A 52,612-nucleotide genomic window follows, 5' to 3' on the forward strand; every position below is an offset into this window, starting at 1 on the left:
TCGACCAGCGCCGGTTCGACTTTGCGGGCGCGATGCTGCGGGCGTTGGGGGTCGGCGCGGTGCGGGTTCTGACGAACAACCCGGAGAAGATCGGGGCGCTGCGGCGGGCGGGTCTGGCGGTGGTGTCGGACGAGCGGGTGGTGGGGCGTCGCACGGAGGAGAACGTGCGCTACCTCGCCTCCAAGCGCGACCGCGCCGGCCACTTCATCGACCTCGATACTGCCGCCATGGCGCCGCCCTGCCGGTAGGTCAGGGACGTCGGAGGTTATCCCGAAAGAGCCGCCTCTCTCACCCTCCGCCCTCGTCCTGAGGTGCCCGCCGTAGGCGGGCCTCGAAGGGCGCTCCAGGGATCTCCGGACGGCTATGGAAGCGTGCTGCGTGCTTCGAGACGCGCTCTTCGAGCGCTCCTCAGCATGAGGGAGAGGGAAACCGGCGTTCTGCGCCGGCCTCCCTCAGTTCAGCCCGTCCTTACCGACCGCCTCGACGCGGGCGTCGTCGGCCGTGCGCGGGAGCGGGCGGGGCGGCATCCCGTGCGGGTCGAAGGACTGGTCGAGCACCGCCTCGACCCGGCAATCGTCGCACATCATGAGCACCTGGACCCGGCTCTGGCCGGACGCGCCGGAGAACATCCAGTGCTTGTCGGCGAGCTTCGCCACCACGCGGTCGATGGTGCTCTTCACGCCGAACGCCTTGGCGCATTGCACGCAGTGGAAGGGCTCCTCCTCCTTCACCACGCGCCTGGGCTCGTTCCAGGCCACGAAATCGAGCCCGGGCTTGAGGGTGATCACCCGCTCCGGGCAGGTGGCGGCGCACAATCCGCACTGCACACACTGCGATTCCGTGAAGCGCAGCATCGGCCGGTCGGGGTTGTCGGAGAGCGCGTTGGTGGGGCAGGCCGAGACGCAGGACAGGCACAGGGTGCACCCGTCCACGTTGATGTCGAGGCCGCCGAAGGGCGCGCCGGCCGCCAGGGCCACCACGTCCACGGGGGCGGGCGCAGCCCGATGGAGCTCGCGGAACGCGGTCTCCAGCACGCCGCGCTTGGCGCCGAGCCCCAGGAACGAGGCGGGAGCCGGGGAGGGGATCCCGGCGGGCGCCCGGTCGAGGGCGGCGCGCAGGGCGTCCGGGTCGTCGGTCTCGACGAGGCCCACGACCCCCGTCCCGTAGCCGAGCTGCGACAGGATCGTGTTCGACAGGCTAACCGTGCGCTCGAGCCCCGAGAGGTCGTGCTTCGGGCTGTGGCGCGACAGGAGGCGGACCCCCGTCGCCCCATAGGCGAAGAGCGCCGCGATGGTCTCCGGCCCCACCTGCGTGATCTCGTTGACCTGGACGGGCATCACGTTCGCCGGCAAGCCCGCGCCGAAGCGCGCCAGGGCGTCGATGAGCGGCTCGCCGTGAGCGGCGTCGTGGAACAGCACCACGCCGTGCTCCCCGCCCGCCGCCCGGTAGGCGCGCATGAGGGTGCGCAGGCGTCCCATGAGGGCGTCGACGGGCGGCAGGGCATAGGCCGCCGCGCCCGTGGGGCAGGCGGCGGCGCAGGAGCCGCAGCCGGCGCAGACCATCGGATCGATCGCCACGTGCTCGCCCGCGGGCGAGATCGCGCCCGTGGGGCATAGATCCAGGCAGCGGGTGCAGCCCGTGATCCGCGAGCGCGAATGGGCGCAAAGCCCCTCGTCGAAGCGGATGAAGCGGGGCTTGTCGAAGGTGCCCACGAGGTGGGAGGCCTCGAAGATCAGGCGCTCGATCGCCGCCGGGTCGCGGGGATCGGCCCTGAGATAGCCGCTGCGCAGCTCGTGCGCGGGAAAGAGCGGCGTGCCGCCCGACACGTCGATGACGAGGTCGCAGGTCGAGGTCGCCCCGTCGCGGCTCGGGCCGAAGGCGAGATGCGCGCGCGACGACGGGGAGGGCAGGGCGTAGTCGTCGATGCGCAGCTCGAAGGCGCCCAGATGCCCCTTGGCTGTCTTGACCGTGCCCTGGAGCACGGGAAATTCCGTGGCGCGGGGCGCCGGCACGGCCTGCGGCCGGGTGATGAGCACGGTGACGTCGAGATGCGCGGCAAGCCGCCGGCCGACCTCGATGGCGGTCTCGTCGCGGCCATAGACGAGGGCGACGCCCTCGCTCTCCAGGGTCACGAGCGGCACGGAGGGCATGGCCTCGCCCGCGGCCGCGAGCAGCGCCGCCATCTTCGGGCCCGCCGCCCGGGCCTCGTCGGACCACCCGGCGGCCTCGCGGACATTGGCGAAGGCGACGCGGTCGCCCGCGCCCGCCTCCTCGGCGACCTCCGTGAAGAGCGGGGCTTCCTGCGTGCAGCCCACGATGATCGGGCGCCCCTCGCCGAGCGCCGCCCGGAAGCGGTCGAGCTCGCGGCGGCAGAGCTGGTCGGCGGTGGCGACGTCCCCGCCGCAGCCCCTCCCGAGGGCCTCGCGGTCGAGCGGCATCGTGCTCTCGCAGGAGCAGGCGAAGACGGTACGTGGAAGCGACATCTGGTTTCCTGCCCGGGACCGTGCGTTTTAGGCGTTCTTTCGAGACTAGCGCGACGCGGCATGACGCCTCTCGACCTCGCACGCCTCATTTTATAAAAGATTGGGGAGAAAGAACGGCTTTTTGGAACCGTTTCAAGTCAGGGACGCCGCTTCATGCCGGTGCACGCCGCGCCGCCGGGCCTCGAGCGGGGCCTCGACCTGCCCTCCCTCTACACCGCCGTCCGCCTGCGCGAGCGGGGCGACGCCTTCGCCCATGCCTGCGCCATCGCGGCCGAGGCGGGCGCCGGCACCTTCGTCCATGTGGGCCGCTTCGACCTGCTCGAATTCGCCGTGGTGCTGGAGCCCGAGGAGCCCTTGGGCCGCGCGCGCCGGGCCTTCTTCGCCGGCATGGCGGCCATCGCGGACGCCGTCGCGGCCCATTGCCCGCCCGAGAAGGGCCTCGCCTTCGCCTGGCCCGACGCGATCCGCTTCGACGGCGCGCTGGTGGGGGGCGGGCGGCTCGGCTGGCCCGAGGGCTGCCCGGAGGACGCCGTGCCCGACTGGCTCGTCTTCGGCGGGATCCTCGTCGCGGCCCGCGTCCGCATCGGCGATCCGGGCTTCCACGTCGATTCCACCTCCCTGGAGGAGGAGGGGTTCGGCACGCCCGAGGAGGTGATCGGCAGCTTCGCCCGCCACCTCATGGTCCATGTCGACGCCTGGGGCGAGCGGGGCTTCGATCCCGTGGCCGAGGCCTATCTGGCGCGCCTGGAGCGCGAGAAGGCGGGCGATACCCGGGGCATCGACGTGAACGGCGACCTCCTGATCCGCCACCACGGCGAGCGCGGCCCGGTCCGCCGCGTGCCCCTGCTGCCGGCCTTGCAGGTCCCGGGCTGGCTCGATCCGGCGACCGGCGGGGTGCGGCTGTGACCCTGCGCCTCCCCCGCACCATCCGCCTCGACCCCTCCGACACCCTCGTCTTCGCCCACGCCGCCGAGCCCGGCGAATGGGCCGTGACGGGCTCGTTCCTGTTCCTCGACGCCGATCCCGCGGCGCTCGCGGGCAAGGAGCGGGCCGCGTTCCGGGCGGGCTTCGCGGGCGTGGCGTCGCTCGGCTTCTCGACCCTCGTCGTGGTGACGGACGCGACGCCCGCGGAGTTCGAGGAGGCGGTCGAGACGCTGGCCCGCCACATCCACGCCCGCTTCGGCGCGCCCGACATGGACGCCGCCCGCGGCGCCGCCCGGGAGGAGGTCGCCTTCGCGGCGTCCCTGTGCGACCATCCGGCGGGCACCCTGCTGGCGCTCCACCGCACGGTGGAGGACGGCGAGGTGCGCGAGCGCTTCCGGACGCTGCGCGCCCGCGACGAGAACGCCCCGGGCGCCGACCGGCTGCACGCCCACACCCGGCCCTTCCTCGTGGTCGAGACCGACGAGCCGGAGGAGAGCGTCGACCTCCTCGGCCTCATGGAGACGAAACGCTGATGCGCGAGTTCTGGGTCTCGAGCGGCCATCACCTCACCCGGCGCACGGAGGGCGGCGGCCTGCTCGTCACGGACGAGCTGCTGCTCGCCTATCTGGCGCGGCCCGAGCTCGTGCCCCCGCCCGAGGCCTGCGACGCGGAGCGGGCGCTGCATGCCGCGCTCCTCGCCGACCCGCGCCGCGCCGTGAGCCCCGCCGAGATCGAGGCGCTGGCGGATCCGGACGCGCGGGAGAACTGGGGGTTCATGACTGCCTTCCGCGACCGCCTCGCGGCCGCTCCCACCGTGGAGGCGGCCTATCTCGACCTCGTGCGGCGGGGCGCAGGCGCCGTCCCGCCGCTCTTCCTCAACCAGCTCGTCCACCTCATCCTGCGCAACGCCCTCGACGGCGTGGACGACCCTTACGTCCTGCGGGCGGCCGAGCTGTTCTACCGGCCCCAGCGCGCCTCCCGGCACGAGGGCGCGCTCCTGCTCGCCGACGCGGAGGTGATCGAGGCCCGCGAGGCCGAGCGCCCCCGCTCGCCGCTGCTCGCCATGTTCGGGGAGGGCGGCGAGCCCGACCTCGACGTCCTCGACGACGGCAATGCCTGGACCTATTGGAGCCGCTCCGACGCCCACACCATGGCCCTCAACCTGGGCTCGAATCCGAAGAGCCGGGCGGGGCTCGCCCGCGCCGTCGAGGCCTTCGTGCGCCACCTCCTGCACGAGACCGTGAGCGTCGAGCCCGTGGCGGAGATGCGCGACGCCGACTGGCGCTGGTTCACGGGCCTCGACGCAGAGGCGACCCGCATCGGCAACGCCCTGTGGCGCGGCGAGGCGCCCGGGCAGGACGAGATCGAGCGGGTGCTCGCCCTGTTCCGCCTCACCTTCGCCGACACCAGCCGCGTGGAGCCGTCCGTGGGCTCGCGGCCTGTCTACCTCATCCTCGCCATGACCGCCGACCGCCTGGTGCGGGTGAAGCCGCAGAACCTCGTCACGGGCCTGCCGCTCGTGGAGGGCGCGCGTGCGGCCTGAGCGGGGACGAGGAGGGGGCGTCGACCATGGCTGAGGACCGTTTCACCGTCGGCGTCGTGGCGATCAAGCGCAAGCTCAAGAGCGCGTGGGTGTCCCATGCCTGGGCGCCGCTCGCGGTGCTGCCCGCCGCACCCGCCGCCACGCCCTGGACGCTCCTCTCCCGCGAGGGCGAGGACGAGACCTGGTATGCGGGCCCCGCCGAGGTGACCCTCCATTCGGGCGAGACGGCGCATTACCGGGACAACCTGTCGGTCGAGCGTCCGAGCCTGTGGGTGGCCCTGCGCCCGACCGCGGGCGAGGAGCTCGACGTGGCCCTCGTCACCGCAGACCCCTACGAGGGCGAGGCGCTCGCCGAGAGCGCCGACCTCCTCGTCGAGGCGGTGCCGATGCCCCCCGACATCGTCGAGCGGGTCGCCGCGTTCTTCGCCGCCCACCATGTCGAGCGGCCCTTCTTCAAGCGGAAACGCGACCGGGCCGGGACGGGCGGCGGGCCACGCCCGCCCGTCCCGGAGGAGGGCGAGCCGTGAGCCGCGACGAGGACGGCTTCCTCTCCCGCTGGTCGCGTCGCAAGCAGGAGGCCCGCCGCGAGCCGCCGCCCGAGCCCGTGGCCCCCGAGGCAGCGCCCGTGCCGGACGCCGAGGCGAGCCCGGCGGAGGACGCCGCAGCCCCTGAGGCCGTGGAGATGAGCGCGGAGGAGATCGCCGCGCTCCCGCCCGTCGAGAGCATCGGCCCGCAGACCGACATCACCGTCTTCCTGCGCAAGGGCGTGCCGGCGGCGTTGCGCAAGGCCGCGCTGCGGCGGCTCTGGGCCGCCGATCCCGCCATCCGGGACTACGTCAACGAGGCGCGCGAATACGCCTATGACTGGAACGTGCCGGGCGGCGTGCCCGGCACAGGCGAGCTCCTGCCCACCGACGACGTGCCGGCCATGGTGGCGTGGATCTTCGGCACGCACCCCCCGGCCGAGCCGCCGCCCGAGGCCGCCGAGGCGTCCCAGGATGCGGCCGCGGCGCCGGACGAGACCGCCGCCGCCGAGCCGCGTCCCGCCTTGGAGGCGCCCGAGGCGCCTGCGACAAAATCGGCCGAAAACGGTCCGGCTGGCGCGATTTCGGCGGAGGCCGAGCCGCTTTCCCCTGGGAAGGACGCCGAAATGCCCCGTCCCAGGCGCCATGGCGGCGCGGCTCCAGTTTGAAACCATTCCATTTTTCGTTTGCACGGCCGCGAGCCCGCCCGCTAATATGCCGCTCAAACAAGCAGACGGCGCCGATCTCCCCCCAAGGCGCCCGAACCCGAGGAACGGATGAGAGAGAGGGCGCGTGATCCTGCGATCCGCACCGCCGTCGTCGGCGCTTCCCTTGGAGCGCCCGGCGGAGCCTTGCCGTCCGCTCCCGCGAGCCCCATGACCGACGAGGCCGCCCACGGCGCCGACGCGCTCGACGAGATCGACCGCCAGCGCGCCCACGAATATACCCTGCTCGCCGTCGTGCTCGGCCGCGCGCCGACCCGCGATGTGCTCGACGTGCTGTCGGGCCTCCAGGGCGACGCCTCGCCCCTCGGCATGGCCCATATCGCCCTCGCGGAGGCGGCCTCGCAGGCCGATCCGGCGGCGCTCCAGCGGGAATATTTCGACCTCTTCGTGGGCGTCGGCCGGGGCGAGCTCCTGCCCTACGGCTCCTATTACCAGGCCGGCTTCCTCCACGACCGCCCGCTCGCGCGGGTGCGCGACGACCTCGTGCGGCTCGGGATCGAGCGCGTCGAGCGGCTGCCCGAGCCCGAGGATCACGTCGCCATCCTGTGCGAGACCATGGCGGGCCTCGTCGACGGCCGCTTCGGCACGCCGCCGGGGGAGGACCGCGTCTTCTTCGAGCGGCACCTGAAGCCCTGGGCCGGCCGGTTCTTCGCCGACCTCGCGGTCTCCCCCTCGGCCCGGTTCTACCGGTCGGTGGCGGAGCTGGGAGGCCTGTTCGTGGAGGTGGAGGCGCAGGCCTTCGCCATGGACGGCTGAGCCGTCCGGGACGGATCACGCGGCGCGTCCCGCCGCCAAGCAAGCAAGTGGGCCAAGGTGCGAGGCGCCGGAGACCCGAGGAGGAGCGTATGACGCGCAAGACCGACGACAAGGCGCTCGACCGCCGCGGCTTCTTCAAGGCCGTGGGCGGCGCCACCACCGTGGCCGCGGCGGCGGTCGCCTCGCCGCTGGCCGCGCCCGAGGCCGCCGCGCAGGCGTCCGACGACGAGCGCCGGGCCCGCTACCGCGAGACCGACCACGTGAAGGCCTTCTACCGCACCAACGGCTACGAGACGTTGAAGAAGTGAGATCGTAAAGCCATGCTGACCAAGCGCAGGAGCGGCGACGCCAGCCGCAGCAAACTGTCCGTCGTGGCCGCCGGGCTCGCCTCGGCCGCCATCGACCGCCGCACGTTCCTGCGGCGCTCGGGCCTCGCGGTCGGCGGTCTCGCCGCCGTGGGCTCGATCTCGCTCGGCAGCGTCCGCAAGGCGCAGGCCGCGGGCGAGGGCCTCACGCCCTCCATGGGCAAGGAGGTGCGGCGCAACATCTGCACCCACTGCTCCGTGGGCTGCACGGTGACGGCCGAGGTCGTGAACGGCGTCTGGGTCGGCCAGGAGCCGTCCTGGGAGAGCCCCATCAACCGGGGCACGCACTGCGCCAAGGGCGCCGCGATCCGCGAACTCGTGCACGGCGACCGCCGCCTCAAGTACCCGCTCAAGATGGTGGGCGGCCAATGGCAGCGCATCTCGTGGGAGCAGGCCTACGACGAGATCACCAAGAAGCTGCTCGAGATCCGCGAGAAGAACGGCGCGGACTCGGTCTATTGGCTCGGCTCGGCGAAGTTCACCAACGAGGCGGCCTACCTCTTCCGCAAGCTCGGCGCCTTCTGGGGCACCAACTCCGTCGACCACCAGGCCCGCATCTGCCATTCCACCACGGTGGCGGGCGTCGCCAACACCTGGGGCTACGGCGCCCAGACGAACTCCTACAACGACATCCGCAATGCCAAGACGATGGTCATCATCGGCGGCAACCCGGCGGAGGCGCACCCGGTCTCGATGCAGCACGTGCTGTCGGGCAAGGAGATCAACCGCGCCAAGGTGTTCGTGGTCGACCCGCGCTTCACCCGCACGGCCGCGCACGCCACCGAATATGTGCGCCTGCGCCCGGGCACCGACATCCCCCTCATCTGGGGCATGCTCTACCACATCTTCCAGAACGGCTGGGAGGACAAGGACTTCATCGCCAAGCGGGTCCACGGCATGGACCAGATCCGCAAGGAGGTGGAGAAGTGGGACCCGAAGACCGTCGAGGACGTCACGGGCGTTCCCGGCGACCAGGTGCGGCGCATGGCCGAGGCCTTCGCCAAGGAGAAGCCCGCGACGCTGATCTGGTGCATGGGCTCGACCCAGCACACGGTCGGCACCGCCAACGTGCGGGCGAACTGCGTCCTGCTGCTTGCCACCGGCAATGTCGGCGCGCCGGGCACGGGCGCCAACATCTTCCGCGGCCACACCAACGTGCAGGGCGCCACCGATCTCGGCCTCGATATCTCGACGCTGCCGCTCTATTACGGCCTCGTCGAGGCGGCCTGGAAGCACTGGGCCCGCGTCTGGGAGGTCGAGTACGACTGGCTGGTGTCGCGCTTCGACGACATCCCGGCGAAGGGCGGACGTCCCGCCCGCCCGGCCAAGACCAACATGGAGACGCCCGGCATCACCTCGACCCGGTGGTTCGACGCGACGCTCCTGCCCGACGAGCAGATCGACCAGCGCTCGCCCATCAAGGCGATGATGGTGTTCGGCCACGGCGGCAACACCGTGACGCGCATCCCCGACGCCAAGAAGGGCATGGAGCTCCTCGACCTTCTCGTGGTCGCCGACCCCCATCCCACGACCTTCGCGGCCCTGCCCGAGCGCAAGGAGAACACCTACCTCCTGCCCATCGCCACCTCCCTGGAGATGGACGGGTCGCGCACGGCCTCCAACCGGTCGATCCAGTGGGGCGAGAAGATCGTCGAGCCGATCTTCGAGGCCAAGGACGACTACGAGGTGATGTACAACTTCGCCCAGAAGCTCGGCTTCGCCGACAGGATGTTCAAGAACATCAAGATCGAGAAGGGCATCCCGCTCGCGGAGGACATCCTGCGCGAGATCAACCGGGGCGGCTGGTCGACGGGCTATTGCGGGCAGAGCCCGGAGCGCCTCAAGGCGCACATGAAGAACCAGCGCAAGTTCGACCTCGTGACGCTGCGCGCGCCCAAGGACGACCCGGAGGTGGGCGGCGACCACTACGGCCTGCCCTGGCCGTGCTGGGGCAAGCCGGAGATCCGCCACCCGGGCACGCCCATCCTCTACAACACCAACCTCCACGTGAAGGACGGCGGCGGCACCTTCCGGGCCCGCTTCGGCGTCGAGCGCAACGGCGAGACCCTGCTCGCCGAGGACTCGTTCTCGCTCGGCTCCGAGCTCACCGACGGCTACCCCGAGTTCACCCTTGGCGTGCTGAAGAAGCTCGGATGGGACAAAGATCTGACGCCTGACGAGTTGGCGGTGATCACCCGGGTCGGCGGCAACGCGCCCGACGCGGTGAGCTGGACGACCGACCTCTCGGGCGGCATCCAGCGCGTCTGCCTCGACCATGGCGTGGCGCCCTACGGCAACGCCAAGGCGCGCGCGGTGGCCTGGAACCTGCCCGACCCGGTGCCTGTCCACCGCGAGCCGATCTACACGGCCCGCCAGGACCTCGTGGCGAAGTACCCGACCCGGCCCGACGAGCGTCAGTTCCGCATGCCCAACATCGGCTTCTCGGTGCAGAAGGCGGCGGTCGACAAGAACATGGCCAAGGACTTCCCGATCATCCTCACCTCCGGGCGACTGGTGGAATACGAGGGCGGCGGCGAGGAGACCCGGTCGAACCGGTGGCTCGCCGAGCTGCAGCAGGACATGTTCGTCGAGGTGAACACCCGCGACGCCGCCGCGCGCGGCATCAAGGACGGCCAGTTCGTTTGGGTGCTCGGCCCCGAGAGCTCGTCGAAGGCCCGCATGAAGGCCCTCGTGACGGATCGCGTCGCGCCCGGCGTCGCCTTCATGCCCTTCCACTTCTCGGGCTGGTTCGAGGGCGTGGACCTGCGCAAGCGCTACCCCTCCGGCACGGACCCGATCGTGCTCGGCGAGAGCGCCAACTCGGTGACGACCTACGGCTTCGATCCGGTGACCGGCATGCAGGAGACGAAGTGCACCCTCTGCCAGATCCGCGCCGCTTGAGACCTTGAAGGACCTGATCCCATGGCCCGCATGAAATTCCTCTGCGACGCGGACCGCTGCATCGAGTGCAACGCCTGCGTCACCGCCTGCAAGAACGAGCACGACGTCCCGTGGGGCATCAACCGCCGCCGCGTCGTGACCCTCAACGACGGCAAGCCCGGCGAGCGCTCCGTCTCCATGGCCTGCATGCACTGCACCGACGCGCCCTGCGCGGCGGTGTGCCCGACCTCGTGCTTCTACAACACGGCGGACGGGGTGGTGCTGCACTCCAAGGACCTGTGCATCGGCTGCGGCTATTGCTTCTACGCCTGCCCGTTCGGCGCGCCCCAATATCCCCGCGTCGGCAATTTCGGCACGCGTGGCAAGATGGACAAGTGCACCTATTGCTCGGGCGGGCCTGAGGCCGACCTGACCACCGCCGAGTACGTGAAGTACGGCTCCAACCGTCTCGCCGAGGGCAAGCTGCCGCTGTGCGCCGAGCTGTGCTCGACCAAGGCGCTGCTTGCCGGCGACGGCGAGATCATCGCGCGCATCTACAAGGAGCGCGTGCTCACCCGGGGCTACGGCTCCGGCGCATGGGGCTGGAAGACGGCCTATCGGGAGACGGTGGCGCTCTAGGGCGCCGCCGCCTCGCAAAGCCCCCTTCCCGTTGAGGACGCCTCCGATGCTGTTTCGCTCAATGAACGCCCGCGCCGCGCTGGCCGCGCTGGCCATGACCCTCGGTCTCGGGCTCGCGGCTCCGGCCCACGCCCAGCACGGCCAGGATCCCAAGCCCGCCGTCCAGACCACGAACCCGAGCGCCCGCAACCCGACCGCCGATTCCGTGACGGAGGACGCGCTCCTGCGCCAGCTCCAGGGCGGCAGCCATATCGGCGGGCGCATCTCGATCCCGGATTACAAGGCCTCGATCCTCGAGCAGCCGCAAGGCCGCGACTACCGCCAGTTCCGCGAGGGCTACCTGCCCTGGATCGGCGGCATCGCGGTGCTCGGCATGATCCTGGCGCTCGCCGCCTTCTTCTTCACGAAGGGCCGCATCCGCCTGGAGCATTCCGAGGAATCGGGCCGCAAGATCCTGCGCTTCAACGCCTTCGAGCGCTTCACGCACTGGCTCACCGCCATGTGCTTCATCGTGCTCGCGATCTCCGGCCTGAACTACATCTTCGGCAAGCGCCTGCTCCTGCCGCTCATCGGCGCGGACGCGTTCTCGGCCTGGGCCCAGTACGCGAAGTTCGCCCACAACTACCTGTCGTGGCCCTTCATGATCGGCCTCGTCGTCATGATCCTGGTCTGGATCCGCGACAACATCCCCGACCGCACGGACATCAACTGGATCAAGCAGGGCGGCGGTCTCGTGGGCAAGGGCGGGCACCCGCCGGCACGGCGCTTCAACGCCGGCCAGAAGATGGTCTATTGGTCCGTGGCGCTGGGCGGCCTGGCGCTCGCCGCGTCCGGTCTCGTGATGCTGTTCCCGTTCTCGGCGGCCGACATCAACGGCATGCAGCTCGCGCAATATGTCCACGCCACCGTGGGCGTGCTCCTCATCGCCGTGATGATCGCCCACATCTATATCGGGTCGCTCGGCATGGAGGGCGCCTACGACGCCATGGGTTCCGGGGAGGTCGACCTCGCCTGGGCGAAGACGCACCACAGCCTCTGGGTCGAGGAGCAGCAGGCCAAGACCGCGAGCGGCCCGCAGATCGGCCGCGGCGGCAAAAGCCCGGCTCCCGCCGAGTGAAGGATCCGGCGCGGGCCATGCGCCCGCGCCGCCTCGACCTTACTTGGACTGCGTCGGCACGCCGGGGGAGGGCCCCGCCGATCCGGTGCTCGTCACGGGCTCGGAGCACTGGGCCGGCGTCTTGACGCAATCGATCTGGGTGCCCGGCGCCGCCGAGCGCGTGGCGCCCTGGGCGGCGGGAAGCGCCCCGCGCTCGGGCACGCTGAGGTCGCCGGTCTTGACCGGCTGCTCGACGCCGGCATTCCCCGGCGAGGACGGCGCGGCCGTGGCATTGGACGGGGGAGCCGCCGCCTGCTGGGCGAGGGCGGCGACCGGCCCGAGACAGGCGATGGCGGCAGCCAGGATGATGGACTTCATGGACGAACCTTTCCGCTCGGCGTCGCCGGAGACCGTGCGGTCCCGGCTCATGGGCTTCCAGAGGGCAACGTCGCACCCTGCGACAGGTTCTCATAAGCGTGGCGGCACGCCATGCGCGTGATCGGCCTCGCGGGCTGGAGCGGCGCCGGCAAGACCACCCTGCTCACGCGGCTCATTCCCATTCTGCGCGAGCGGGGCCTGCGGGTGTCGACCCTCAAGCACGCCCATCACGCCTTCGATATCGACCGGCCCGGCAAGGACTCGTACGAGCACCGCGAGGCGGGCGCGAGCGAGGTGCTGATCGCCTCCGCCCGGCGCTGGGCCCTGCTCCATGAGCTGCGCGCTGGCGAGCCCGAGCCGCCGCTGGCCCAACTCCTCGCGAAGCTCGCGCCCGTGGACCTCGCGATCGTCGAGGGCTTCAAGACCCAGGCGCATCCGAAGATCGAGGTCCACCGCGCCGCCAACGGCAAGCCGCCGCTCTATCCCGAGATCGCGAACGTGCGCGCCATCGCCTCCGACGTGCCGATCCCGGACGCCCCCGTCCCGGTCCTGCACCTCGACGATCTCTCGGCCATCGCCGACGCGGTCCAAGGGCTCGCCATGCCGCTCGCCCAGGTGACGGAGCTGCTCGCCCGCGACCCCGGGCGGCCTCGCCTGCCCGAGCCGCGCCCTTGACGGCGCGGCACCGACCCTGACACGAAAGGGGCTCGATCCCGTCGCGGCTGCGAGGTCATGGCTCAGCTCTCCGACGATTGCTTCGCCTTCGGCGGCGCCCTCATGTCCCTCAACGAGGCGACCGCCCTGATCCGCGAGCGGGTCGCGCCCGTGGCCGAGCCGCAGACCGTGCCGCTCCACCTCGCCGACGGCCGGGTGCTGGCGGACGCGATCGCGGCGCCCCTGGACCTGCCCCCCTTCGACAATTCCGCCGTCGATGGCTACGCCGTGCGCTTCCAGGACCTCGCGCCTGCGGGCGACACGGTCCTGCCCGTCTCGGGGCGGCTTGCGGCGGGGCGCGGCATCGAGGGCTCGCCCATGCCTAAGGCGGCGCTTCGCATCTTCACCGGGGCTCCCATGCCGCCGGGCTTCGACACCGTGTTCATGCAGGAGGACACCCGGGAGGAGGGCGGGCGCGTCGTGCTCCCGAGCGGCCTCAAGGCCGGCGCCAACCGGCGGCCCGCGGGCGAGGACGTGGCGCAGGGCGCCGCCGTGCTCCCCGCCGGGCGGCGCCTGAGGCCGCAGGACGTGGCGCTCCTCGCGGCGCTCGGGATCGCCGAGGTGCCCGTGCGCCGCCGGCTTCGCGTCGCCGTGTTCTCGACGGGCGACGAGATCGTGAGCCCAGGCGAGCCCCTGGGACCTGCGAGCCTCTACGACTCGAACCGGTTCACCCTGCTTGCCCTTCTCTCGCGCCTCTCGTGCCAGGTGACGGACCTCGGCATCCTCCCCGATGCCCGCGACGCGGTCGCGGGCGCCCTGCGCGAGGCGGCATCGGGGCACGATCTCCTCATCACCTCGGGCGGCGTCTCGACGGGGGAGGAGGACCACGTCAAGGCGGCCGTCGAGGCAGCGGGCGGGCTGTCGTTCTGGCGCGTGGCGATCAAGCCCGGGCGGCCGGTGGCGCTCGGCACGGTGGCGGGCACGCCCTTCATCGGGCTGCCGGGCAATCCCGTGGCGGTCTTCGTCACCTTCGCGCGCGTCGCCCGCGCCCTCGTGGCGCAGCTCTCCGGCGAGGCCTGGGAGCCCGCGGCGCCGTTCCCCGTGCGCTCGGACTTCGCCTACAAGAAGAAGGAGGGGCGGCGGGAATATGTGAGGGTGCGCCTCATGCGGGCCGCCGACGGGGCGCTCGTGGCAAGCAAACACCCGCGCGAGGGCGCGGGCGTGATCACGTCGATGACGGAAACGGACGGCTTGGCGGAGCTTCCCGAGGGGATCACCCGTGTCGCGCCAGGCGACACGCTCGCCTTCCTGCCCTACGCGGCCCTAATCTAGGGGCCCGCCTGGTCAGTGGCGCGGCGCCGGATTGCCGGACCAGTTCTGGCCGACGAGGTTCTCGCCGGGCTGGCCGACCCGGGCGCCCGTGGTGGCGAAGGCCTCGTAGGCGGGCTCCTGCACGGCGTTCAGGATGAGAGCCGAGCCGATCCCCAGGACGAGGGCGGCGACGGCCGACGCGATAATGACCTTCATAAGCAGGCGATCTCCCAAACGTCTTGTTATGCCCTGATCTTGCCGGGAACGGGTCGCGCCTTCAAGCGCCGGCCCCGTCAGCCCTCCCTTATCGCGTCTCCCCATGGACGTCCACGAGGCGCTCGGCCTCCGCGATGTCCTCGGGCGTGTTGGCATTGAAGAACGGATCGACCGGCTCGGCTTCCCAATCCGCATGCGCGACGCCGTGTCGGGCGGTCCAGCGGTCGATCTTGCGCATGTCCTCGACCACGAGGGCATGGCGCAGGTCGCCTCGGAGAGACACGCGCCACAGGGCGTTCACGGGATGGGCCTGCCCGCCCGAGCGGGCGCAGGCGAGCGGCGTCCCGGCCGCCTCGCGGGCGGCATGAAGGCGCGCGACGAAGTCGTTGGGGAGAAAGGGCGAATCCGCCGCCGCGCTCGCCACCCACTCGAGCTCCGGGCGGTTCGCCGCCGCCCAGTCGAGGGCGGCCAGGATGCCCGCGAGCGGCCCCGCGAAACCCGGCACGTCGTCCGCCACCACCGCAAGCCCCGAGGCGGCGAAGCGCGCCGGGTCGCCGTTGGCGTTGAGGATCAGGCCGTCGCACTGCGCGTCGAGGCGCTCGCTCGCCCGTTCCAGGATCGTGCGGCCATGGATCGTCCGCATGGGCTTGTCGCCGCCGCCCATGCGGCGGGCAAGGCCGCCGGCGAGGAGGACGCCGAGGGTGGGGGGTGCGGTTCGCTGCATGAACTCAGGCCTGCTGCTGGGTGCTGCGCCCGACGAGGGCCGCTACGGCGTCCTGCAGGTCCCGCGCGATGCGGTCAGCCTGCGCGACTCCGATGAAGCCGGATTTCCGTGTCCATGGGCCGTACCGGTGGAAGAGCCTGTACGTTACGGGGAGGGCCTCGTTGAAGAACAGCACGTGGCCATAGCCGTTGGCTGCGGCCTCGGTCTCGACGAACGCGATTGAGCCGAGAGGATGGGCCGAGGTCGCCGTCGGCGAGAGGATCAGGGCTCGCTGGTCGGTGAGAGCGTAGAGCATTGATGCCGCCGCACGGCGTGTGCGAAACGGCGCTGTGACTAACCAAGTCCCAAACGCCAGGAGGGGCATGCCGAGAAGCACGGCTTCTCCGCCAACCCACACGGTGGCAGCGATCCAGACGAAGGCGAGATGCAGCAAGAGAACGCCGAACAGCCATTCAAGGCCGAGCTCCCGCCGTCCCACAAGCCTCGGATCGGGCCGGTCCCACCAAGCCAGCACCTCGCCAGACTGAAGGCTCGCTCGGATCACGTCTGGCGGCTTCGCGCCCTCACTCATCGCCCGCCCCCTTGCGCCGGTTCTTGGCGCTCTCCTCCTCCACGTAGGCCAGGTCCTGGTCGAACACGATCCGCTCCTCGCCGGCGAGCGCGATGAAGCGCTTGCCCTTGGCGCGGCCGACGAGGGTCAGCCCCGTCTTGCGGGCGAGCTCCACCCCCCAGGCCGTGAAGCCGGAGCGGGAGACGAGGATGGGGATGCCCATGCGCACGGTCTTGATCACCATCTCGGAGGTGAGCCGGCCCGTGGTGTAGAAGATCTTGTCGGCCCCGCTCTCGCCCTGGCGGAACATCCAGCCCGCGATCTTGTCGACCGCGTTGTGGCGCCCGACGTCCTCCATGTAGACCAGCGGCCGGTCGGCCCGCGCCAGCACGCAGCCATGGATCGCGCCCGCCTCCAGGTAGAGCGAGGGCGTGGTGTTGACGGCGTGGGTGAGCCGGTAGAGCCAGGAGGTGCGCAGCTCCGCCCGCGGCAGCACGACGCCCTCCAGCGCCTCCATGAGGTCGCCGAAGGCGGTTCCTTGAGCGCAGCCCGAGGTTTGCGTCCGCTTCTTGAGCTTGCCCTCGTAGTCCGTCTGCCGCTCGGTGCGCACCACCACCACGGCGAGGTCCTCGTCGTACTCCACCTCGGTCACGGTGTCGTCGGGATGGAGCATGTTCTGGTTCAGCAGGTAGCCGATCGCCAGGTACTCGGGATAGTCGTTGATCGTCATCATCGTGACGATCTCCTGGGCATTCAGATACAGCGTCAGCCCCCGCTCGACGGGCACGGCCGTCTCCACCCGCTCGCCGCGCTCGTTCACGCCGCTGACGGCCTGGGTCAGGCGGGGATCGTGGGGGTTCGGGGCGAGGAGGAGGGGGCTGGCGTCGGTCATTGGGTCTCGTTGTCGGGCCAATCGAGGCGGCCGAGGTCCCGGGCGCTGTCGACGATGCGCAGGATCAGGACGGCGTCGGGATCGGGCCGGTAGAAGATGACCCAACGCTCGAAGAGGAGAGACCGCACGTCGGCGCGGACGTCCGGACGCGGACGGCCCAGGTGAGGGCGATCGATCAGCTGGCCGCATCGCCGGAAGATCCCGTCGACGAAGCGGTCGGCGACCGCCGGATCCCGATCGGCGAGGAAGGCGTGTATGGCGAGCAGGTCGTTCTCGGCCGCGGTGCTGAGAAGGAGACGGCGCAAGGATCAGCCCTTCGCCGCACGCCGCCGCCGCGCCTCGGCCTTGATCGCCTCCGGGTCGAACGGGCCCGCGATCCCGCTGTCGATCCCCTCCTGCACCGCCGCGCGCAGCCAGGCGAGCTTCTCCTCGTCGCTCGGCTCGCCCGGTTCCGGGGCTTGCGACAGCCGCTCCAGAAGGAGCAGCGCCTCGCGCACGACCTCGCTCGCCGACCCGAAGCGCCCGTCGCGCACGGCGCTCTCGATGAAGCGGGCCTCCTCGTCCGACAGGTCGATCCTGATGTGCATGCGCGCCTCCTCGCGCGATCCTAGGACGGGCGCGACCGCGCGCAAACCCTCACTCGAACACGATCCGCGGCGCTGCCTTCGCGGTCCCCCCGCCCGACAACCCCGCCCATACCGTCGCGGCGATGTCCCGGTAGATCCGCGCCTGCGGTCCCTCGGGCTCGATGGCGACCACGGGACGGCCGGCGTCGGAGGTCTCGCGGATGGTCATGTTGAGGGGCACCTCGCCTAAGAAGGGCACGCTGAGCTTCTCGGCTTCCCGGCGGGCGCCGCCATGGCCGAAGATGTGGCTCGTCTCCCCGCAATGGGGGCAGACGAAGGTGGCCATGTTCTCGACGAGCCCTAAGATCGGCACCTCGACGCGCTTGAACATCGCTACGCCCCGGCGGGCGTCGATCAGCGCCAGGTCCTGGGGAGTCGAGACGATCACGGCGCCGGCGAGCGGGGTTGCCTGCGCCATGGTGAGCTGGGCGTCGCCCGTGCCCGGCGGCATGTCGACCACGAGCACGTCGAGCTCGCCCCAGGCGACCTCGCGCAGCATCTGGGTGATGGCGCTCATCACCATGGGCCCGCGCCAGATCATCGGCGTCTCCTCCTCCACGAGGAAGCCGATGGACATGACCTTGATGCCGTAGCCGTCGAGGGGCTCGAGGATGCGCCCCGACAGGACCCGCGGCTTGCCGTGCAGCCCGAAGAGCTTCGGCATGGAGGGGCCGTAGATGTCGGCGTCGAGCACGCCGACCCGCAGCCCTTGCGCGCGCAGCGCCAGCGCCAGGTTGCAGGCGGTGGTCGACTTGCCGACGCCGCCTTTGCCCGACGCCACCGCGATGACGTGGCGCACGCCGGGGATGCCTTGCGCCCGCGGGGAGGGGGCGGTGCCGGGGCGGCCGGGCTGGATGCCGGCGCGGGCCGGCGTGTCGGTGACGGGACCCTTCGGCGGCGCCCGGTCGGCCGTGAGGCTCACGAGAACCTGGCCTGCGCCCGGCAGCGCCTTGACGGCGGCTTCCGCCGCCTGGCGCACGGGTTCCATCGCGGCGGCCTCGGTGGGGTCGATCGCGATCGAGAACATCACCCGGCCGCCCTCCGCCACCACTTCGGACAGGCGGCCCGAGGCGGCGAGGCTGCCCCCGCTCGCGGGCAGGGTCACGGTCGAGAGGGCCTGCAGCACCTGGGCCGGATTGATCGCCACCAGAGGTCTCCTTGGGGTACGCGTTTCGCTCCTCATGTAAGCCTCCAAGGCCGGCCGGTCGATCCCCGGCGCGGCGGATCGGCTCTGCGGCCGCGGGGCGCCGCGAGATCCTGACGCAACGGAAACCATCGCTGGGCGGGGCCGTTGTCCCAGGGCCAAACCCGGCGCCCGGTCGCGAACCGGGCGGATGCCGCCATGCGCGGACGGCCGTCCACTCGGCCCGGGGATCCGGACATTCTTCCCGAGAGGAGACCTCAAGCCATGCACCACGGCCAGCACGACAAGGAAGGCGCCCAGAAGCTCTACGAGCTCGTCAAGGACGTGCAGATCTGCATGTTCACCACCGTCGAGGACGACGGCTCGCTGCGCTCGCGCCCCATGCACAACCAGACCGCCGACGAGCACGGCGACTTCTGGTTCTTCACGAAGGTGCCCTCGGGCAAGACGAGCGAGATCCGCAAGGACCAGCAGGTGAACCTCGCCTTCTCGAACCCCTCGAAGCAGGATTACGTGTCGGTGTCCGGCACCGCCGAGATCATCCGCGACCGCGCCGCCATCGACAAGCACTGGTCGGAGCCCATGCGCACCTGGTTCCCGAAGGGCAAGGACGACCCCTCCATCGGCCTCATCCGCGTGCGCCCCACCTTCGGCGAATACTGGGATTCCCCGTCGAGCACGATGCTGCACATCTACGGCTACGTGAAGGCCGTGGTCACCGGCACGCCCCCGAAGGGCGGCGACGACGTGAAGGTGAACCTGAAATAAGGGCGGAGCTCTCCCCCTCTCCCGGATGGGAGAGGAGTGCACGAAGTGCCAGGGGTAAGGGTGGCGCGCTGACACCAGCTCGCGCCCACCCCTCCGCTTGTCATGGCCGGGCTTGACCCGGCCACCCAGTCGACGCGTGGGCCTGGGTCCCCGGGTCAAGCCCGGGGATGACGGTGGTGCGGCGGTGAGGTGACGCGACGCGATCGGCCGCCCACCCTCACCCCTGACCCCTCTCCCATCCGGGAGAGGAGGAGCTCCCACCCCCTTCCACACCCCCATCCCGTCCTTTAAGGTCGCGGCCCCTGTTCGCGTGAGGGTCTGCGATGGTCGACATCGCCACTCGGGTCTACAATCACAACTGGAAGATCGACCCGATCGTCCGGTCCGTCCTGGATACGGACTTCTACAAGCTGCTCATGGCCCAGACGATCTTCCGCCGCATGCGGGACGTCCGGGTCACGTTCGGCATCCACAACCGGACCCGCGAGGTGCGGCTCGCCGACATCGTCGACGAGGGCGAGCTGCGCGAGCAGCTCGATCACGTGCGCTCGCTTCGCCTCACGCGGGGCGAGTCGACCTGGCTGCGCGGCAACACCTTCTACGGCAAGCGCCAGATGTTCTCGCCGGAGTTCATCGCCTGGCTCGAGGGCTTCCGCTTCCCCGACTACCACCTGGAGAAGCGCGACGGGCAATACGTGCTCACCTTCGAGGGCCCCTGGATCGAGACCACGATGTGGGAGATCCCGGCGCTCGCCATCCTCAACGAGCTGCGCTCGCGGGGCGTCACCAAGGGCATGGGCAAGTTCGAGCTCCAGGTGCTCTATGCCCGCGCCATGACGCGGGTGTGGGAGAAGATCGAGGTGCTGCGCGGCCTCGACAACCTGTCCATCGCGGATTTCGGCACGCGCCGCCGCCACGGCTTCCTGTGGCAGGACTGGTGCGTCCAGGCCATGATGGAGGGCATCGGCTCGTCGTTCCTGGGCACCTCCAACTGCCTCATCGCGCTCAGGCGCGAGGCGGAGGCGGTGGGCACCAACGCCCACGAGCTGCCCATGGTCTACGCGGCCCTGGCCGACACGGACGCGCAGCTGGACATCGCCCCCTACCGGGTCCTGGAGGACTGGCAAGAGGATTACGAGGGCAACCTGCGCGTCATCCTCCCCGACACCTACGGCACCACGGGCTTCCTCGCCCACGCGCCCGACTGGGTCGCGGGCTGGACCGGCATCCGCGTCGACTCGAAGGACCCCATCGAGGGCGGCGAGGAGGCGATCCAGTGGTGGCGGGCGCGGGGGCAGGATCCGAAGGAGAAGCTCGCCATCTTCTCCGACGGCCTCGACATCGACCGCATCGTCCACATCCACCGGCACTTCTCGGGGCGCATGCGCATCGGCTTCGGCTGGGGCACGCTTCTCACCAACGATTTCCGGGGCCTCGTCGCGGGCGGCGCCCTCGACCCGATCTCCATCGTCTGCAAGGTGATCTCGGCGGACGGGCGCCCGGCCGTGAAGCTCTCCGACAACCCCACCAAGGCCATGGGGCCCTCGGAAGAGGTGGAGCGCTACAAGCGCGTCTTCGGGGTCGGACGCCAGGCCGCGGTGCCCGTGGTGGTGTGACGGGGCAAGCGCCGCATCGAGCGCCCGATTCGCCACGGCCTTGACGCAATCGCCCGCGCAATTAGCGTCCCGACGACCTCCTCCGATCCATCACACCAAACGTCCGGGAACGCACATGTCGGGTCTCTTGGCGGGCGCCGCGCTCGCGATGCTCCTCTTCCTGCCGGTCATCGCCTGGCCGGGCCTCGCCTTCCGGGCCGGCGCCACCCTGGAGCTCGCGGCCAAGGGCGATTCGCGGGCGCGGGTTCAGCTTCTCGCGCTGCTCGCCGCCATGGGCGGGTTCGTCGGCGCGTTCATCGGCGGCTGATCCTCCCGGCCCGCCTCGCCCTCGATCCGCCGCCGCACCTTCGCCACCTCGATCGCCACGAAGTCGAGGAAGGCGCGCACCCGGGCCGACTGGCGCAGGTCCGGATGGGTGAGGAGCCACAGGCCCGTGGAGAATTCGGGGTTGGGCGGCGCGAGGCGCACGAGGCCGGGCCGGTCGTCGGCGATGAAGCAGGGCAGGGGGCCGATGCCGATCCCCGCCTCCACGGCCTCCGTGAGCCCCAGCACCGTGTTGACCTTGTAGACGATCCGCTCCGAGGGCACCCGCTCGCGCACGAAGCGGGCCACCTTGAGGACGCCGAGATTGTCGCCGAGCGCCACCCAGGTGCGGTCGAGGAGGTCCGTCAGGCTCAAGCCCTCCGGCTGCGGGAAGTCGGCGGCGCGGCCGTAGATCGCCCAGGCGATCGTCGCCGCGCGCCGGCCCACGAGGTTCTCGGGCGGGTTGTCGGTCGCCCGGATCGCCACGTCCGCGTCGCGCTTCGACAGGTTGAGGGCCTGGTTGGCGAGCACCACGTCGAGGCGGATCTCCGAGCACTGGGCGCAGAACCGGGCGAAGATCGGCGTGAGAAGATGGACGAGCAGCGTGTCGTTCGTGGTCACCCGCAGCTCGCCCGCGGGCGAGAGCGCCTGGCCCGCGAGCTTGCGGGCGAAGGTGGCCACGTCCTCGTCCATGCGGCTCGCCAGCGCCTGCATCTCCTCGCCCGCCGCCGTGAGCTGGTAGCCCGTGCGGTGGCGCTCGAAGAGCTTCAGCCCGAGCGACTCCTCGAGCTGGCCGAGCCGGCGGAACACCGTCGAGTGGTTCACGCCGAGGCGCTCGGCGGCGCCCGTGAGCCCCCGCGCCTCGGCGATGCTCTTCACGAGCCGGAAATCGTCCCAGGCGAGGGCTTTGGCCGGATCCATGATCTTGCGTCCATGCAAATCGCTTGCTGCAAACTTAGCCATGGATATGCGATTTGGGAAGGGGCATGTTGGCGGGGTCGGCAGCCCGCCGCATCGCTTCCCAATCTGGAGATCCCCCGTGATCGACCAACGCCTCGCTCCCTACGGCGCCCTCGCCCTGCGTGTCGCCCTCGGCACCATGTTCATCGCCCATGCCGGCCTCAAGGTCTTCGTGTTCACCATGCCGGGCTTCGCCGGCTTCCTCGCCCAGGTGGGCTTCCCGCCGATCCTCGCCTATCCGATCGTAGCGGCGGAGGTCGTCGGCGGCGCGGCGATCATCCTCGGCCTCTACGGCCGCCTGGTCTCGGTCGCGCTGCTGCCGGTCCTCCTCGGCGCCGTGATGGTGCATGCCGGCAACGGCTGGCTCTTCACCGCGGCGAATGGCGGCTGGGAATATCCCGCCTTCCTGGCGGTCGCCGCGCTCGCCCATGCCCTGATCGGCGACGGGGCGCTCGCCCTGCGGCCCTTCTCGCTGCGGCAGGAGCCGGTCACCGGCCTCTCGCCCCGCGCCGCGTAAACCGTCCACCTCGACTCAAAGCTTCGGCGGCGCCCCTCCCCGGGCGCCGCCTTTCGCCTGTCGTGACCCATAAGGAGATCCCCATGACGAAGGTTCTGATCCTGTACTACTCGACCTACGGCCATATCGAGACCATGGCGCACGCGGTGGCCGAGGGCGCGCGCCAGGCCGGCGCAGAGGCGGTGGTCAAGCGCGTCCCTGAGCTCGTGCCCGAGGACGTGGCCCGCAACGCGCATTTCAAGCTCGACCAGCAAGCCCCGATCGCCACGGTCGCCGAGCTGCCCGACTACGACGCCATCATCGTGGGCGTGCCCACCCGCTACGGCCGCATGGCCTCGCAGATGGCGAACTTCTGGGACCAGGCGGGCTCGGTCTGGGCGTCGGGCGCGCTCACGGGCAAGGTGGGCTCGGTGTTCACCTCGACCGCCACCCAGCATGGCGGGCAGGAGACGACGCTGTTTGCGGGCATCACCAACCTGATGCATTTCGGCATGGTCATCGTGGGCCTGCCCTACTCGTTCCAGGGCCAGATGACCCTCGACGAGATCACGGGCGGCGCGCCCTACGGCGCCACGACCATCGCCGGCGGCCAGGGCCAGCGCCAGCCCTCGGCGAACGAGCTCGACGGCGCCCGCTTCCAGGGCCGCCACGTGGCCCAGATCGCCGCGAAGCTGAAGGGCTGAGGCGGGCCTCCCCTCTCCCGGATGGGAGAGGGGTGCACGAAGTGCCAGGGGGTGAGGGTGCACGCCGGGAGGGGCGCACCACCCTGCCGCCACTCCACCGTCATCCCCGGGCTTGACCCGGGGACCCAGACAGACGGTTCGACTGGATGGCCGGGTCAAGCCCGGCCATGACAAGCGGAGGTGCAGGAGCGANNCCCCTCCCACCCGGGAGAGGGGCCGATCACACCCGCTCTGCCGCAGCCCGGCGCAGGCGGTCGTTGATGGCCTCGCCCAGGCCCGTGCGCGGGATCGGGGCCACGGCGATCGTGCCGGCGCCCGTGGCGTCGAGGCGGTGGAGGTGGCCGAACAGGTTCGCCGCCGCCTCCGCGAGGTCGCCCTGCGGGCTCAGGTCCAGGACCGCCGCGGCGGCCTCGACGCCTGGCAGCGCGCCCGCCCCGAAGAGCAGGGCCGCCTCCCCCGGCCGGATCTCCCGCGCCCTCAGCCGCACCCGCGCCCGCGGCGCGTAATGCGAGGCGAGCATGCCCGGCGCCCGCGGGGCCTGGCCCGGCTCCTCGGCTTCCGCGAGCCCTTCCCCCAGCGCCGCCTCGATCGCCTCGCGGGGCACGCCGCCGGGGCGCAGCAGGGTGGGGCGCCCGCCAAGGCATGCGATGATCGTCGATTCCACGCCTACCCGGGTGGCGCCGCCCTCCAGGATCGCGTCGATGCGCCCGTCGAGGCCCGCGAGCACGTGCGCCGCCGTGGTGGGGCTGATCCGCCCGGAGCGGTTGGCGGAAGGCGCGGCGATGGGCCGCCCGGCGGCGGCGAGCAGCGCGCGGGCGAGGGGGTGGGACGGCACCCGCAGCGCCACGCTGTCGTGCCCCGCCCGGGTGAGCTCGCTCACCGTCCCCCCCTCCGCGAGCGGCACCACGAGGGTGAGGGGCCCCGGCCAGAAGCGCTCGGCGAGCGTCAGCGCCGCGCCGTCGAACCGGCCCTGGAGCCGCGCCGCCGCGAGGTCCGGCACATGCGCGATGAGAGGGTTGAAGCGCGGGCGGTTCTTCGCCGCATAGATGCCCGCCACGGCCCTCGGATCGGTGGCGTCGGCGCCGAGCCCGTAGACGGTCTCGGTCGGGAACGCGACGAGGCCGCCCGCCCGCAGGATCTGCGCCGCCCGCTCCACGTCGCCCCCGCTCAAGCGCTCCGTCCGGCTCATCGCGCGACACCCGGTCGCCGGGCCCGGCGCGTTGGGGAAACTTGCCGATGGTTCATATATGAACTATCTCCGGGCCTGTGCGAGCGGCCGAAAGGTGCGCTACCCTGTCCGTCAACGGCAGCCGAAGCCGAACGCCAATCGGAGGAAACCATGACCTATCGGGCGCCCGTCGCCGACATGCTCTTCACCATGCGTCACGTCGCAGGTCTAGACCACGCGATTGAAGAAGGGCTTTACGGCGATCTCTCGACGGATCTGGTCCAGTCCATCCTGGAGGAGGGCGCCCGCTTCGCGGGGGAGGTGCTGGCGCCCCTGAACCGCATCGGCGACCAGCACGGCACGCCCCTCAAGGACGGCGCCATCACCATGCCGCCGGGCTGGCGCGAGGCCTATCATGCCTGGGCCCAGGCCGGCTGGAACGCGCTCCCCGGCCCCGTGGATTACGGCGGCCAGGGCCTGCCGACGCTGCTCAACTCGGCTTGCGTCGAGATGTGGAACGCCGCCAACATGGCTTTCGGGCTGGGCCCCGTCCTCACCATGGGCGCCATCGAAGCGCTGACCGCGCACGGCTCGGACGAGCTGAAAGGCCGCTACCTCGAGAAGCTCGTCTCCGGCGAGTGGACCGCGACCATGAACCTCACCGAGCCCCAGGCGGGCTCGGACCTCGGCGCGCTTCGCACCCGCGCCGAGCCCGTGGGCGACGGCTCCTACAAGATCACCGGCCAGAAGATCTACATCACCTACGGCGAGCACGACCTCACCGACAACATCGTCCATCTCGTGCTGGCGCGCCTGCCCGACGCGCCGGCCGGCACCCGCGGCATCTCGCTCTTCCTCGTGCCGAAGGTGCTCCCCGACGGCACGCGCAACGACGTGCGCTGCGCCGGCATCGAGCACAAGCTCGGCATCCACGCCTCGCCCACCTGCACCATGGTCTATGGCGACGGCGGCGGCGCGACGGGCTGGCTCGTGGGCGAGGCCAATCGCGGCCTCGCCGTCATGTTCCTCATGATGAACAACGCCCGCCTCGCGGTCGGTCTCCAGGGCGTGGCCATCGCCGAGCGCGCCTACCAGCAGGCCCTGTCCTACGCCAAGGACCGGCGCCAGGGCCGGGCCCGCACCGTCCAGGCCGAGGGCATGCACCCGATCATCGAGCACCCGGACGTGAAGCGGATGCTCCTCACCATGAAGGCGTCCACCGCCGCGGCCCGCGCCATCTGCTACATGACGGCCGCCGCCCTCGACCGCTCGCACCTCGCGGGCGACGCCGACGCCAAGCGCGCCGCGCACGAGCGCGCCTCGATCCTCACCCCCGTGGCGAAGGCCTTCTCGACCGACATCGGCATCGAGGTCGCCTCCACGGGCGTGCAGGTCCATGGCGGCATGGGCTTCGTCGAGGAGACGGGCGCGGCGCAGCACCTGCGCGACGCCCGCATCGCGGCGATCTACGAGGGCACCAACGGCATCCAGGCCATCGACCTCGTGGCCCGCAAGCTGCCGCTCTCAGGCGGCGAGGCGGTCCGCGCCCTCATCGCCGAGATGCGCGGCACCGTCACGGGCGTGACGAAGAACGGCGACGCGGCCTTCGGCGACACGGCGGCCCGCCTGCGCGAGGCGGTGGAAAGCCTCGACCGCGCCACGAGCTTCATGCTCAAGGCGCTCGCCTCCAACGATCCCGACCAGGCGCTTGCGGGCGCGACGCCCTATCTCCGCCTCTTCGGCCTCGCCCAGGGCGGCACGGCGCTCGCCAAGGCGGCGCTCGCGGCCTCCGCCGCGATGAAGGCCGGCGAGACCGATCCGGCGCACGGCGCCCGCATCGCGCTCGCCCGCTTCTTCGCCGAGAACCTCGCCATCGGGGCGCGCGGGCTGGAGGACACGGTGACCGCGGGCGCCGGCTTCCTGCAGGACGCGCCGCTGGCGCTGGCGAGCTAGGGGAGGGGGCGATGACGGACCAGGTCGAGATCACCCGCGAGGGAGGCGTCATGCGCCTCCGGCTCGCGCGGCCGGAGAAGAAGAACGCGCTCACGGGCGCGATGTACGGCGCCCTCATGGGAGCCTTCCGGGAGGCCGAGGCCGACGACGGGATCGGCGCCCTCCTCATCACGGGCTCGGGCGGCTCGTTCACGGCGGGCAACGACATCGGCGACTTCCTCGCCTTCGCGGCCGATCCCGGCAAGGCGCCGCCCTTCAGCTTCGTGCGCGCGCTCGCCACCCTGGAGAAGCCGCTCGTGGCGGCGGTCGAGGGCGTGGCGGTGGGCATCGGCACCACGCTGCTCCTCCATTGCGACCTCGCCTTCGCGGCGCCGACCGCCAGGTTCCGCATGCCCTTCGTCGATCTCGGCCTCGTGCCGGAGGCCGGCTCGAGCCTGCTCCTGCCCCAGCGCGTCGGCCTCGCCAAGGCCTCCGAGCTCCTGATGCTGGCGGAGGGCTTCGACGCGGCGGAGGCCCATCGCCTCGGCCTCGTCAACGCCGTCGTCCTCGCCGAGAGCCTCGAGGCGCACGCGCTCGCCAAAGCCCAGGCGCTCGCCGCCAAGCCCCGGGGCGCGATGCTGGCCACCCGCCGTTTCCTGCGCGGCGACCGCACGGTGTTGCTCGCCGCCATCGACGCCGAGGCGGTCGCTTTCGGGAAGGCGCTGGCCTCGCCCGAGGCCCGCTCCGCCTTCATGGCCTTCCTGTCGAAGCCGAAGGCCGCCGCCTCGTAGGGCGGGGAACGCCATGAGCCCGCCGCTCGCGGACCGCATCTGCCTCGTCGCCGGCGCCTCGCGCGGCGTCGGCCGCGGCATCGCGCGGGCGCTCGGCGAGGCCGGGGCGACCGTGATCGTCACCGGGCGCTCGAGCCAGGCGGGCGCGATCACCGACGGGCGGCGCGAGACCATCGAGGACGCCGCCCACGAGGTCGGCGCCGCGGGCGGCCGCGGCCATCCCTATCGCTGCGACCACACCAGCGAGCGCGAGGTCGACACCCTCGTCTCCTGGGCCCTGCGCCGCTTCGGGCGCATCGACGTGGCGGTGTCCTCCGTCTGGGGCGGCAACGAGGGCCATGACGGCGAGCGCTTCGCCGACGGCTCGGCCTGGGGCGATCCGTTCTGGCGCCGGCCCGTGGCCCGCTTCGGCCATCTCATGGAGACGGGCCCCTACGCGGCCCTGCTCCTTGCCCGCGCCGTGGCCCCCGCCATGGTCTCGGCCCGCCGGGGGCTCCTCGCCTTCGTGTCCTTCTCCACGGAGGAGGGCTATCTCGGCGACATCCACTACGACCTCGCCACGGCGGGCCTCAACCGCCTGGCGCTGGCCTGCGGTGAGGAACTGCGCGGCCACGGCGTCACGGCGCTCGCCCTGACGCCAGGCCGGGTCCGCACCGAGCGCGCCGCCGACGCCGGGCTCGACGCCACCGAGAGCCCGCTGTTCGCCGGCCGCGCCCTCGCCGCGCTCGCCGCCGACCCCGACGCCGCCCGCCATGCCGGCCGCAACCTCCACGCCGCCGACCTCGCCCGCCTCTACGGTTTCACGGACATTGACGGGAGCCAGCCGGAGCGCTTCCGGCCCTGAGGCGCCACGCTGCTCCCTCCCCCCTTGTGGGGGAGGGCTGGGGTGGGGGGTGACGGCGGTGATCTGACCGGAGAGGTTGCTATCCGAACGGTTGCGACTGGTTCTGCTCCACCTCCGCCGTCACCCCCACCCCCAGCCCCTCCCCGCAAGGGGGAGGGGAGCACGGCATGCGCCCCTACCGCCTCTCCTGGAAGAACCCTCGCAGCACCGCCGCCGCCTCGGTCTCGCGCAAGCCCCCGTAGACCTCCGGCGCGTGGTGGCAGGTGGCGGAAGCGTAGAGGCGGACACCGTGCTCCACCGCGCCGCCCTTCGGATCACCGGCGCCGAAATAGAGGCGGCGGATGCGGGCGAAGGAGATCGCGCCCGCGCACATGGGGCAGGGCTCCAGGGTCACGTAGAGGTCGCAGCCCGTGAGCCGCTCCTGGCCGAGCGCGGCGCAGGCGGCGCGCAGCGCCAGGACCTCGGCATGCGCGGTGGGGTCGTTGAGCTCGCGGGTGCGGTTGCCGGCGGCGGCCAGGACGGCGCGGTCGCGCACCACCACGGCCCCGACGGGAACCTCGCCCCGCGCGCCCGCCGCACGGGCTTGGGCGAGGGCTGAGGCCATGGGATCGAAGGGGGGCGGCTCGTCCGGGCGCATGGGTGTGTCCAGCATCGGGCATCGACCTGATGACGCGGGGTCAATGCGCTCTCGCATCTCACATATCTCTCTGATATCAAGCCGCAATGACCGACAAGAATGACGACGATGCCGGAGGCCGCGCGCCGCGCGGACGCCCGCCGGCCCGCGCCCCCCGTGGCGACCGCCCCGCCCGCGCTGCCCGCCCCCCGCGCGGCGACCGGCCCGACCGACCGCCGCGCGCCCGCGAGGACGGCGAGCGACCGGCCCGCTCGGGCGCGGGCGACCGGAACGCCCGCCCGCGCCGCGAGGATGGCGACCGGCCCTTCCGCAAGCCCGCGGGCGACCGTGACGCGCGCCCGCGCACCGGCGGCGGCGACCGCCCCTTCCGCGGCAAGCCGGGGGGCGACCGCCCGTTCCGCAAGCCCGACGGCGACCGGCCGCAGCGTGCCCGCCCCGACGGGGACCGTCCCGCCCGTCCGCGCCGCGAGGACGGCGACCGCCCGTTCCGCGCCCGCTCGAACGACGGCGAGCGCTCGTTCGGCGGCGACCGCCCCCCGCGCCGGCCCGAGGGGGACCGGCCGAACCGCGGCCCTCGCCCGCAGGGCGACCGCCCGTTTCGCTCCCGTTCCGAGGGCGACCGGCCCGCGCGGGGTCCCCGTCCCGAGGGCGACCGCCCGTACCGTCCTCGCCCCGAGGGGGACCGTCCCTTCCGCTCCCGGCCCGAGGGCGACCGCCCCGCCCGTGGTCCTCGGCCGGACGGTGACCGCCCCTATCGCCCCCGTCCCGACGGCGACCGGCCGGTCCGCGCGCGTCGCGAGGACGGCGACAGGCCCGTTCGCGGCCCCCGCACCGATGCCGAGCGGCCGCAGCGGTCCTTCGACGGGGCGCCCCGTCCCGCCCGCCGGCCCCGCGCTGGGGCCGATCGCCCCAAGCGCGCGCCCGACGCCGCCCCGGCCGGCACGGAGCCCCTGGAGGAGCGGATCGCGAAGGTAATGGCCCGCGCGGGCGTCGCCTCGCGCCGCGACGCCGAGAAGATGATCGAGGACGGGCGCGTGACGCTCAACGGCGAGGTCGTGGCCTCCCCCGCCCTCAACGTGCTCGCGGACGCCGACATCCGGGTCGACGGCGAGCCCCTGCCGCAGAAGGAGCGCACCCGCCTGTGGCTCTTCCACAAGCCGCGGGGCCTCGTGACGACGGCGCGCGACCCCGAGGGGCGCCCGACCGTGTTCGACAGCCTGCCCTCCGAGCTGCCCCGCGTGGTGGCGGTGGGCCGCCTCGACATCAACACGGAGGGGCTGCTGCTCCTCACCAACGACGGCGGCCTCGCCCGCGTCCTGGCCCATCCCACCACGGGCTGGCTGCGGCGCTACAAGGTACGGGCCTATGGCGACATCGACCAGGCGGCCCTCGACGGCCTGCGCGGCGGGATCAGCATCGACGGGGTCGATTACGGGCCCATCGAGGCGCGCCTCGACCGCGCGCAGGGCGACAACACCTGGCTGACGCTGGGCCTGCGCGAGGGCAAGAACCGGGAGATCAAGGTGGTGCTGGAGCATCTGGGCCTCCAGGTGAACCGCCTCATCCGCATGTCCTTCGGGCCGTTCCAGCTCGGCGAGCTCGAGATGGGCCTCGTCGAGGAGATCCCGACCCGGGTGCTGCGCGATCAGCTCGGCGAGGCCCTGGCCCAGGAGGCCGGGGTCGACTTCGCCTCTCCCGTGCGCGAGCCGATCGACGAGCGCGACGCCTACGAGGAGCGCCGCCCGGAGCGCCGCGACGAGCGGCCCGCGCGCGGGCGCACCGGCGAGGACAGGCCCCGCCGCACCCGCGACGACGAGCGCCCGGCCCGCCCGCGCCCCGGGGACGACCGTCCGGCGCGGGGCGGCAAGCCCCAGCGTCCCGGCCGCGAGGGCGACCGGCCCGACCGCGCCGAGGCGCCCGCCCGTCTGGTGCGGCGCACCACGTGGCGCGCCGACGAGGACACCGCCGAGCCCAAGGCCTTCAAGCCCCGGCGCAAGACGGATCCTGCGACGGAGCGCGCCGCCAATGCCGAGCGCCCGCGCGAGCGGGTCGGCGCCATCAAGGGCACCAAGGGCGGCAAGGTGCTCGTGGAGCGCCTCGTGGCCCAGCCGAAGCCCGAGGCCGAGGAGCGGCCCGCCCGCCGCTCCCGTCCGCCGCAGGGCGACGACACGCCCCGCCGTCCCCGGCCCCGCTCCGACGAGCGCCCGGCGCGCTCCGACGGCCCGCGTCCGCCCCGCGCGGGCGGCGACCGCCCGCCCCGCGACGCCCGTCCTCCTCGCGACGGCGCGCCGCCCCGGCGCGGCCCGCCTTCGGGCGGGCGCGGCGGTCCTCCGGGTCGCGGCGGTCCTCCCGGCCGCGGCGGTCCCCCGAAGGGCCGGCGGTCCTGATCGGAGCGGCGGGGCGTGCGCATCGTCGGCGGCCGCTTTCGCGGACGGGGCCTCGCGGGCCCGAGGTCGGACGCCATCCGCCCGACCTCCGACCGCCTGCGCGAGACGATCTTCAACATCCTGGCGCACGGCTATGACGACCCCGTCCCCGGCGCCCGGGTGATCGACCTGTTCGCGGGCACGGGCGCCATGGGGCTCGAGGCCCTGTCGCGCGGCGCGGCCTTCGCGGTGCTCGTGGACGAGGGCGCCCAGGCGCGCGGGCTCATCCGCGAGAATATCGAGACCCTCGGCCTTGCGGGCGTGGCGCGCCTGTTCAAGCGCGACGCCACCCGCATGGGCCGCATCGAGCGCATCGAGCCCTTCTCCCTCCTCTTCTGCGACCCGCCCTACGGCCGCGACCTCGCGCCCAAGGCCCTGGCTTCCTGCGCCGAGGGCGGGTGGCTCGTCCCCGGCGCCCTCGCCGTGGTGGAGGAGACGCAAGGGGCGGAGGTGGCGCTGCCCGAGCGGTTCGAGGAGATCGAGCGGCGGGATTACGGCGAGACGCGGATGCTGTTCGCGCGCTTCGCGGGGTGAGAGGGCAGGCGGCGCGATCCCCCGCGCATATTGTGACAGCTTCGCAACGCTGCTAAGACCGCCCCCGCTCCCCATTGGCCGGTCCTGCGGCGTGAAAGCGGCTCGTTCCTCATGAAATCCTCCATCAAGATCGTCGCGGGCAACTCCAACCGGCCGCTGGCGGAGGCGATCGCGTCCTATCTCGACGTGCCGCTCGCCCGCTGCCAGGTGAAGCGCTTCGCCGACATGGAGGTCTTCGTCGAGCTGCAGGAGAACGTGCGCGGCGAGGACGTGTTCGTGCTCCAGTCGACGTCGTTCCCCGCCAACGACCACCTCATGGAGCTTCTCATCATCATCGACGCGCTGCGCCGCTCCTCGGCCCGGCGCATCACGGCGGTGATCCCCTATTTCGGCTATGCCCGCCAGGACCGGCGCGCGGCGGGCCGTACCCCGATCTCGGCGAAGCTCGTGGCGAACCTCATCACGGAGGCCGGCGCCGACCGGGTCCTCACCCTCGACCTCCACGCAGGGCAGATCCAGGGCTTCTTCGACATCCCCACCGACAACCTCTTCGCCGCGCCCGTGATGGTGCGCGACGTGAAGGAGCGGCTCCCCGGCGGCAACCGCATGGTGGTGTCGCCGGACGTGGGCGGCGTGGTGCGCGCCCGCGCGCTCGCCAAGCGCATCGACGCGCCGCTTGCCATCGTCGACAAGCGGCGCGAGCGCCCGGGCGAGTCCGAGGTCATGAACATCATCGGCGACGTGGAAGGGCGCTCCTGCATCCTCGTCGACGACATCATCGATTCCGGCGGCACCCTGTGCAACGCGGCCGACGCGCTCCTCGCCAACGGCGCCAAGGAGGTCTACGCCTACATCACCCACGGGGTGCTGTCGGGCGGGGCCGTGTCGCGCATCGCGAATTCCAAGCTCAAGGAGCTCGTGATCACGGACTCGATCCAGCCCACCCACGCCGTGGCGCTCGCCAAGAACATCCGCGTCATCAACATCGCTCCGCTCATGGGCGAGGCGATCGGGCGCACGGCGACCGAGAGCTCGGTGTCGAGCCTGTTCGACTGACCCTGCGGCAGCGCCGTCGCGTGTGCTCCGGCGCACGCCCAAGCTCGGGGCGCCGGGCTACCCCCATGGCATGTCCCGGACGGGATGGGGGAAGACAGCATGAACGCCGACACTGGAACGGGTGACCTCTGGCATATTCGCACCGGAGGCCAGGATTACGGGCCCTACACGGTCGATCAGATCCGGGGCTTCATCAACGAGGGCCGCGTCCAGGCCCAGACCGAGATCGCCGCCGCGGGCAGCGCCATGTGGACCACGGTCGCCGCCCTGCCGCTCTTTGCGGCCCTCTTCGCCCCCGTCGCCCCGCGCTCGACCGTCCGGCCGGCGCTTCCGCCCACGCCCGCGGGCGCCATGGCGGACCGGGCGGGCTTCGGCGTGCGCGCGGGCGCCATCCTCATCGATACCGTGATCCTCGTGGCGGCCCAGATCGTCGTCGGCGGCATCCTGAGCTTCATCGTCGGGGACGCGCTCGCGAGCCTCGTCACGATGGTCGGCATGGTGGCCTATTTCGTCCTGCTCCATTCGAGCCCGCAGCAGGCGACCATCGGCAAGCGCGTCCTGGGGCTCCGGCTCGTGCGCGACGACGGCACGCCCGTGACCCCGATTCTGGCGCTCGGCCGCTATGTCGCGGGCGCCCTGTCGGCGCTGATCCTCGGCATCGGCTACCTCATGGCGCTGCGCGCCGACCGCAAGACCCTGCACGACATCCTGTGCGCCACCCACGTGGTGCGCGTGAACGCCTGACCCTGGACGGGGCCGGGGCCTCGGGTCCCGGCCCGCACCAGCGGCTCCCCACCCCCTCATGCTGAGGAGCCCGCGCCTGCGGGCGTCTCGCAGCACGCACCACAGGCGTGAGCCGGAGGGAGATCCCTGGAGCGCCCTTCGAGGCCCGCCTGCGGCGGGCACCTCAGGACGAGGGTGGAGGGTGGGCCCTCCTTATGGGCCAGCCTCTCAGATCCTAGTCCCGACCACCCGCCCCGCGGCGAGGCGCACCACCTCGTCGGCGAGGCGCCGCACCTCGGCCTCCGCGTGCGAGACATAAATCATGGGGGTGCCCGCCTCGTCGCGCAGGCGCTCCAGATAGGGCAGGATCTCGGCCTTGCGCGCCTCGTCCAGCGAGGCGAGGGGCTCGTCGAGGAGAAGGAGGCGCGGGCGCAGGAGCAGGGCCCGGCCGATGGCCACCCGCTGGCGCTCGCCCCCCGACAGGGTGAGGGGGCGCCGCCGCAGGAGCCCGCCGATGCCGAGCATCTCGACCACGCGCCGCTCCTCGTCCGCGTCGCGCCGCAGGCCGTTCATCCAGCGCCCGAAGGCGAGGTTCGAGCGGACCGAGAGATGCGGCAGCAGGCGGCCCTCCTGGAACACGTAGCCGATCCGGCGGCGATGCACGGGCACGCAGACGCGGCGCTCCGAGTCGAACAGGACGTCGTCGCCGATCGCGATGCGGCCGCGGTCCGGCGTGAGGAGCCCCGCCACCATGTTGACCACCGACGTCTTGCCCGAGCCCGACGGCCCGAACAGGGCCGTGACGCGGCCCCGCGTGGCGAAGGCCACGCTGATCGCGGTCTCGCCGAGGCTCTTGTCGACGTCGACCTGCAGCATCGGCCCTAGTTGCCCGGGCGCGACGGCGTGAGGATCGTGAATCCCTGCGCCTCGAACGCGGCCCGCGCCTGCGGGCCGCCGAGGAAGGCGAGGAAGCGGCGCGCGGCCTCGGGCGCCGTCGCCCCCGCCGTGACCGCGAAGGGATAGACGATCGGCGGATGGCTGCCCGGCGGGAACGCCGCGACGACGCGCACGCCGGGATCGGCCCGCGCGTCGGTCTCGTAGACGATGCCGAGCGGCGCCTCGCCCCGCGACACGAAGGCGAGCGCCGCCCGCACGTTCTCGGCCTGGGCGAGCCGCGGTCCCGCCTCCGCCCACAGGCCCAGATGCTCCAGCGCCGCCTTGGCGTAGCGCCCCGCCGGCACGGCCGTCACCTCGCCCGTGGCGATGCGGCCGGTGCCGAGGGCGGCGCGAAGAGCGTCGGGCGTCAGGGCGAGCTCGTGCAGGGGCGAGGCTGCGGGCGCCACCACGACGAGCCGGTTGCCCAGGAGATCGACGCGGGTGCCGGCCATGACGAGCCGGCGCCCGGCGAGGTAGTCCATCCATTCGATATCGGCGGAGGCGAACACGTCCGCGGGCGCCCCCGCCTCGATCTGGCGCGCGAGCGCGGAAGAAGCCGCGAAGGAGAAGCGGACGGGGGTTCCGGTCGCGTCCGTGAAGGACCGGGCGACGTCCTCCAGGGCCGTCTTCAGGGAGGCGGCGGCGAAGACGGTGACGGGCGGAGCTTGCTGCGCTTGCGCGGGGCTGAGCCCCACGAGGAGGAGGATCAGGGCGAGGCGGCGGGAGAGGAGGGGCATGGCGGAGGGCTCCCGGGCGGGGTGGGGGATCGTCGACGAGGGGTCGTGACCGCCCGGAACCGCCGTTCCGGTCCGCCATGGCGGGCGCACGGCCGCGTCATGGGTCATCGTGGCTGTATAGCGCCGAAGGCCGGCCTTGCCTAGGCCGCCCGCCTTGCCCGCGCGCGCCGATTGGGGTAAGAGCCCCCTCGCGCCCGCCAGACACCCTTGGAGGCACGGGCGACAGACGACCGGAAGGGCCGCCGCGGGCGGCCTTCGGCGTTTCGGACACCAACTGTTTAAGGACCACAGCCATGAGTGACGTGAAGCAGCTCAAGGCCGTGGCGCGCGACCGGGTCGGTAAGGGGGCCGCCCGGGCCGTTCGTCGCCAGGGCCAAGTTCCAGCCGTGATCTACGGCGGCGGTCAGCCGCCCCAGGCGATCGCCCTCGACTTCAACCAGATGAAGCAGCTCATCTATGCCGGCCATTTCCGCACGACGATCTTCGAGATCGACGTCGACGGCGCATCGGTGCGCGCGATCCCCCGCGACTACCAGCTCGACCCGGTGAAGGACTTCCCGATCCATGTCGACTTCATGCGCATCGCCGCGGGCTCGACGGTCACCGTCGAGGTGGCGGTGCATGTGGTGGGCCAGGAGCGGTCCCCCGGCATGAAGCGCGGCGGCGCCCTCAACCTGGTCCGTCACACGGTGGAGCTCACCGTGCCGGCCGACGCGATCCCCGATTACATCGAGGCGGACGTGTCGAGCATGGACATCAACGACTCGCTGCACATCTCGGCCGTGAACCTCCCGGCCGGCGCCAAGCCGACCATCACGGATCGCGACTTCACGATCCTGTCGATCACGGCCGCCGCCGGCATGCGCGACACGGCGGGCGAGACCGCCGAGCCGGCTCCCGCCGCCTGATCGATCCCCGGATCGACGCGAGACCCTGCGCTCCGGCCCCCGGCCGGAGCGTTTTCGTTTGGAGACCCCCATGCGCCTCTTCGCCGGCCTCGGCAATCCGGGCTCACGCTACCAGGGCAACCGGCACAACATCGGCTTCATGGCCGTGGACGCGATCGCGCGCGCCCACAACGCCGCGCCCTGGCGCCGCCGCTTCCAGGGGCAGGCCACGGAGGTCGTGGTCGGCGGCGAGCGCGTTCTCCTGCTCAAGCCCGAGACCTACATGAACGAGTCCGGCCGGGCGGTGGCCGAGGCGCAGCGCTTCTTCAAGATCCCGCTCGCCGACGTCAGCGTGTTTCACGACGAACTCGACCTCGCTCCCGCGAAGCTCCGGGTGAAGGTGGGCGGCGGCAATGCCGGCCATAACGGGCTTCGCTCCATCACGGCCCTGTGCGGCAACGATTATCGCCGGGTCCGGATGGGGATCGGGCACCCGGGCGACAAGGCGCTGGTGCACGCCTACGTGCTCAACGATTTCGGCAAGGCGGAGGCCGATTGGGTCGACGACCTGTGCCGCGCCTGCGCCGACCACGCGGCCTTGCTCGCCGGGGGCGAGGACGCGAGCTTCCAGAACAAGGTGCATCTCGCCATGGAGGGCCGCGGCTGGGGCGAGGTGAAGCGGCTGGGCGAGACGTAGGGTTGGTTGACACGAAAACACGGAAACACTAGCTCCCGGGGAGAGGTGAGCCATGAAGAACGTGACCGTGACCATGGACGAGGCGACCCTGCGCAAGGCCCGCGTCGCGGCGGCGTCGGAGGGCAAGAGCCTGTCGAGGTTCATCGCCGAGACGATCGAGCGGCGCGTCGGCCGTCCATTGAGCCAGCGGGAAGCGCTCGACCGCTTCCTGGCGGGGCCCCTGATGGACCTGACGGACGAGAGCGGACGCGCGCCCTCTCGCGACGAACTCCATGACGGATAGGGTCTTCATCGACACCAACGTCCTGATCTATGCGAGGGACCGCAAGGCGGGGACGAAGCGCGACGTGGCGCGCGACTGGCTGAGGTCCCTCGGCGAGACGGGAGGCCTCGTGGTGAACCGGCAGGTCATCAACGAGCTGACGCGCTGGATCCTGGCTCGCGAGCCGGGGCGAGCCGTCGGCGACGTTCGGGAGGAACTGGACGCGCTCGCCCATTGGGGGCACAAGGCCATCGACGACGAGGAGATCGACGTCGCCTGGGACGTTCGCCTGCAGCTCGGCTACGGCTGGTACGATTGCTTGCTGATCGCGGCGGCGCACCAGGCGGGCTGCCGGTTCTTTCTCACCGAAGACATGTCGGCAGGCGCGCGCTATGCCGGCGTCATTCTCGTCAACCCCTTCACGACGGCGCCTGACGCGCTGCCGAACCTGAGCTGAGCGACCATCATGGGCTTTCAATGCGGCATCGTCGGCCTGCCGAACGTCGGCAAGTCGACCCTCTTCAACGCGCTGACGCAGACGGCGGCGGCCCAGGCCGCGAACTATCCGTTCTGCACCATCGAGCCCAACGTGGGCGACGTGGCGGTGCCCGACGACCGGCTCGACACGCTGGCCGGCATCGCGGGCTCGAAGCAGATCATCCCGACCCGCCTCACCTTCGTCGACATCGCGGGGCTCGTGCGCGGCGCCTCGAAGGGCGAGGGGCTCGGCAACCAGTTCCTCGCCAACATTCGCGAATGCGACGCCGTCGCCCACGTGGTGCGCTGCTTCGAGGACAGCGACATCACCCATGTCGAGGGCAAGATCGATCCCATCGCCGACATCGAGACCATCGAGACCGAGCTGATGCTCGCCGATCTCGACAGCCTCGAGAAGCGGGTCATCGCCCTGGAGAAGCGGGCGCGGGGCGGCGACAAGGAGGCGAAGGAGAGTCTCGACCTCGTCAACCGCTCGCTCGCGCTCCTGCGCGAGGGCCGGCCCGCCCGCCTCGTCGACGTGAAGCCGGAGGAGCGCCGCGCCTTCGACATGCTGGGGCTCCTCACCTCCAAGCCCGTCCTCTACGTCTGCAACGTGGAGGAGGCGTCGGCCGACAAGGGCAACGCCTTCTCCGACCAGGTGATGGCGCGCGCCAAGGCGGAGAACGCGCAGGCCGTGGTGGTCTCGGCCAAGATCGAGAGCGAGATCGCGGTCCTGCCGCCCGGCGAGCAGACGGAGTACCTGGAGGCGGTCGGCCTCGAGGAGCCCGGGCTCAACCGGGTGATCCGCGCCGGCTACAAGCTGCTGGGTCTCGTCACCTACTTCACCGTCGGCCCCAAGGAGGCCCGCGCCTGGACGATCACGGTCGGCACCCGGGCGCCCCAGGCGGCGGGGGTGATCCACACCGATTTCGAGAAGGGCTTCATCCGCGCCGAGACCATCGCCTATCCGGACTACGTGGCCCTCAAGGGCGAGGCCGGCGCCCGCGATGCCGGCCGGCTGCGCCTGGAAGGCAAGGAATACGTCGTCCAGGACGGGGACGTGCTGCACTTCCGGTTCAACACCTGAGGCGAGGCCCCGCAGGGCGGGGCGCCTCGGGGCAAGAGGATGGGGCGGCGTTCCAATCCGGGCCATCCCCGCGGCCCCAAGCCAAGCGATCCGTATACCCCGATGGTCCGACCCTCTTGCATTTTGGTCCGACCAAATGCAGCGTGGAGCGGGGTGCGGCCGTGGGGACCCGCCGGGGAGCGGTGCGATGGAACGGAGCGCGGGGAGCGGCCGGAGGGCCGATGCGGTGACGGACGAGCTCGTCCGCCTCATCAAGACGGGCAGCCTGCCGGAGGGCTCCCATCTGCCGGCCGAGCGCGACCTGATGCAGCGCTTCGGCGTGAGCCGCGCGGCGGTGCGCGAGGCGATCGTGTCGCTTGCCAATCACGGCCTCGTCGAGACCCGGCTGGGGCACCGGCCGGTGGTGCGCAAGCCCGATTACGGCGTCGCCATCGACCGGCTCGGCGACCTCGTGGGCCACCTGGTCGAGGACCGGGTCGGGGTACGCAACCTGTTCGACTCGCGCATCTTCCTGGAGGCGTCGCTCGCCCGCCACGCGGCCCGCCACGCCCGGCGCGAGGACATCGCGGCCCTGCGCCTGGCGCTCGCCGCCAACCGCGCCGCCATCGGCGATTCCGCGCGGTTCGACGAGACCGACGTCGCCTTCCACGCCCTCCTCTACGCCATTCCCGGCAACCCGATCTTCCCCGCCGTCCACAAGGCCTATGTCGACTGGCTCGTGTCGCATTGGCGCTCGATGAAACGGGGCCCCGACATCGACCGGATGAACCATGCCGGCCACCAGGCGATCCTCGACGCCATCGAGATGCGCGATCCCGACGCCGCCGAGGATGCGCTGCGCCGCCATCTCGGGGCCGCCTGGGAGGTGGTGCGCTCCACCTTCCTCCTCGCCGACGAGGCCGTCCCCGCGCCCCTGGAGGGGGTGACCTGACCCCTGGGAGGCGCCCATGACCGGAACCGTCGTCGTCCTCGGCATCTTCGCCGCCGACCTCGCCTTCACGGCTCCCCGCCTGCCCCGCCTCGGCGAGACCCTGGCGGCGCGGGGCTTCGCGCTCGGGCCCGGCGGCAAGGGGTCGAACCAGGCAGTGGCGGCCGCGCGCAGCGGCGCGCGGGTGCGCCTCGTCTCCCGCATCGGCGAGGACGCCTTCGGGGCCATGGCCCGGGACCTGTGGAGCGCCGAGGGGATCGACATCGCCCATGTGCGGGCGGGCGGCGCGCCCACGGGCGCGGCCTTCATCTTCCTGGAGGCCGGCACGGGCCAGAACGCCATCATCGTGGAGAGCGGCGCCGCGGGGCTCCTCTCGGCGGCCGACATCGAGGCGGCGGAGGCGGCCTTCCGGGGCGCCGACATCTTCCTGACCCAGCTGGAGCAGCCCGTCGAGGCGGCGATCCGGGGCCTGGAGATGGCCCGGCGGCACGGGCTGCGCACGATCCTGAACCCCGCGCCCGCCGGGCCCGTGCCGGACGCGGCGTGGTGCCTGTGCGACGTGGTCACGCCCAACGAGAGCGAGGCCGCGGCCCTCACCGGCATCCCCGTCACCGATGCCGCGAGCGCCCGGGCCGCGGGCGAGGCGCTCCTGGCGCGCGGCGTCGGCTGCGCCGTGGTGACCCTCGGGGCCGAGGGCGTGCTGGTCTGCGAGGCGGGAGCCGCGACGATGATCCCCGCCGTCCGGGCGGGCCCGGTGGTCGACACCACGGGGGCGGGGGACGCCTTCGCCGGCGCCTTCGCGGCGGCCCTCGCCGAGGGCCGCCCGACGCTGGAAGCGGCGCGGTTCGGCTGCGCCGTCGCGGGGCTCGCGGTCACGCGGCCCGGCGCCGCTCTCTCCGTGCCGCGCCGCGACGAGGTGGCGGGCTTTCTCGCCTAGGCCGCGTTGCCCAGGCGCCGCGCCGCGAAATCGAGCCGGCGGGCCCGCAGGGCGAGCACGGTCTTCATCGCGAGCGGCAGGGCGAGGACGGGCAGGACGCAGGCCGCCATATAGGCCTCCGTCGCGGGCGGCAGCGTCGCGCCCGCCGCCGCCCAGGCGAGCGTCACGTTGCGGTTGCCGCTCACCAGGCCCACCGTCAGCGCGTCCTTGAGGCCCCAGGACGAGAACAGGAGCGCGCCCGCGAGCCCCGACCCCAGATTGACGAGAACCGCCGTGCCCACGAAGGCCGCGAGCGTCGAGGGCGCCGCCGCCCAGTAGGCGTGAAGCCCGTTCATCATGGCGAGCCCCACGATCACGAGGCCCACGACCGCGATCCCCGCCGCCGCCAGCCCGTCGGGCAGGACCGGCGCGATCCACGCCCGGAAGCGGCGGGCGGGGACGGTGAGGAGCGCCGCAGCCCTGACGATGAGGGCGAGCCGCTCGGCAAGCCGCGCCATGTCCTTGGACAGGCCGGATCCGCCGGATGGCGGAGCCGCGCCGCTTTTCGCGGGGGCGGCCGCGCCCCTTGCGGGACGGGCCCCATGCCCCCATATCAGGTCTACCCCAGCGGATATTGGTGGACTTCGAGGCCCCGGGCGTCACCGGCGGCATCGATGGAGCCGTGGCAAGGACGGATGGACTCCGGCCCGGCTCATGCCCGCGCCCGGCCTGACGCGCCTGGCGCCCGACTGGCGGTCCCGATCGGCCCCCGCCCGTAGCAGGCGAGGTAGGAGGTGCGGATGCACCCCTGCCCGTTCGTCCCGGAGCGGGGGCCCTTTCGTGTCCGGGTCCTCACGCCCCGCGCAGCGCGCCCGACGCCCCGCGGCCTTCCAGGTGCAGCCCATAGGCCTGCGCCGCCGCGAAGCCGCCGACCACCAGGGCCTGCAACCCCACGAAGGCGATGCCGAGCGCGCTTGGCGCCACCCAGCCGCTCGCGAGAAGCGCGAGGCTGTCGAGGGTCCACAGCACGTTGATCGCGACGACGGCGAGCACGAGGCCCCGGGCGGGCACGGCCCGCGTCCCGAGCCACGCCACGAAGGCGGCATAGGGCAGGAGGATGAGGCCGGCGCCTTGCAGAAGCGGCGCGGGCAGCCCCAGCGGACCGGCGAGGAGGCCCGCTCCGGCAAGGGCCAGAAGGCCCGTGGCGCCGCTCGCCGCGGCATCGGCGAGGAGCGCGGCGCGCAGGACGGACAGGGTCTTGAGAGTGATCATCGCGGTTCTCCGGTTGGATCGACGCCGGGATGATGCGAGCCCCCGTGCGGGCCGTCGATTAAGCGGGAGGTAATTGGGCGCGGGTCGGGGATCCGTTAGGCTTGCCCCATGACCCTCGGTACCGGCGCCTCACCCCCCGTCCGCCCTTTCGGCGATCACCTGCGCGCCTGGCGTCAGCGGCGGCGCATGAGCCAGCTCGATCTCGCGCTCGACGCCGAGATCTCGCAAAAGCACCTGAGCTTCGTGGAGAGCGGACGGTCCTCGCCGAGCCGGGCCATGGTGCTCAATCTCGCCGAGCGGCTCGGCGTCCCCTTGCGCGAGCGCAACGTCCTGCTGCTCGCTGCCGGTTACGCGCCGCTCTATCCCGAGCGCCCCCTCGACGATCCCGCGCTCGCGGCGGCGCGGGCGGCGGTGGATCTCGTGCTCAAGGGGCACGAGCCCTATCCGGCGCTTGCCGTCGACCGCCACTGGACGCTCGTCGCCGCCAACGCCGCCGTGCCGCCGCTGCTGGCCGGCGTGCGCGACCCCGCCCTGCTGGCCCCGCCGGTCAACGTCCTGCGCCTGAGCCTGCACCCGGACGGGCTCGCGCCCGCCATCGTGAACCTGCCCGAGTGGCGCCAGCACCTCTTCGAGCGTCTGCGCCACCAAATCGCGATCACGGCCGACGCTCGGCTCGCGCGCCTCTTGGAGGAGATGGAGCGCTATCCCGGTGGCGAGGCGACGGGAGCGGCGGACCATGCCGGGATCGCCGTGCCCCTGCGGCTTGCCACCCCGGGCGGAACGCTCTCTTTCATCTCGACGATCACCGTGTTCGGCACGCCCGTCGACGTCACCCTCTCGGAGCTTGCCGTCGAGGCGTTCTTTCCCGCTGACGAGGCGACGGCCCGGGTCTTGCGCACGGATAGGAGCCCCGGGTGAGATAGCCCCGGCTCACGCGAAGGCACGGGAGCCTACGGCGGCGACCGGAGGAGCCGCGTCGGCCAAGAGCGGAAGAACGGACAGCACGATGTGGATTCTCAGACGATACAAGACATGGTTGGCTGTTGTTGTGATCGTTGCTGCAGCAATAGGACTTGCTGAGCTCGCGGATGCCGTGCGCGCGCCGCAAACGGTCGCAAGCTTACTGCGGATCCCGCACATTCCGACCTCTCTGCGAAACGTGAAATGTTCGTCGGACTGGGTACCGACCGACGTCGTCAGAACGTGCGTTTTCGAGATCGACCCTGCCGAGTTCACATTACTTTTGAAAGGCTGGCCCTTTCAGGAGCGCGCTGCCTCAGGAAGTAGCCACGGGTATGGTGTCGGATCTAAGGTCGGAACTGGCTTCCCTGCGGTTTCACTCTTCGAGTACCAAGGACTCGGTGGTCCTTTCCGGCTTTTCAAGTTTGGGGGTCAGATCACCCTCGTTACCGATGCTAGCCGCTCACGGGGACAGGTCCGTTTTTATGAGGAGTGATGGTGCCGGTGCCGCGACTCGTTCTTGCAAGCTGTCGAGGTCATGAGCCCTGAGGGAGTCGAGCCGGGTGCGGCGGAGCCGCGCAATTCCGTTGCGCTCGTGCATCCAAGCGCCGATCTGAGGTGTATGCCCCCCGACGGACACCATCGCGAGGATGCCATGCTGACGCGCCGCGCCCTGCTTCTGACCGGTACGACCGCGCTTGCGGCGGCCGCAACCGCTCCCGCCCGGGCCGCCGGGTCAGCCAAGACCTTCGAGATCACCCTCTCCGAGGCCGAATGGAAGAAGCGCCTGACCCCGGCGCAGTTCGCGGTCCTGCGCAAGGAGGACACGGAGCGGGCGGGCTCCAGCCCGCTGAACGCCGAGAAGCGCGCCGGCACCTTCCATTGCGCGGGCTGCGACCTCGCGGTCTATCCCTCGAGCACCAAGTTCGAGAGCGGCACGGGCTGGCCGAGCTTCTATGCCCCGATCGAGGGCGCGGTGGCCACCCGCGAGGACCGCAAGCTCGTGTTCCTCACCCGCACCGAGGTGCATTGCCGCCGCTGCGGCGGGCATCTCGGCCACGTCTTCGACGACGGCCCGAAGCCCACGGGGCTGCGCCACTGCCTCAACGGCGTGGCGCTGAGCTTCAAGCCTGCGGCGGCGTGAGGGGCTTGCGGGGGAGGGTGGGTGCTTGATCTCACCCTCGTCCTGAGGTGCCCGCCGCAGGCGGGCCTCGAAGGGCGCTGCAGGGATCTCCGGACGGCGTTGGCCCCGTCCTGCGTGCTTCGAGACGCCCGCTGGCGCGGGCTCCTCAGCATGAGGGGGCGGGAACTCGCTGGAACCGCGTGGTACCCCCTCACCCCTGGCACTTCGTGCATCCCTCTCCCCATGGGAGAGGGGGGCACCTCGGGCTCGATCACGGGAAGCGCCAGCGAGCGCTCTCAAGGGAGCGGCGGCATGCGAAAGCCCCCCGGCGCCTCCGTGCGGGCCACGTTCATCACCATAGCGATGGTGGCGTAGTAGCCCACGGTCCCCACGAGATCGATGATCCCGGCCTCGCCGAACCGCGCCCCGATCGCCGCATAGGTGGCATCCGACCAGCCGCCATGGGCCCACAGCTCCGCCACGGCGTCGAAGACGAGGGTCTCGTCGGGGCTCATGGCGGGCGGGCGGCGGCCCTCGAGCAGCGCCGCGATCGTCTCCTCGGCCACCCCCGCCTCGGCCGCGATGGGGGCGTGGATCGCCCACTCGACGGGCTGGGCATGGCGGCGCGCCACGAGCAGGATCGTGAACTCGGTGAGCCCCAGGCCCAGCGCGCTGCGATAGCGGCAATGCGCCCCCACCTTCTGGAGGTGCAGCATCAGCTCGGGCGAGCGCAGGAGCGGCACGAAGGGGCCGAAGACGGGGGTGCCCCGGTCCCCCGCGAAGGCCTCCGCGGCGCGGGCCTGGTCCGGCGTCATCGCCTCGGGCGGGAGGGGCGGCATGCGGTCGGTCATGGGTCGCGCTCCTCGGCGCAGGGGCGCCAGTGGGTCCAGTCCTGGTGCGGCGCCATGTAGCCGCTGCCGAGCTCCTCCGCCCAGACCTCGGCGGCCGCGAGCCACCACGCGACGCTCTCGCCTATGGCGGGCGAATAGACCTGGAGCCGCGTCCCGTCCCGGGGCGCGGTGTCGATCGGGCGCCAGTCGGGGCCGGGCGGAGTCTTCATCGAGCGTGGCGGCCGAGCGCGTCTGGGTTGACGACGCGGATCGGGCGGCCTGCCAGGAACGCGTCGATATTCTCCACGCTCTCGCGGTAGACCTGCGCGAAGACGGACGCGGTCGCGTAGCCCAGATGCGGGGTCAGCACGACGTTCCCCATGCTCCGCAGCGGGTGGCCGGCGGGAAGCGGCTCGCGGTCGAACACGTCGAGCCCCGCCCTGAGGCGCCCGCGCGCGAGCTCCGCGAGCAGGGCCGCCTCGTCCACGATGGGGCCGCGCGAGGTGTTCACGAGGATGGCGCCGTCGCGCATGGCCGCGAGCTCAGGCCCGCCGACGAGCCCCCGGGTGCGCTCCGACAGGACGAGGTGGATCGAGACCACGTCGCTGGCCGCGAACAATTCCTCCTTCGAGACGAGCCGGGCGCCGCCCGCGCTCGCGGCCTCCGCCGTGAGGTTCTGGCTCCAGGCCACGACCTCCATGCCGAAGGCCCGGCCATAGCCCGCGACCCGCGAGCCGAGTTTGCCCAGCCCCAAAACCCCCAGCCGTTTTCCGGCCAATACCGTGCCGAGCGGCACGCCCCCGTGCCAGCCCCCGGCCCGCATGGCGGCGTCGGCCCCCGGAATCGCGCGGGCGCAGGCGAGGATGAGGGCGAAGGCGAGCTCGGCGGTGGCGGCGGCCGAGTCCATGGCGGTGTTGCACACGAGCACGCCGTGCGCCGTGCAGGCCGCCACGTCGAGGCTCGGCGCCCGCGCGCCGGTCAGCGCCACGAGGCGCAGGGCCGGCAGGCGGGCGATGAGCGAGGCCGGGAAGGGCGTGCGCTCGCGCATGGGCACCAGGACCGCGAACGGCGCCAGCGCCCGGGCGGCGGCATCCTCGTCGGCGAAGGGCTCGCGGAAGACCGTGATCTCGGCCCGGTCCTCCAGGGCGCTCCAGTCGGCGGAGCCGAGCGCCACGTCCTGGGTGTCGTCGAGGACGGCGATGCGCACGCGGCTCATGTGTCGCTCTTGATGGCGTTCTCGCGCACCACCGCGCCCCAAACGGTCATCTGCTCCTTGAAGAAGGCGCGCAGCTCCTCGGGGCCCCCGAGCGCCAGCTCCATGGTCTGCCCTTCGGTGAGGCGCGCCGCGATCTCGGGCTGGCGCAGGACCGCGATGAGCTCGGCCCGGAACCGCTCCTGGATCGGCTTCGGGATCCCCGCCGGGCCGAAGACGCCCCACCAGGCATTGGAGACGAAGCGCTCGAAGCCGCTCTCGGTGACCGTGGGCACCGCCGCGATGGCGGGATGACGCTTCTCCCCCGTCTGCACGATAGGCCGCAGCGTTCCGCCCGCCACCTGGTTGGCGAGCAGCGCCGCGCTGCCGATGATGAGGTCCACGTGCCCGCCGATGGCGTCGTTCACCGCGGGCCCGCCGCCCCGGTAGGGCACGTGGGCAAGGCTCACGCTCGCGCGCTTGGCGAGCAGCACCATGGTGAGATGGCCGAGGCTGCCGGCCCCGATCGTGGCGTAGGTGAGCCCGCCGGGCTTGGCCTTGGCCGCCTCGATCACGTCGGCGAGGGTCCGGTAGGGCCGCGAGGGATGGGTGGCGAGAAGGTTCGGCGCGGTGCCGATGAGGAGGACGGGGTCTAAGTCCTTCTCCGAGTCGAAGGAGAGGCTCGGCAGCAGGGTCGGGTTCACGGCGTGGGTGTCGAACACGAAGAGCCACGTGTTCCCGTCGGGCGCAGCCTTGGCCGCCGCCGCCGCCCCGACGCTGCCCGACGCGCCGCCCCGGTTCTCGACGAGCACCGTGACCCCGAGGCGCTTCTGCAGGTCGGGCTGGACCAAGCGGGCGATGGCGTCGACGGAACCGCCGGCCGGGAAGGGCACCACGATCCTGATGATCCCCTGCGGCCACGTGCCTTGGGCGCGGGCGAGCGCCGGCAGGGTCATCGCGCCGGCCAGGACCGCGCGCCTCGTCAATCGGCTCATGGGCAACCTCCCGTTCGTCTTGCTTGGGCCCGTCGCTGCGGGCCGCGTAACGTGCCCCGACGCGGGAGCGGCAGCAAGGGGCAGCCGATCCCACATGCTCCGTCGTCCCGGCCTTCGGAGGGAACCCCTCAGGCCCGCGGCGGCAGGAGCGCGTCGTCGATGGCGCGGGCGCGCTGGGCGGCGGGGCGCTCGGAGACGCGCGCGTGGTAGCGCTCGAAGGCGGGGCGCTTCTCGATGGAGCCGAAGGCGAGGCCCCAGCCGATATGGGAGCCCACATAGACGTCCGCCGCGGTGAAGCGGTCGCCCGCCACGTAGTCGCCCGCCGACACGGCGGCCTCGAGCGCGTCCATGGCGGCCCCGTAGGAGCCGTAGCCCACCATGCCCCGGCGCTCGCCGGGCACCTCGACGCCGAGCGCCCGGTTCGTCACCGCGGCCTCCAGCGGGCCTGCGGCGAAGAACATCCAGCGGTAATAGGGGCCGCGCAGCCGGTCGCCCGGCGCGGGCGCGAGGCCCGCCTCGGGGAAGGCGTCGGCGAGATAGGCGCAGATCGCCGGCGTCTCGGTGACGACCATATCGCCGTGGCGGATCATGGGCACCTTGCCCATGGGGTTGAGGGCGCGGAAGGCGGGATCCTGCATGGCCGGGCCGAAATCCAGGATCTCGGTCCGGTAGGGGCGACCCACCTCCTCCAGCATCCAGCGCGCGATGCGGCCGCGGGACATGGGATTGGTGTAGAGAACGAGCTCGTCCGACATGGGGGCCTCCTGACGGGGGCGCGGATCATCGGCCCGGGGCGGCGCGATTCGCCACCCGTGCGGGCGCCCTAAAGGGCCTGGATCGCCGCGAGCGCCGCGTCGGAGACGGCGAGGCCCTCGGCCCGGGCCCGGGCGCGGGCGGCGAGGCGCCGCTGGCCCGGGAGGCGGGCGCCCTCCTGCGCCTCGATCGCCTCGGCCAGCACCTCGAAGCGCTCGACGCCGCCGCCGAAGGCGGCCGGGTCGAAGGCGAGGACGAGCTGGCCCGTGCCGGGAGGGGGGCCCTTGGCGTCGAGGAACGAGGACGCGTCGGCCGCGTAGACCGCCCCCGTCAGCCCCGCCGCCAGGAGCTCGACCATGAGGGCGAGCGCCGTGCCCTTGGCCTCGCCCAAGGGCGCCATGGTGCCGGCGAGCGCCGCGTCCGGATCGGTGGTCGGGTTGCCGTCCGCGTCGAAGGCCCAGCCCTCGGGGATCGCCTCGCCGCGCTGCTTGGCGGCCAGGATGTTGCCCCGCGCCACCTTGGACAGGGAGAGATCGACGACGACGGGCGCGCCCGACGCTCGCGGCGCCGCGAAGGCGACGGGGTTGGTGCCGAACAGGGCCTTGCGCCCGCCCCAGGGCGCGATGGCGGCGGGCGTGTTGGCGAAGAGGATCGCGACGAAGCCGGCCTCGGCGAGGCGCTCCACGGGCTGCCCCGCCGCGCCGCAATGGTGCGAGCGCCGGATCGAGGCCGCGGCGAGCCCCTGCGCCCGGGCCATGGCGGGCAGGGCCGCCACCGCCACCTCGAGGGCCGGATAGGCGAAGCCGTGCGCCGCGTCGATGGCGAGCACGCCCGGACGGGCCTGCTCGACCCGCGGCACCGCGTTGCCGTCGACCTTGCCCGCCTTCGCCTGCGCCGCGTAGCTCGGCACCCGGGAGAGGCCGTGGCCCGAGAGGCCGTCGGCCTCCGCGATCACGAGGGCGCGGGCGACGGAGCGGGCATTGCCGTGAGCGGTGCCCGAGCGCGTCAGGGCGTCGGCCACGAGGGTCTCGGCGGCGTCGAGGGTGAGGATCGGCATGGGCTCAGGCTCCCGCGAGATGCCGGCGCACGGCCTGCGCCGTCACGTGCGACACGCGCACGTTCGACTCGATGGTGACCCCCGCGATATGGGGGGTGAGGATGAGGTTCGGGATGCCAGCGAAGAGCGCGCCGTGCGCCGCCGCGAGGGGCTCGCTCTCGAACACGTCGAGGGCCGCGCCCCCGAGGCGTCCCGCCCGCAGCGCCGCCGCGAGCGCCGCCTCGTCCACCACCCCGCCGCGGGCGGCGTTGATGAGGATCGCGTCGGGCTTCATCCGGGCGAGCGCCGCCGCGTCGATGAGGTTGCGCGTCCCATCCGTGAGGGGCACGTGAAGCGAGACCACGTCGGACGCGGCGAGCAGCGCCTCGAGTTCGGGCGCCTCGACATAGCCGTAGGCCTGGCGGCGGGCCGGGTGGTCGGCGGGGACGAAGGGATCGTAGGCCTGGACCGTCATGCCGAGCGCCGCCGCCCGGGTGGCCGTCTCGCGGGCGATGGCGCCGAAGCCGACGAGGCCCAGGCGCTTCCCGTGGGTCTCGCGGCCCATGAGGCGGTTGCGGGGCCACTGGCCGGCCGCGACCTCCGCCGTCGCCGCGTAGGCGCCGCGCAGGAGCGTCATGGCGGTGGCGATCACGTACTCGGCCACCGCCACGTCGTTGGCGCCCGTGGCGGGGAACACCGCGACGCTGCGGGCCCGGCAGGCCTCCACGTCGATGTTGTCGAGGCCGACCCCGAGCCGCCCCACCGCCTGGAGCGAGGGCGCGGCCTCCAGCAGGGGCCCGCGCACCTGCGTCCGGTTGCGCACGACGAGCGCGCGCGCTTCCGCCAGGAGCCCGACGAGCTCGTCGGGGCGGTCGACGAGGGTAGGGTCGTAATGGACGTCGAAGCCCGCCAGCTCCTCGCGGATGGCGGCTTCGTCCATGAATTCGCTGATCACGACATCGGGCATGGGACGCCTCAGGGCAGGACGAGAAGGCCCGTCACGACGAGGGCCAGGAGGACGAGGGTGGTGCCGGCGAACACCGCGATGTGGCGCCAGCCCGTGCCGAGGATGGTGCGTATCGACGTGCCGAGGCCGAGCGCCGCGATGGCGACGAGGAGGCCCCAATTGGAGGCCCCCGACAGGAACGCCTTCACGGGGGCGTAGGCCGGCATCAGGCCCGGCAGGGCCGGCATGAGGCTGTTGACGAGGCACAGGGCGAGGAAGACGAGGGCGAAGACGGGCGGCGGCACCTTGGCCTCGCCCGCGCGCCCCTCTCGCCGCACGAACCACCAGCCGATCGCCACCACGACGGGCAGGAGGAGGAAGACCCGGAACAGCTTCACGATCACGGCGGTGTTGCCCACCGCCTCCGACACCGCGTAGCCCGAGCCCACCACCTGGGCCATGTCGTGGATCGTGGCGCCGAGCAGGATGCCCGTGGTCTGGGGATCGAAGCCGAGCGCCTTGCAGAGCGGGGGATAGAGCACCATCACCAGGGTCGAGACCGCGTTGGCGGCCACCACCGTGAAGGTCACGTCCGCGCCCTTGCGGGGATAGGCGGGCACCACGCTCGAGGTGGCGAGGGTCGCGGAGGCGCCGCAGACGGCGGTCGCGGCGCCCGCGAGCGCCCCGTAGCCGACGTCGAGTCCGAGCGCCTTGGCGAACCAGACGCCGCTCACGAGCGTCGCCGCCATCGAGACCAGGACGAGGAGTGCGGTGGCGGGCCCGAGGTCCCAGATGTCGAGGAGCGCGATGCGCAGGCCGAGCAGCGCGATGGCGATCCGCAGCAGCTTCTTCACGCACCACGTGAGCCCCGGCTCGAACACCGGCCGGCTCGCCGGGCCGTTCAGGGCGATGCCGATGAGGAGCGCGATCACCATGGAGGGGATCGGCGCCACGAGAGCCGCCAGGGGCGTCACGAGGGTCGCCGCGATCGCGACGGCGAGCGCGAGCGCGATCCCCGGCAGGAGCCGGCGGAGATGGTCGGCGAGGGGGCTCGCCGCCGCGGAGGAGGGGTGCGCCATGACAGCCCTTGAAACGCGTGGTCCCCCGCGCGGCTCGCGGGGGAGGGAGCCCTCCGGGGAGGGCGGTGGGGTGGCAGGCTCACGCTGTCATCCCCGGCTGGAGCCGCGTAGCGGCGGAAGGGAAGGGGATCCAGCACATCTTGATGTCGCGAAGCGACGCTTTATGCCCGACCAGGGCCCTTTGCGGGCCTGAGGAGCTGCTTCGCAGCAGCATTATTGCGCTGGATCCCCTTCCCTTCCGCTGGCTTCGCCAGCTCCAGCCGGGGATGACGGGGTGAGCTTGCCTCTCGGTGCTCCCTCCCCCCTTGCGGGGGAGGGTTGGGGTGGGGGTGACGGCAGTGATCCAACCGGAGATGTCGTCAGCCGATTGGTTGAGCCTCGTTTTGCTCCACCGCAGCCGTCACCCCAACCCCCAACCCCTCCCCGCAAGGGGGAGGGGAGCGCGTCGGCGCCTTGCCCGTGGGCCATCACCCTCCCCGCGAGGGGAGGGCGCGGCGGTCAGGCGCTGCGGTACAGCTTCGTCATCACGAACTCGCGGTGGCCTAAGGACTCCGCGGCCGTGAGGCGGCCGTTGGCGGTGCGGACCACCATGTCGATGAGCGCGTCGCCGGCCTGCGGGATGGTCATCTCCCGGCGCAGCACGCCGGAGACGTCCACGTCCACGTGCTCGGACATGGTGCGCACCGTGCGCGGGTTGCCCGTGATCTTCACCACGGGGACGATCGGGTTGCCGATGACGTTGCCCTGGCCCGTGGGGAAGGTGTGGACCACGTAGCCGCCCGCCGCCATGAGGGTCACGCATTCGGCCGCGGCCGAGGACGTGTCCATGTAGTAGAGGCCGGGGCCCTTGGCGGGGGCCTCCGCCGGCTGGAGCGCGTCGATGTAGCGGCACTCGCGGCCGATCTTCTCCAGATTGCCCAGCGCCTTCTCCTCGATCGTGGTGAGGCCGCCGGCGATGTTGCCCTTGGTGGGCTGGCTGTCGGAGAGGTCGGAGGTCTTGAACTGCTCGATCACGTCGTCCTGGTAGGACTTCCACATCCGGTACCACTTCTCGCCGATCTCAGGCGAGGCGGCCCGCGCCTTGGCGAGGTGCTCGGCGCCCGTGATCTCGGAGGTCTCGCCGAAGCAGCCGTAGATCCCGTGCGGGATGAGCTTGTCGTACATGTTGCCCACCGTGGGGCAGGACGACAGGCCCGTCGTGGTGTCGGACTCGCCGCACTTCGTGGAGACCCAGAGGTCCGAGATCGGGCATTCCTCCCGCTGGAGCTCGGAGGCCCACTGGAGGTAGTCCTTGGCGACGCGGGAGGCCTTGGCGATCGTCATGATGTCGCCCGTGCCCTCGATGCCGAAGCCCGTGACGGGCTTGCCCGTCTTGGCGATGCCCTCGACGACCCGGTTCGTCCACTGGTCCTCGATGCCGATCACCACGACCGCCGCGACGTTCGGGTTCGAGCCCGTGCCGATGAGGGTGCGGAAATGCAGGTCGAGGTCCTCGCCGAACTGGAGGCGGCCATAGGCGTGGGGCAGGGCCATCGTGCCCTTGATGTTGTTCGCCACCGCCTCGCAGGCGGCGTTGGAGAGATCGTCGAGGGGCAGGATGACGACGTGGTTGCGCACGCCGACGCGGCCGTTCTCGCGCCGCCAGCCCTGGAAGGTCAGTTCACCGTAATTGGACATGCTTGCCTCACCAGCGCTTGGTCTTGACGTTGTGAACGTGGACGTGCTCGCCCTTGCCGATGTCGGCGACGGCCTTGCCGATGTCCTGGCCGTACTTCCAGATCGTGTCGCCGGACTTGATGTCCGCGAGGGCCACCTTGTGGCCGATCGGGATGTCGTGCTTCGCGGTCAGGCGGAAGTCGGAATCGTCGTGGGTGACCACGCAGAGCATGTCGGTGCCGGCCTTGAGGCCCTCCACCACGACCACGCCCACCGTGTCCTTCGCCTCGTGAACCAGGAGGTGCGGGTTCTTGCCCGCCGTCCCGTGAGTGCCTTCTCCGGCCTTGGTCCCGGCCAGCTCGCTCGTCGCCATCGCGACCTCCCCGACTGTGTCGATGCGGGTCTTGTATAAGACCTGTTGTGGGTGGTCAACAAGTCTTCTATAAGACCGCCGA

58 protein-coding genes and 2 pseudogenes are annotated in these 52,612 nt (G+C 72.1%); 34 read left to right on the top strand and 26 right to left on the bottom strand.

Features of this window, described 5'->3' with window-relative positions:
• Positions 1-248: pseudogene (locus F0L46_RS09055) on the top strand (GTP cyclohydrolase II RibA); the annotation flags it as partial.
• A gap of 204 nt (positions 249-452) precedes the next feature.
• Here the strand turns inward: F0L46_RS09055 and F0L46_RS09060 are convergent.
• Positions 453-2,438, bottom strand: a complete 1,986-nt coding sequence (locus tag F0L46_RS09060; RefSeq protein WP_438646667.1) for a 4Fe-4S binding protein — start codon at positions 2,436-2,438, stop codon at positions 453-455.
• A gap of 198 nt (positions 2,439-2,636) precedes the next feature.
• On the opposite strand from F0L46_RS09060, the gene F0L46_RS09065 reads away from it, so the two are divergent.
• The 10 genes from F0L46_RS09065 (at position 2,637) to F0L46_RS09110 (ending at position 11,956) form a co-directional block, all read left to right on the top strand.
• Complete coding sequence (locus F0L46_RS09065; protein ID WP_149816825.1) at positions 2,637-3,389, top strand: biotin/lipoate--protein ligase family protein; 753 nt, start codon at positions 2,637-2,639, stop codon at positions 3,387-3,389.
• Complete coding sequence (locus F0L46_RS09070) at positions 3,386-3,940, top strand: DUF6505 family protein (protein WP_149816826.1); 555 nt, start codon at positions 3,386-3,388, stop codon at positions 3,938-3,940. The genes F0L46_RS09065 and F0L46_RS09070 overlap by 4 nt, the downstream gene beginning before the upstream one ends.
• Positions 3,940-4,950 (top strand): DUF6352 family protein, encoded by a 1,011-nt coding sequence (locus F0L46_RS09075; protein WP_149816828.1) that lies wholly within the window; start codon positions 3,940-3,942, stop codon positions 4,948-4,950. Before F0L46_RS09070 ends, F0L46_RS09075 begins: the two co-directional genes overlap by 1 nt.
• A 26-nt stretch (positions 4,951-4,976) precedes the next feature.
• Positions 4,977-5,477 carry a DUF3305 domain-containing protein gene (locus F0L46_RS09080; protein WP_149816829.1) on the top strand — a complete coding sequence of 167 codons (501 nt, stop codon included), beginning with the start codon at positions 4,977-4,979 and terminating at the stop codon, positions 5,475-5,477.
• The gene (locus F0L46_RS09085; RefSeq protein WP_149816830.1) at positions 5,474-6,142 is read left to right on the top strand and encodes a DUF3306 domain-containing protein; all 669 of its coding nucleotides are present in this window, start codon (positions 5,474-5,476) and stop codon (positions 6,140-6,142) included. The genes F0L46_RS09080 and F0L46_RS09085 overlap by 4 nt, the downstream gene beginning before the upstream one ends.
• A 207-nt stretch (positions 6,143-6,349) precedes the next feature.
• Positions 6,350-6,955, top strand: a complete 606-nt coding sequence (locus tag F0L46_RS09090) for a TorD/DmsD family molecular chaperone (protein WP_240539926.1) — start codon at positions 6,350-6,352, stop codon at positions 6,953-6,955.
• Positions 6,956-7,044: 89 nt separating this feature from the next.
• Positions 7,045-7,263 (top strand): formate dehydrogenase, encoded by a 219-nt coding sequence (locus tag F0L46_RS09095; RefSeq protein ID WP_149816833.1) that lies wholly within the window; start codon positions 7,045-7,047, stop codon positions 7,261-7,263.
• Between the two features lie 12 nt (positions 7,264-7,275).
• Positions 7,276-10,221, top strand: a complete 2,946-nt coding sequence (locus F0L46_RS09100; protein ID WP_149816834.1) for a formate dehydrogenase subunit alpha — start codon at positions 7,276-7,278, stop codon at positions 10,219-10,221.
• A 21-nt stretch (positions 10,222-10,242) separates the two neighbouring features.
• Entirely contained in the window at positions 10,243-10,839 is a 597-nt protein-coding gene (gene fdh3B, locus F0L46_RS09105; RefSeq protein ID WP_149816836.1) for a formate dehydrogenase FDH3 subunit beta, read from the top strand.
• Between the two features lie 46 nt (positions 10,840-10,885).
• Positions 10,886-11,956: a formate dehydrogenase subunit gamma gene (locus F0L46_RS09110; protein WP_240539927.1), complete on the top strand. Its 1,071-nt coding sequence runs from the start codon at positions 10,886-10,888 to the stop codon at positions 11,954-11,956.
• Between the two features lie 39 nt (positions 11,957-11,995).
• Here the strand turns inward: F0L46_RS09110 and F0L46_RS09115 are convergent, their stop codons facing one another.
• A complete protein-coding gene (locus F0L46_RS09115) occupies positions 11,996-12,364 on the bottom strand; it encodes a hypothetical protein (RefSeq protein WP_149816837.1) in 369 nt (122 codons plus the stop codon).
• A 60-nt stretch (positions 12,365-12,424) separates the two neighbouring features.
• Between F0L46_RS09115 and mobB the strand changes: the two genes are divergently transcribed.
• Together mobB and F0L46_RS09125 are read left to right on the top strand one after the other, a co-directional pair.
• Positions 12,425-12,988: a molybdopterin-guanine dinucleotide biosynthesis protein B gene (gene mobB / locus F0L46_RS09120; protein WP_149816838.1), complete on the top strand. Its 564-nt coding sequence runs from the start codon at positions 12,425-12,427 to the stop codon at positions 12,986-12,988.
• A 57-nt stretch (positions 12,989-13,045) separates the two neighbouring features.
• Positions 13,046-14,299: a molybdopterin molybdotransferase MoeA gene (locus tag F0L46_RS09125; protein WP_149816839.1), complete on the top strand. Its 1,254-nt coding sequence runs from the start codon at positions 13,046-13,048 to the stop codon at positions 14,297-14,299.
• A 12-nt stretch (positions 14,300-14,311) separates the two neighbouring features.
• Here F0L46_RS09125 and F0L46_RS09130 read toward each other — a convergent pair whose 3' ends face one another.
• From F0L46_RS09130 to F0L46_RS09160, 7 genes are all read right to left on the bottom strand, one after another.
• On the bottom strand, positions 14,312-14,494 hold the full coding sequence (locus tag F0L46_RS09130) for a hypothetical protein (protein WP_149816841.1): 183 nt from the start codon (positions 14,492-14,494) through the stop codon (positions 14,312-14,314).
• Between the two features lie 88 nt (positions 14,495-14,582).
• Positions 14,583-15,218 (bottom strand): molybdenum cofactor guanylyltransferase MobA, encoded by a 636-nt coding sequence (gene mobA, locus F0L46_RS09135; protein ID WP_149816842.1) that lies wholly within the window; start codon positions 15,216-15,218, stop codon positions 14,583-14,585.
• Between the two features lie 4 nt (positions 15,219-15,222).
• The gene (locus F0L46_RS09140; RefSeq protein ID WP_149816843.1) at positions 15,223-15,789 is read right to left on the bottom strand and encodes a hypothetical protein; all 567 of its coding nucleotides are present in this window, start codon (positions 15,787-15,789) and stop codon (positions 15,223-15,225) included.
• Complete coding sequence (locus F0L46_RS09145) at positions 15,782-16,660, bottom strand: formate dehydrogenase accessory sulfurtransferase FdhD (protein WP_149816844.1); 879 nt, start codon at positions 16,658-16,660, stop codon at positions 15,782-15,784. Before F0L46_RS09145 ends, F0L46_RS09140 begins: the two co-directional genes overlap by 8 nt.
• The gene (locus F0L46_RS09150) at positions 16,657-16,965 is read right to left on the bottom strand and encodes a type II toxin-antitoxin system RelE/ParE family toxin (protein ID WP_149816846.1); all 309 of its coding nucleotides are present in this window, start codon (positions 16,963-16,965) and stop codon (positions 16,657-16,659) included. The genes F0L46_RS09145 and F0L46_RS09150 overlap by 4 nt, the downstream gene beginning before the upstream one ends.
• Positions 16,966-16,968: 3 nt before the next feature.
• Positions 16,969-17,247: a type II toxin-antitoxin system ParD family antitoxin gene (locus F0L46_RS09155; RefSeq protein WP_149816847.1), complete on the bottom strand. Its 279-nt coding sequence runs from the start codon at positions 17,245-17,247 to the stop codon at positions 16,969-16,971.
• Positions 17,248-17,296: 49 nt separating this feature from the next.
• Positions 17,297-18,433, bottom strand: a complete 1,137-nt coding sequence (locus tag F0L46_RS09160; protein ID WP_240539928.1) for an Mrp/NBP35 family ATP-binding protein — start codon at positions 18,431-18,433, stop codon at positions 17,297-17,299.
• Positions 18,434-18,694: 261 nt separating this feature from the next.
• Here F0L46_RS09160 and F0L46_RS09165 point away from each other — a divergent pair, with 261 nt between their 5' ends.
• The 3 genes from F0L46_RS09165 (at position 18,695) to F0L46_RS09175 (ending at position 21,121) form a co-directional block, all read left to right on the top strand.
• Positions 18,695-19,198, top strand: a complete 504-nt coding sequence (locus F0L46_RS09165; protein ID WP_149816849.1) for a pyridoxamine 5'-phosphate oxidase family protein — start codon at positions 18,695-18,697, stop codon at positions 19,196-19,198.
• A gap of 323 nt (positions 19,199-19,521) precedes the next feature.
• Positions 19,522-20,814: a nicotinate phosphoribosyltransferase gene (gene pncB, locus F0L46_RS09170; RefSeq protein WP_149816850.1), complete on the top strand. Its 1,293-nt coding sequence runs from the start codon at positions 19,522-19,524 to the stop codon at positions 20,812-20,814.
• 115 nt (positions 20,815-20,929) lie between these two features.
• Positions 20,930-21,121, top strand: coding sequence for a hypothetical protein (locus F0L46_RS09175; RefSeq protein ID WP_149816851.1), 192 nt, complete (start codon positions 20,930-20,932; stop codon positions 21,119-21,121).
• Here F0L46_RS09175 and F0L46_RS09180 read toward each other — a convergent pair.
• A complete protein-coding gene (locus F0L46_RS09180) occupies positions 21,061-22,038 on the bottom strand; it encodes a LysR family transcriptional regulator (RefSeq protein ID WP_210247628.1) in 978 nt (325 codons plus the stop codon). The two genes, F0L46_RS09175 and F0L46_RS09180, sit on opposite strands and share 61 nt — an antisense overlap.
• A gap of 118 nt (positions 22,039-22,156) precedes the next feature.
• On the opposite strand from F0L46_RS09180, the gene F0L46_RS09185 reads away from it, so the two are divergent.
• Positions 22,157-22,594, top strand: coding sequence for a DoxX family protein (locus F0L46_RS09185; RefSeq protein ID WP_149816852.1), 438 nt, complete (start codon positions 22,157-22,159; stop codon positions 22,592-22,594).
• Between the two features lie 83 nt (positions 22,595-22,677).
• Entirely contained in the window at positions 22,678-23,277 is a 600-nt protein-coding gene (wrbA, locus tag F0L46_RS09190) for an NAD(P)H:quinone oxidoreductase (protein WP_149816853.1), read from the top strand.
• A 220-nt stretch (positions 23,278-23,497) separates the two neighbouring features.
• On the opposite strand, the gene F0L46_RS09195 is transcribed toward wrbA, so the two are convergent.
• Positions 23,498-24,466: an L-threonylcarbamoyladenylate synthase gene (locus F0L46_RS09195; RefSeq protein ID WP_149816854.1), complete on the bottom strand. Its 969-nt coding sequence runs from the start codon at positions 24,464-24,466 to the stop codon at positions 23,498-23,500.
• A 150-nt stretch (positions 24,467-24,616) separates the two neighbouring features.
• On the opposite strand from F0L46_RS09195, the gene F0L46_RS09200 reads away from it, so the two are divergent.
• From F0L46_RS09200 to F0L46_RS09210, 3 genes are read left to right on the top strand one after another with little or no spacing between them, the layout of a single operon-like run.
• Positions 24,617-26,398 (top strand): acyl-CoA dehydrogenase, encoded by a 1,782-nt coding sequence (locus F0L46_RS09200; RefSeq protein ID WP_149816855.1) that lies wholly within the window; start codon positions 24,617-24,619, stop codon positions 26,396-26,398.
• A gap of 11 nt (positions 26,399-26,409) precedes the next feature.
• The gene (locus F0L46_RS09205) at positions 26,410-27,168 is read left to right on the top strand and encodes an enoyl-CoA hydratase-related protein (RefSeq protein WP_149816857.1); all 759 of its coding nucleotides are present in this window, start codon (positions 26,410-26,412) and stop codon (positions 27,166-27,168) included.
• A 13-nt stretch (positions 27,169-27,181) separates the two neighbouring features.
• Positions 27,182-28,012, top strand: coding sequence for an SDR family NAD(P)-dependent oxidoreductase (locus F0L46_RS09210; RefSeq protein WP_149816858.1), 831 nt, complete (start codon positions 27,182-27,184; stop codon positions 28,010-28,012).
• Between the two features lie 175 nt (positions 28,013-28,187).
• Here the strand turns inward: F0L46_RS09210 and F0L46_RS09215 are convergent, their stop codons facing one another.
• Positions 28,188-28,616 carry a nucleoside deaminase gene (locus F0L46_RS09215; protein ID WP_188311926.1) on the bottom strand — a complete coding sequence of 143 codons (429 nt, stop codon included), beginning with the start codon at positions 28,614-28,616 and terminating at the stop codon, positions 28,188-28,190.
• 119 nt (positions 28,617-28,735) lie between these two features.
• On the opposite strand from F0L46_RS09215, the gene F0L46_RS09220 reads away from it, so the two are divergent.
• From F0L46_RS09220 to F0L46_RS09235, 4 genes are all read left to right on the top strand, one after another.
• Complete coding sequence (locus F0L46_RS09220; RefSeq protein WP_149816862.1) at positions 28,736-31,036, top strand: pseudouridine synthase; 2,301 nt, start codon at positions 28,736-28,738, stop codon at positions 31,034-31,036.
• A 15-nt stretch (positions 31,037-31,051) separates the two neighbouring features.
• Positions 31,052-31,609 (top strand): 16S rRNA (guanine(966)-N(2))-methyltransferase RsmD, encoded by a 558-nt coding sequence (gene rsmD, locus F0L46_RS09225; protein WP_149816863.1) that lies wholly within the window; start codon positions 31,052-31,054, stop codon positions 31,607-31,609.
• Between the two features lie 111 nt (positions 31,610-31,720).
• Positions 31,721-32,665, top strand: coding sequence for a ribose-phosphate pyrophosphokinase (locus F0L46_RS09230; protein ID WP_149816864.1), 945 nt, complete (start codon positions 31,721-31,723; stop codon positions 32,663-32,665).
• A gap of 99 nt (positions 32,666-32,764) precedes the next feature.
• Positions 32,765-33,409 carry an RDD family protein gene (locus F0L46_RS09235; RefSeq protein ID WP_188311901.1) on the top strand — a complete coding sequence of 215 codons (645 nt, stop codon included), beginning with the start codon at positions 32,765-32,767 and terminating at the stop codon, positions 33,407-33,409.
• Between the two features lie 225 nt (positions 33,410-33,634).
• Here the strand turns inward: F0L46_RS09235 and modC are convergent.
• Both modC and modA read right to left on the bottom strand, forming a co-directional pair.
• Positions 33,635-34,264: pseudogene (gene modC / locus F0L46_RS09240) on the bottom strand (molybdenum ABC transporter ATP-binding protein); the annotation flags it as partial.
• Between the two features lie 5 nt (positions 34,265-34,269).
• Entirely contained in the window at positions 34,270-35,061 is a 792-nt protein-coding gene (gene modA / locus F0L46_RS09245) for a molybdate ABC transporter substrate-binding protein (RefSeq protein ID WP_149816868.1), read from the bottom strand.
• 293 nt (positions 35,062-35,354) lie between these two features.
• On the opposite strand from modA, the gene F0L46_RS09250 reads away from it, so the two are divergent.
• From F0L46_RS09250 to rbsK, 7 genes are all read left to right on the top strand, one after another.
• Positions 35,355-35,969 carry a 50S ribosomal protein L25/general stress protein Ctc gene (locus tag F0L46_RS09250; protein WP_149816869.1) on the top strand — a complete coding sequence of 205 codons (615 nt, stop codon included), beginning with the start codon at positions 35,355-35,357 and terminating at the stop codon, positions 35,967-35,969.
• 70 nt (positions 35,970-36,039) lie between these two features.
• A complete protein-coding gene (pth, locus tag F0L46_RS09255; RefSeq protein WP_149816870.1) occupies positions 36,040-36,645 on the top strand; it encodes an aminoacyl-tRNA hydrolase in 606 nt (201 codons plus the stop codon).
• Between the two features lie 52 nt (positions 36,646-36,697).
• Complete coding sequence (locus tag F0L46_RS09260; RefSeq protein WP_149816871.1) at positions 36,698-36,928, top strand: hypothetical protein; 231 nt, start codon at positions 36,698-36,700, stop codon at positions 36,926-36,928.
• Positions 36,918-37,364, top strand: a complete 447-nt coding sequence (locus tag F0L46_RS09265) for a PIN domain-containing protein (RefSeq protein ID WP_149816872.1) — start codon at positions 36,918-36,920, stop codon at positions 37,362-37,364. Before F0L46_RS09260 ends, F0L46_RS09265 begins: the two co-directional genes overlap by 11 nt.
• A gap of 9 nt (positions 37,365-37,373) precedes the next feature.
• Positions 37,374-38,471 (top strand): redox-regulated ATPase YchF, encoded by a 1,098-nt coding sequence (gene ychF / locus F0L46_RS09270; protein WP_149816873.1) that lies wholly within the window; start codon positions 37,374-37,376, stop codon positions 38,469-38,471.
• 187 nt (positions 38,472-38,658) lie between these two features.
• Entirely contained in the window at positions 38,659-39,402 is a 744-nt protein-coding gene (locus tag F0L46_RS09275) for an FCD domain-containing protein (RefSeq protein ID WP_149816874.1), read from the top strand.
• A 16-nt stretch (positions 39,403-39,418) separates the two neighbouring features.
• On the top strand, positions 39,419-40,336 hold the full coding sequence (rbsK, locus tag F0L46_RS09280; protein ID WP_149816876.1) for a ribokinase: 918 nt from the start codon (positions 39,419-39,421) through the stop codon (positions 40,334-40,336).
• On the opposite strand, the gene F0L46_RS09285 is transcribed toward rbsK, so the two are convergent.
• Complete coding sequence (locus F0L46_RS09285; protein WP_149816877.1) at positions 40,333-40,833, bottom strand: hypothetical protein; 501 nt, start codon at positions 40,831-40,833, stop codon at positions 40,333-40,335. The two genes, rbsK and F0L46_RS09285, sit on opposite strands and share 4 nt — an antisense overlap.
• Positions 40,834-41,167: 334 nt before the next feature.
• Positions 41,168-41,587, bottom strand: a complete 420-nt coding sequence (locus F0L46_RS09290) for a hypothetical protein (RefSeq protein ID WP_149816879.1) — start codon at positions 41,585-41,587, stop codon at positions 41,168-41,170.
• A 108-nt stretch (positions 41,588-41,695) separates the two neighbouring features.
• Between F0L46_RS09290 and F0L46_RS09295 the strand changes: the two genes are divergently transcribed.
• Entirely contained in the window at positions 41,696-42,505 is an 810-nt protein-coding gene (locus F0L46_RS09295; RefSeq protein ID WP_149816880.1) for a helix-turn-helix domain-containing protein, read from the top strand.
• Between the two features lie 697 nt (positions 42,506-43,202).
• Positions 43,203-43,691, top strand: coding sequence for a peptide-methionine (R)-S-oxide reductase MsrB (gene msrB / locus F0L46_RS09300; RefSeq protein WP_149816881.1), 489 nt, complete (start codon positions 43,203-43,205; stop codon positions 43,689-43,691).
• 275 nt (positions 43,692-43,966) lie between these two features.
• Here msrB and F0L46_RS09305 read toward each other — a convergent pair whose 3' ends face one another.
• The 10 genes from F0L46_RS09305 to F0L46_RS09350 all read right to left on the bottom strand — a co-directional run bounded on the left by F0L46_RS09305 (position 43,967) and on the right by F0L46_RS09350 (position 52,530).
• Positions 43,967-44,521, bottom strand: a complete 555-nt coding sequence (locus F0L46_RS09305; RefSeq protein WP_149816883.1) for a carboxymuconolactone decarboxylase family protein — start codon at positions 44,519-44,521, stop codon at positions 43,967-43,969.
• Complete coding sequence (locus F0L46_RS09310) at positions 44,518-44,730, bottom strand: hypothetical protein (RefSeq protein ID WP_149816884.1); 213 nt, start codon at positions 44,728-44,730, stop codon at positions 44,518-44,520. Before F0L46_RS09310 ends, F0L46_RS09305 begins: the two co-directional genes overlap by 4 nt.
• Complete coding sequence (locus tag F0L46_RS09315) at positions 44,727-45,716, bottom strand: D-2-hydroxyacid dehydrogenase family protein (protein WP_149816885.1); 990 nt, start codon at positions 45,714-45,716, stop codon at positions 44,727-44,729. Before F0L46_RS09315 ends, F0L46_RS09310 begins: the two co-directional genes overlap by 4 nt.
• On the bottom strand, positions 45,713-46,687 hold the full coding sequence (locus tag F0L46_RS09320; RefSeq protein ID WP_149816887.1) for a Bug family tripartite tricarboxylate transporter substrate binding protein: 975 nt from the start codon (positions 46,685-46,687) through the stop codon (positions 45,713-45,715). Before F0L46_RS09320 ends, F0L46_RS09315 begins: the two co-directional genes overlap by 4 nt.
• Positions 46,688-46,815: 128 nt before the next feature.
• Positions 46,816-47,442 carry a glutathione S-transferase family protein gene (locus tag F0L46_RS09325; RefSeq protein ID WP_149816888.1) on the bottom strand — a complete coding sequence of 209 codons (627 nt, stop codon included), beginning with the start codon at positions 47,440-47,442 and terminating at the stop codon, positions 46,816-46,818.
• 68 nt (positions 47,443-47,510) lie between these two features.
• A complete protein-coding gene (locus F0L46_RS09330) occupies positions 47,511-48,497 on the bottom strand; it encodes an Ldh family oxidoreductase (RefSeq protein ID WP_149816889.1) in 987 nt (328 codons plus the stop codon).
• Between the two features lie 4 nt (positions 48,498-48,501).
• A complete protein-coding gene (locus F0L46_RS09335) occupies positions 48,502-49,443 on the bottom strand; it encodes an NAD(P)-dependent oxidoreductase (RefSeq protein ID WP_149816890.1) in 942 nt (313 codons plus the stop codon).
• 8 nt (positions 49,444-49,451) lie between these two features.
• Positions 49,452-50,501: a YeiH family protein gene (locus tag F0L46_RS09340; RefSeq protein WP_149816891.1), complete on the bottom strand. Its 1,050-nt coding sequence runs from the start codon at positions 50,499-50,501 to the stop codon at positions 49,452-49,454.
• Positions 50,502-50,999: 498 nt separating this feature from the next.
• Positions 51,000-52,178, bottom strand: coding sequence for a UxaA family hydrolase (locus F0L46_RS09345; RefSeq protein WP_149816893.1), 1,179 nt, complete (start codon positions 52,176-52,178; stop codon positions 51,000-51,002).
• A gap of 7 nt (positions 52,179-52,185) precedes the next feature.
• Positions 52,186-52,530 carry a UxaA family hydrolase gene (locus F0L46_RS09350; protein ID WP_149816894.1) on the bottom strand — a complete coding sequence of 115 codons (345 nt, stop codon included), beginning with the start codon at positions 52,528-52,530 and terminating at the stop codon, positions 52,186-52,188.
• Positions 52,531-52,612: the final 82 nt, after the last annotated feature.

This window comes from Salinarimonas soli (genome assembly GCF_008386575.1).
Taxonomy (GTDB): domain Bacteria; phylum Pseudomonadota; class Alphaproteobacteria; order Rhizobiales; family Beijerinckiaceae; genus Salinarimonas_A; species Salinarimonas_A soli.

What these genes read in the sequence shown, in the direction of transcription:
- F0L46_RS09275 (WP_149816874.1), top strand. Translation starts at nt 38,659, where the DNA reads ATGGAACGGAGCGCGGGGAGCGGCCGGAGGGCCGATGCGGTGACGGAC.
- F0L46_RS09095 (WP_149816833.1), top strand. Translation starts at nt 7,045, where the DNA reads ATGACGCGCAAGACCGACGACAAGGCGCTCGACCGCCGCGGCTTCTTC.
- F0L46_RS09305 (WP_149816883.1), bottom strand. Translation starts at nt 44,521, where the DNA reads ATGACCGACCGCATGCCGCCCCTCCCGCCCGAGGCGATGACGCCGGAC.
- F0L46_RS09195 (WP_149816854.1), bottom strand. Translation starts at nt 24,466, where the DNA reads ATGAGCCGGACGGAGCGCTTGAGCGGGGGCGACGTGGAGCGGGCGGCG.
- modA (WP_149816868.1), bottom strand. Translation starts at nt 35,061, where the DNA reads ATGCCCCTCCTCTCCCGCCGCCTCGCCCTGATCCTCCTCCTCGTGGGG.
- mobA (WP_149816842.1), bottom strand. Translation starts at nt 15,218, where the DNA reads ATGCAGCGAACCGCACCCCCCACCCTCGGCGTCCTCCTCGCCGGCGGC.
- F0L46_RS09310 (WP_149816884.1), bottom strand. Translation starts at nt 44,730, where the DNA reads ATGAAGACTCCGCCCGGCCCCGACTGGCGCCCGATCGACACCGCGCCC.
- F0L46_RS09165 (WP_149816849.1), top strand. Translation starts at nt 18,695, where the DNA reads ATGCACCACGGCCAGCACGACAAGGAAGGCGCCCAGAAGCTCTACGAG.
- F0L46_RS09230 (WP_149816864.1), top strand. Translation starts at nt 31,721, where the DNA reads ATGAAATCCTCCATCAAGATCGTCGCGGGCAACTCCAACCGGCCGCTG.
- F0L46_RS09100 (WP_149816834.1), top strand. Translation starts at nt 7,276, where the DNA reads ATGCTGACCAAGCGCAGGAGCGGCGACGCCAGCCGCAGCAAACTGTCC.
- F0L46_RS09350 (WP_149816894.1), bottom strand. Translation starts at nt 52,530, where the DNA reads ATGGCGACGAGCGAGCTGGCCGGGACCAAGGCCGGAGAAGGCACTCAC.
- F0L46_RS09200 (WP_149816855.1), top strand. Translation starts at nt 24,617, where the DNA reads ATGACCTATCGGGCGCCCGTCGCCGACATGCTCTTCACCATGCGTCAC.
- mobB (WP_149816838.1), top strand. Translation starts at nt 12,425, where the DNA reads ATGCGCGTGATCGGCCTCGCGGGCTGGAGCGGCGCCGGCAAGACCACC.
- F0L46_RS09285 (WP_149816877.1), bottom strand. Translation starts at nt 40,833, where the DNA reads ATGGCGCGGCTTGCCGAGCGGCTCGCCCTCATCGTCAGGGCTGCGGCG.
- F0L46_RS09325 (WP_149816888.1), bottom strand. Translation starts at nt 47,442, where the DNA reads ATGTCGGACGAGCTCGTTCTCTACACCAATCCCATGTCCCGCGGCCGC.
- F0L46_RS09345 (WP_149816893.1), bottom strand. Translation starts at nt 52,178, where the DNA reads ATGTCCAATTACGGTGAACTGACCTTCCAGGGCTGGCGGCGCGAGAAC.
- msrB (WP_149816881.1), top strand. Translation starts at nt 43,203, where the DNA reads ATGCTGACGCGCCGCGCCCTGCTTCTGACCGGTACGACCGCGCTTGCG.
- F0L46_RS09110 (WP_240539927.1), top strand. Translation starts at nt 10,886, where the DNA reads ATGCTGTTTCGCTCAATGAACGCCCGCGCCGCGCTGGCCGCGCTGGCC.
- F0L46_RS09315 (WP_149816885.1), bottom strand. Translation starts at nt 45,716, where the DNA reads ATGAGCCGCGTGCGCATCGCCGTCCTCGACGACACCCAGGACGTGGCG.
- F0L46_RS09260 (WP_149816871.1), top strand. Translation starts at nt 36,698, where the DNA reads ATGAAGAACGTGACCGTGACCATGGACGAGGCGACCCTGCGCAAGGCC.
- F0L46_RS09175 (WP_149816851.1), top strand. Translation starts at nt 20,930, where the DNA reads ATGTCGGGTCTCTTGGCGGGCGCCGCGCTCGCGATGCTCCTCTTCCTG.
- F0L46_RS09130 (WP_149816841.1), bottom strand. Translation starts at nt 14,494, where the DNA reads ATGAAGGTCATTATCGCGTCGGCCGTCGCCGCCCTCGTCCTGGGGATC.
- fdh3B (WP_149816836.1), top strand. Translation starts at nt 10,243, where the DNA reads ATGGCCCGCATGAAATTCCTCTGCGACGCGGACCGCTGCATCGAGTGC.
- F0L46_RS09250 (WP_149816869.1), top strand. Translation starts at nt 35,355, where the DNA reads ATGAGTGACGTGAAGCAGCTCAAGGCCGTGGCGCGCGACCGGGTCGGT.
- F0L46_RS09065 (WP_149816825.1), top strand. Translation starts at nt 2,637, where the DNA reads ATGCCGGTGCACGCCGCGCCGCCGGGCCTCGAGCGGGGCCTCGACCTG.
- F0L46_RS09330 (WP_149816889.1), bottom strand. Translation starts at nt 48,497, where the DNA reads ATGCCGATCCTCACCCTCGACGCCGCCGAGACCCTCGTGGCCGACGCC.
- F0L46_RS09060 (WP_438646667.1), bottom strand. Translation starts at nt 2,438, where the DNA reads ATGCCGCTCGACCGCGAGGCCCTCGGGAGGGGCTGCGGCGGGGACGTC.
- ychF (WP_149816873.1), top strand. Translation starts at nt 37,374, where the DNA reads ATGGGCTTTCAATGCGGCATCGTCGGCCTGCCGAACGTCGGCAAGTCG.
- F0L46_RS09320 (WP_149816887.1), bottom strand. Translation starts at nt 46,687, where the DNA reads ATGAGCCGATTGACGAGGCGCGCGGTCCTGGCCGGCGCGATGACCCTG.
- F0L46_RS09080 (WP_149816829.1), top strand. Translation starts at nt 4,977, where the DNA reads ATGGCTGAGGACCGTTTCACCGTCGGCGTCGTGGCGATCAAGCGCAAG.
- F0L46_RS09090 (WP_240539926.1), top strand. Translation starts at nt 6,350, where the DNA reads ATGACCGACGAGGCCGCCCACGGCGCCGACGCGCTCGACGAGATCGAC.
- F0L46_RS09290 (WP_149816879.1), bottom strand. Translation starts at nt 41,587, where the DNA reads ATGATCACTCTCAAGACCCTGTCCGTCCTGCGCGCCGCGCTCCTCGCC.
- F0L46_RS09335 (WP_149816890.1), bottom strand. Translation starts at nt 49,443, where the DNA reads ATGCCCGATGTCGTGATCAGCGAATTCATGGACGAAGCCGCCATCCGC.
- F0L46_RS09340 (WP_149816891.1), bottom strand. Translation starts at nt 50,501, where the DNA reads ATGGCGCACCCCTCCTCCGCGGCGGCGAGCCCCCTCGCCGACCATCTC.
- pth (WP_149816870.1), top strand. Translation starts at nt 36,040, where the DNA reads ATGCGCCTCTTCGCCGGCCTCGGCAATCCGGGCTCACGCTACCAGGGC.
- F0L46_RS09115 (WP_149816837.1), bottom strand. Translation starts at nt 12,364, where the DNA reads ATGAGCCGGGACCGCACGGTCTCCGGCGACGCCGAGCGGAAAGGTTCG.
- F0L46_RS09180 (WP_210247628.1), bottom strand. Translation starts at nt 22,038, where the DNA reads ATGGATCCGGCCAAAGCCCTCGCCTGGGACGATTTCCGGCTCGTGAAG.
- F0L46_RS09265 (WP_149816872.1), top strand. Translation starts at nt 36,918, where the DNA reads ATGACGGATAGGGTCTTCATCGACACCAACGTCCTGATCTATGCGAGG.
- F0L46_RS09205 (WP_149816857.1), top strand. Translation starts at nt 26,410, where the DNA reads ATGACGGACCAGGTCGAGATCACCCGCGAGGGAGGCGTCATGCGCCTC.
- F0L46_RS09145 (WP_149816844.1), bottom strand. Translation starts at nt 16,660, where the DNA reads ATGACCGACGCCAGCCCCCTCCTCCTCGCCCCGAACCCCCACGATCCC.
- F0L46_RS09155 (WP_149816847.1), bottom strand. Translation starts at nt 17,247, where the DNA reads ATGCACATCAGGATCGACCTGTCGGACGAGGAGGCCCGCTTCATCGAG.
- F0L46_RS09125 (WP_149816839.1), top strand. Translation starts at nt 13,046, where the DNA reads ATGGCTCAGCTCTCCGACGATTGCTTCGCCTTCGGCGGCGCCCTCATG.
- wrbA (WP_149816853.1), top strand. Translation starts at nt 22,678, where the DNA reads ATGACGAAGGTTCTGATCCTGTACTACTCGACCTACGGCCATATCGAG.
- F0L46_RS09295 (WP_149816880.1), top strand. Translation starts at nt 41,696, where the DNA reads ATGACCCTCGGTACCGGCGCCTCACCCCCCGTCCGCCCTTTCGGCGAT.
- F0L46_RS09210 (WP_149816858.1), top strand. Translation starts at nt 27,182, where the DNA reads ATGAGCCCGCCGCTCGCGGACCGCATCTGCCTCGTCGCCGGCGCCTCG.
- rbsK (WP_149816876.1), top strand. Translation starts at nt 39,419, where the DNA reads ATGACCGGAACCGTCGTCGTCCTCGGCATCTTCGCCGCCGACCTCGCC.
- F0L46_RS09140 (WP_149816843.1), bottom strand. Translation starts at nt 15,789, where the DNA reads ATGAGTGAGGGCGCGAAGCCGCCAGACGTGATCCGAGCGAGCCTTCAG.
- F0L46_RS09235 (WP_188311901.1), top strand. Translation starts at nt 32,765, where the DNA reads ATGAACGCCGACACTGGAACGGGTGACCTCTGGCATATTCGCACCGGA.
- F0L46_RS09075 (WP_149816828.1), top strand. Translation starts at nt 3,940, where the DNA reads ATGCGCGAGTTCTGGGTCTCGAGCGGCCATCACCTCACCCGGCGCACG.
- F0L46_RS09220 (WP_149816862.1), top strand. Translation starts at nt 28,736, where the DNA reads ATGACCGACAAGAATGACGACGATGCCGGAGGCCGCGCGCCGCGCGGA.
- pncB (WP_149816850.1), top strand. Translation starts at nt 19,522, where the DNA reads ATGGTCGACATCGCCACTCGGGTCTACAATCACAACTGGAAGATCGAC.
- F0L46_RS09215 (WP_188311926.1), bottom strand. Translation starts at nt 28,616, where the DNA reads ATGGCCTCAGCCCTCGCCCAAGCCCGTGCGGCGGGCGCGCGGGGCGAG.